Below are 57,671 nucleotides of genomic sequence, written 5' to 3'. Positions count from 1 at the left end.
TATAATGTTCCAACTGCATATACGCGTGGTGGCGGTTCTATCCCAATCGTAGCAGCGTTTGATGAAATTCTTGGCTTGCCAGTAGTATTAATGGGCTTCGGATTATCATCTGAAAATTTCCATGCTCCAAACGAGCATTTCCATTTAGAAAACTTTGACCAAGGTCTACGAGTTATTGGTGATTATTATTACGAACTAGCAGATCTGACAAAAGAGCAACTAAAAAAATAACATGTAATATGCCTGAAATAAAATAGAGCTATCCCCCTCGATGAGGAGATAGCTCTTCTTTTATTCACCAAATATCGTTACTAGTTCATCCATATGTTTACGTTCTTTCGGTTTTGGCATTTCGTCAAAATAGCCGACTTGCAACATACTAATGATGCGTTCCCCTTGTTTTACTCCAAGTGCTTCACGGAATTTAGGATTATCTAAAAAACCAGGTGTTTTCCAGCAAGAACCAATACCACGATCCCAAGCAAGCAATTGGATGTTTTGAATAAGCATACTTGCAGCAGCATAATCTTCTAAACGCTCTTTTTGACGTGCATCTTCTGGGACGATGACAAAAATATAGCCCCCCGGATTTTTAAACTTTTTCATTTGTTTTTCTAATTCTTCATCTGTCAGCTCTTTCCACTTTGGAATGGCGAATTCTTTTAACACTTCATATAAATCTAAAAGTTCTTTGCCGCAAGCAACTACAAAACGCCATGGTTGTCTATTTTGATGATTCGGTGCCCAAATGGAATCATCCATAATAGCAAGTAATACTTCCCTTTCAACGGGTTGTCCATTAAATGCCTTGATGGACCTTCTTTGAATAATTGCATCACGAATTGTTAATGATTGTTGCATCATTGTATGAAAAACTCCCTTTTCTTTAGCATCAATTATTACTAACATCATACCAAGTTAAGCGTCATATTAAAAGACTTGCTATTTTACATCCAAACAATTTGAGGTGATCATATGCTTTTTTATTGGATAGTCAGTTATTTTATCGGTACTTTTCTTACTGCTTGGTGGATTGGAAAATGGAAAAAAACAGACTTAACTAAAATGCGTAGTGGAAACTTAGGAGCGCGAAATGCCGGTGCCGTCCTTGGAAAAACTGCATTTTTATTAACTTTTTTGGGAGATGCTCTTAAAGGGGTACTCATCCTCTACATCGGCTTTCATTATCATTTTACTATTGAGATCATTGCCATTGGAGGGGTATTAGGAATTGTCGGTCATATGTTTCCTTTATGGCTCCAATTTAAAGGTGGGAAAGGAATCGCCACTTTTATAGGAGTCGCTCTCGTTATAAATCCATTATTATTCGCAATCATGGCAGTATGTTTTGTTATGATAATCGCATTATTAAGAAGCGCAACATTAAGTATGTTAATCGCCTTTAGTGCATATGCTATTTTATGCTGGATAATTCCTGCATTTTCCCATCTGTGGCCTCTTTCTCTTGCAATCCTACTCATTCTTTATCGTCATCGATTGGATGTAATAGAATCTTGGGGAAAACGATGGTGGAAATCAACAAAATAATTACTATTCATGTGATAACAATTTTCTATGTTAATATGTATGAACATAGAATAGATATGCTATAATAACTAACAAATAAATAATGTATGAGATAGGATGTCAAATATGACTTTGAAAAAGATTGCTTGGGTTGTAGATAGTACTGCTTATATAAACCCCCATTTAAAAAACCATTCAGATGTTTATGAAATTCCACTGAATATTCATTTTGGCCAACAGCAATTTGTAGATGGTGTAGACTTAACTTCTGAACAGCTGTATGAACGTATTCGAAACGGGAAAGATCCAGTAAAAACTTCTCAACCAGCCGCTGGAGAATTCGCAGAAATTTATACGAAACTAAGCAAAGAATATGAGTCCGTCATTGCAATCCATGTTTCCAACAGTTTAAGCGGAACCATTTCTTCTTCCATGAGCGGTGCTGAAATAGCAGAGGTACAAATGGAATGCGTCGATTCCCTTTCTTTATCTGCTGGTATAACAGGACTCGTCGAAAAAGGTCTCGAATTGCAAGCACAAGGACTACCTTTTGACGAAATTGCATCCTTGTTACGAAAAGAAGTTACTAAATTTAGAAACTATATTTTAATCGGCAATTTAACTCAATTATATAAAGGCGGAAGATTGAGTAGTGCCCAATTTTATTTAGGTAGTTTATTGAAAATAAAACCAGTTATTCAGATTAACAACAAAGGTGAATTGCAGGAGCTCGATAAAGTTCGCTCCGAGAAAAAGGCAGTTCAATATTTAATCAATAAAGTAGTAGAATCGGCTGAACAAGAAGGTGCGAAATTAGTGTATATTATGCATGCTAATGCACTAGACAAAGCTGAAAGTTTAAGAGATGCGATTTTACTTCAATCCCCAAATATTAAAATAGAGATTGGAGAAATAAGCACTGTTTTAGCAGTTCACGCAGGCGAAGACACATTAGCTGTGCTTTGGTACGTCCCATAAGAACAAGGGTAACTAACGGATGCGCGTTAGTTACCCTTGTTTTTTATCATTGCTTTGGAAATTATTAAATCTATGGCAAGTGGAAAATTTCTACAAGTGATTCTCCGTCTAGACTCCAGCGCAAACAAAATCGTTGGTGGCTGAGGAGCTGCCTCCTAGGCCCGCACGATGCAGGTCATGCAGTCGTTGCGACGTGATGTCGCGATAATCTTAGACTTTATTCCTCTAGCATAGGCGCTTGCACTTTTGGTTTTAAAATTGGTCTTTCACATGGAAAAATACATATTTTGTGTTTGGCGTATGGGCATATGAATCTGAATAGTTCCAATGCCTGTTTCGACTATTATTCGTATGGGCATTTACATAGGGAATACCATCTTTAACGCTTGTTACAATCGTCGAATGGTCGTATCTCCCATCCCCTTCAAAGTCATAAAAAATAAGATCACCTAGGATTAGTTTATTCGGGGAATCTACTTGAGTTGCCTGTAATCCGCTTGTTGAACCTGCCAAATACCAGCGTAAAGAATGAGGCGTACTCCAACTAAAACTCCATGTGTTATTCCCTAACCACCATCCTCTTGCTCGATTAAACTGTCCTCTCATAGGGGCACCACCGGCAAATAAGCATTGCGAAATATAATTGGTACAATCCACATCAAAAACAGGAAACTTGGGGTTGTTGCTATTCCACCACTTTTGGGCATAAGCTACCGCAGCATCACGGTTATAAGTTGCCAATTTTCAACCTCCTTCTATTTGTTTATATGATTTCAAGGGAATTATATGCTAGTATTGAGTCAATGAATTTCTTTTATTTTTAGTTGGTAACTTACTTTTCAGAAAGGAAGATGGCTAGTGATACAGCATGCAGAAAAAGAAATTACCGAGTCTACACTGTTATGCGATGAAAAAGGTAATTTGAATCCAAAAGCAATTGGATATGCCAAAAAACCAATTATTGAGAGCAATTTAAAAGGTCATTATATGCGAAAGAAAAAGTGGAATTATTGGTGTGTCTTTGGAGATGATATACTCTTTTCTGCAACTATTAGCCATTTAGATTATGCTGCAATTTGCTCTGTATATTTTTTAAATTATGAAACACAGCGATATGTAGAAAAAACGGTTACCATCCCTTTCGGAAATAAAGTAAAAATGCCTTCGAACGTTTTAGAAAGTCTTCACCTCCATTCGAAGGAAATGTCTATCCAGCTATTATATATACAAAACGAAACGCATATGACGATTACGATACCTGATTTTGATGGGGACTTTTTGCATGCTGATTTACATATTTCACATCCTATAGAAGATGAGTCATTAAATGTTGTCATCCCTTGGAATCGAACACACTTTCAATTTACAGCAAAACACCACATATTACCTACTCATGGATTTGTAAAAATGGGAGATGCCCGTTATGCTTTTCAAGCAGAGGATAACTTTGCTGTACTCGATTACAGTAGAGGGATTCTACCTCGAGCAGCAACGTGGAATTGGGGATTCGCTTCTCAACGGATTGGTCTAAAACGGATTGGTTTGAACTTCGGCGGTAAATGGACAGATGGTACAGGTATGACCGAAAATGCGATTTTCATAGATGGAAAACTAATAAAAATTCATGAGGATTTATTGTTTACTTATGATACAAATAATTTCATGTTACCTTGGAAAGTAAAAACTAAATTTTCAAAAGAAGTAGATTTAACATTTACCCCTTTTTTCCATCGAACTGCAAAAACAGATATTAAACTTGCTTATGCTGAAAACCATCAAATGATGGGTTACTATAATGGTAAAATTCAATTAGAAAGCGGTCTCACATTACATATCCGTGAAATGTTAGGTTGTATCGAAGAACGCAAAGCGAAATGGTAACAAAAATCTACCCTTTATAGGAATAGGAATAGTGCGTCTTAAATAGCTCTATTAAGTGGCCGCTACGATTTCCGCTGCAGGCGGAAATCCAAGCGGTAACTTCCTTACGACGCACTGATCCTAAAACGCAATATCTCTTATTTATTCACCCATTCACGGTTGCTCCCTTGTAGTTTACATTACATGGTAGCAACCTTTTTTCTCATTTCCTTCAAACTAACTGCTTCATCAGCTTTTTATTTTTTTCTTTAAAAACCTCGTTATGGGAAGAGACCATTGCCATTTTATTGGCCTCTGGTTGCAAGTATTGTTTTGCTTTATTTACCGCGTTTGCAGCATCCTGGAAAGTTCCTGCTATTAGATGTAATTTCCCGGGATGCGCTAATATATCACCTGCTGCATAAATACCTGCCACAGATGATTCACTCATGCTCGAACCATCCACATAGAAGTCCTCCAACATCGCAATATTCACTTCACTATTTTTCAGAAGCTCTGCTTCCCTTTCGTATCCATGGTTAATAATCACTTCATCAATTTCCAAAAAGGTTACTTCTCCAGTATCATGATTCGTTAAAGCTACTTTCTCTACTGTATCATGACTTTTATTGGCTATTAGTTTGGAAATAGAACTATTAAAAAAAACTGTCGCAGAACTCGATAATAGTTGGCTAACTTGTGCCTCATGTCCATTCAACGTATCTTTTCGATAGGTCACATAAACCTTCTTAGCAATGGGCTCTAGTTCATTGGCCCAATCGACAGCTGAATTTCCCCCTCCTGAAATAACAACCGTTTTACCTTTGAATCGTTGAATAGATTTTACGGTGTAGTTTAAATTACTTACTTCAAAACGCTCTGCACCTTCAATTTCTAGTTTCAAAGGATGTAGGATTCCCCCACCTATTGCTAAAATAATTGTTTTGGAATAATGCATTTGGCCAGAGGCTGTTTTCAAACAAAAGATACGTTGTTCATCCTGTGTAATGGACTCCACTTTCTCATTCACCACAACTTCCGGATCAAAGGTTAGTCCTTGTTGTACTAATTGTTCGATTAATAGTTCCCCTGAAATTGGCGTTTGACCCCCTACATCCCAAATCATTTTCTCTGGATATACATGTATTTTCCCACCTAAGTAGGGCTGATACTCAATAATTTTTGTTTTTAATTCCCTTAATCCACTATAAAAAGAAGCATATAGTCCAGCCGGTCCCCCACCAATAATCGTTACATCCATTATTTCATTCATTTTTTAGTCTCCTAAAATTTATTGTTGACATTATTATATTAATTCAATATAGTTGCTAATATGATAATGATAATCGTTATCAATAGTAAAAGCAATATTAAATATGGGGGTTTCAAGAATGGTCCGCCTTTACACTGAGGATTTATCTATTGGCTACGGCGAGCGTTTAATCGTAAAAGAATTGTCCGTACAAATTCCAGATCAACAAATTACGACGATTATTGGACCAAACGGGTGTGGAAAGTCTACCCTTTTAAAAGCTATTACACGCATCATCTCTCATCAGTCTGGCTCGGTCGTATTAGATGGAAAAAGTGTTACAAAAGAAAATACGAAACAACTCGCAAAAAAAATGGCGATTTTACCACAAACACCAGAAAGTGCCGTGGGTCTCACAGTCGGAGAACTTGTTTCCTATGGAAGATTTCCTTATCAAACAGGATTTGGGCGACTCACGACAAAAGACTACGAAGTGATTGACTGGGCACTTCAAGTTACTGGAACGCATGAATTCAAATACTTTCCAGTAGATGCACTCTCTGGAGGACAGCGCCAGCGTGTTTGGATTGCAATGGCGCTAGCCCAAGAAACGGAAATTATTTTTTTAGATGAACCTACTACCTATTTAGATATGGCCCATCAACTAGAAGTGCTAGAACTACTGCAAAAACTCAACAAAGAAGAAAAACGTACGATTGTCATGGTATTACATGATCTCAATCAAGCTGCACGCTTTGCAGACAATATTATCGCCTTAAAAGACGGTCAAATTGTGAAAGCTGGTAGTTGCGAGAAAGTCATTACTAAAAAAGTGTTGCAAGATGTGTTCCAAATAGATGCAGAAATTGGAATGGATCCAAGAACAAATAAACCAATGTGCATTACATACAATTTACTAAAGGGAGAATAACTATGAAAAAACTACTAGTATTTACTTTACTGTTATTTGTACTAATTTTAGGGGCATGTAATAACGAGTCTAGCGCCAAAAAAACAAATGACGAAATAGAAGAATCAACCACTGTTACCTATCAATCAGAAGAAGGTCCAATTGAAGTACCCGCTGACCCACAACGTGTAGTTGTAGTATCCGGTTTTGCAGGTAACGTTGCTGCACTTGGTGTTAATTTAGTTGGAGTAGATTCGTGGTCAAAGCAAAACCCACTATATGATAGTTTTTTAAAAGATGTGGAAGAAGTATCTGAAGAAAACTTAGAGAAAATTATCGAGTTAAACCCTGATTTAATTATTGGTTTTTCTACAGTACAAAATTTAGACAAGTTAAAAGAAATTGCACCGACAGTAACATTTACTTACGGTAAGGTAGATTATTTAACACAACATTTGGAAATTGGTAAATTACTAAATAAAGAACAAGAAGCACAAGATTGGATTAATGACTTTAAAGAACGTACGGAGGCTGCCGGAGAAGAAATTAAAGCTGCTATAGGCGAAGACGCTACTGTATCAGTAATTGAAAACTTTAATAAACAACTATACGTATATGGAAATAACTGGGGTCGAGGGACAGAAGTTCTTTATCAAGCAATGGGATTAAAAATGCCTAAAAAAGTAGAAGAAATGGCTTTAGAGCCTGGCTATTATGCATTGTCTTTAGAAGTACTTCCTGAATTTGCAGGAGACTATGTAATCTTTAGTAAATCAGCTGATACAGATAACTCATTCCAAGAGACAGAGACTTATAAAAATATTCCTGCTGTAAAAAATAATCGCGTTTTTGAAGCAAAAATGGAAGAATTTTATAATAATGATCCAATTGCATTAGATAATCAACTAGAATTCTTCAAAGAACACTTTTTAAACGAGAAATAATGGTCGAGGAGGAATTCGGAGTGTTGGATTCCTCCCTTCTTTATTATAGAAAGGATACGAATGATGAAATCTTCTATTCGTTTTAGTATAAAATTCATGATTGGATTATCTATACTCTTTGCTATGTTTATCGTTGCGATGGGTTTTGGCGCAGCAGAGACCTCTATTCAAGATGTATGGAATGCATTATTTTCTAATTTGAAGAGTGATAAGATAAATATACTTCGTGAAATTCGTTTTCCTAGAGAAGTAGGAGCAGTCGTTGTAGGTGCTGCACTTGCTGTTTCAGGGGCTATTATGCAAGGTATTACAAGAAATCCTCTTGCGGATCCTGGACTACTAGGACTTACTTCTGGCGCGAATGCTGCATTAGCGGTAACACTAGCAATTCTTCCTGCTACAAACTATTTAGGGATTACAATAGCTTGCTTTATTGGGGCGGCAATAGGGGCCATTATGGTATTTAGTATTGGTACTCTAAAAAAAGGTGGGTTTTCTCCTTTACGGATTGTACTTGCGGGGGCTGCAGTTTCTGCGTTTTTGTATGCAATCGCAGAAGGTGTCGGGATTTATTTCAAAATTTCAAAAGATGTTTCCATGTGGACTGCTGGAGGTCTCATTGGGACAAATTGGCTGCAATTGAACATTATTATTCCTTTTGTTTGTGTTGGTATTTTAGTAGCACTATTACTTTCCCGACATCTAACTATTTTAAGTTTAAATGAAGAAGTGGCTGTAGGATTAGGTCAGAAAACCGGTCAAGTAAAAACAATTCTATTTATTGTTATTATCTTACTCGCTGGTGCTTCAGTGGCACTTGTAGGAAATATGGCGTTTATTGGGTTAATGGTTCCCCATATTGTTCGAGCTATTGTTGGAACTGATTATCGCGCTATCATTCCTATGTCGGTCATAGCCGGAGCTATTCTTATGCTAGTTGCTGACACGCTTGGAAGAACGATTAACATTCCTTATGAGACACCAGTTGCAGCAATTATTGCGATTATGGGACTGCCTTTCTTTCTACTCGTTGTTCGTAAAGGAGGAGTCGCATTCCAATGATTCCAAAAGAGGTCATCAAAAAACAAAGAGTATTTGTTGTCATTTTATCTATTCTAATACTGACTAGCGCTATTATTAGTGCTGGTATCGGTTACTCCTCTTTATCATTTGACCGTTTGTTACCTACCCTATTTGGACATGGTACATTCAAAGAAGAATTTGTTTTATTTTCAATTCGTTTACCCCGAATTGTTATTACATTACTTGCTGGTATGGCACTAGCATTATCAGGTGCTATTTTACAAGGTATTACACGTAATGATTTGGCGGACCCAGGTATTATCGGTATAAATTCTGGAGCAGGAGTAGCAATTTCTTTGTTCTTCTTATATTCTCCTATTGAACCTGATTCTTTTGTATACATGCTTCCTTTCATGGCATTTATCGGAGCTTTACTTACAGCATTTTTTATTTACATACTGTCCTACAATCGAAAAGTAGGTTTACAGCCTGTTCGATTAGTGCTTGTAGGTATAGGATTTTCAATGGCTTTATCTGGACTAATGATTGTCATTATTTCATCAGCTGAACGTGAAAAAGTTGATTTCATTGCCAAGTGGTTAGCCGGTAATATTTGGGGTTCTGATTGGCCATTTATTTTTGCATTACTACCGTGGTTAATGGTTCTTATCCCATTTACTTTATATAAAGCGAATAAGCTAAATATACTTGGCTTAAGTCAACCAGTGGCGATTGGAGTTGGTGTGTCCCTTGAGAAAGAGCGTATTGTTCTCTTACTAGCTGCAGTTGCACTTGCAGCTTCTGCAGTTTCCGTTACAGGAGGTATTGCCTTTATCGGATTGATGGCACCTCATATCGCGAAAGCACTAGTCGGTCCTAGACACCAATTATTTGTCCCTGTTACGATTTTAATCGGCGGTTGGCTTTTACTATTTGCAGATACAATTGGTCGAAATGTAGTAGAGCCAAACGGTATTCCCGCAGGAATAATGGTCGCTTTAATCGGAGCTCCGTATTTTATGTATTTATTGTTGAAGAAATAAATGAAAAAGGGATTGCATTATGGTTTAATATAAGCAATCCCTTTTACTTTACTTATTCAAATAGTTATACATTTCTTGTGGATAATCTGTAAAAATGGCATGTACTCCTACAGCATGAAGCATATCAGCATAAGTCTCTTCATTTACCGTAAAAACACGTAGCTGTTTTCCACTCGCAATAACCTCTTTTCCCATTTTCCGCAATGCAGTTGGAAAAAAGGCATGCAGTGCATCAGCTCCTACTATTTGAGCATATTCATGGGGTGCAACCATCACTTCCATAAATAAAATAGCCGTTTCAATATGTGGAGCTTGTTTTTTTACATTTTGAATCATTTCATGATTGAAAGAAGAAATAACGACTCTGTCTTCTAATCGATACTGTTTTAACATCTCTAATACTTTCTGTTCCATCCCTACATATGGAAAAACATCTGATTTCAATTCGATATTTATATGGTGATGTGTATCTTTAAATACATATAACACTTCTCTTAGCGTAGGCACTTTTTCACCTTTGAAGTTATTTGAAAACCATATGCCAAAATCGTAGTTCTGTATTTCTTTAAGTGTCATATCCTTTATGAAGCCACTACCATTCGAAGTGCGATTAATAGATTCATCATGAATGACAACAAGTTCCCCATCTTTTGTCATATGTACGTCGAACTCTACACCGTGTATTGGTAATCTTGCCGCCGCTTTAAATGCAGCTATAGTATTTTCCGGAAATGTCCCTGAGCAACCTCTATGCGCATAAATTTTCATGAAAATAGCCCCCTTTTTTCAAATGATATGAAAGTACAAACTTTTTTACTCAGTGTCAATCTAGCTCCAGCGCCTTGCTCCTGCGCACAGCTCGTCGCAGAAGAACGTTGTCCCTCGGGGTCAAATGTGAAAAAGCTGCTCCTGCGCAAGCTCGTCGCAAACAAAATCGCTTGTGGTGGCTGAGGAGCTGCCTCCTGGGCCCGCACGATGCGGGTCATGTCTGCTTTGCCACAGGATGTGGCGCACTTTGCAGACCTACCCCATCCCCATTTGCCTGTCGGAGGCCTGCACGAAGCAGGTCATACAGTCGTTGCGAAATGTTTTTTTATTTTGCGACGAGCTTTGCGCAGGAGCACCACGATGTCGCGAATTTAGACTGTATTCCTCTAAAATAGGCACTTCCGCTTTTCTAGTTCATTATACTTTTTTCCAAACCGAAAACGCCATCTCCCACTAAAGAGATGACGTATGTCTATTTACTTCCTAGGCGGAAGTGGAATGTATTTATGTCGCGGGGGTCTAGCTTTTTTCATAATGAACCATTGTAAGCTTGTATGTACTTTCTTTCTAATAGAACTAAATTGTAAAGTATTCAACCGGTTATTCGAAACTTTCATAGTCACATTGCGTTTATTCAAACCCAATAAGTATCTCTCCTTTTCGATTGAACGATCTCTTCACCATTCATCCTATAGAAAGTTTATGTAGCCCATGTTGAAATTATGTTAGGAGATTGTAAAAAGGTTGTCTCAAATCCTCTTATTTTCTGCTTTTCCATAACAATTGCTTTTTGGAGATTTGTTACGTTGGCATACTAGTCACTATGGTGTTTGTCTGTATATTTTAAAAAAGGCGACCCAAATCAGATCACCTTTTTTTATAGAAATGCGTATGATGAATCGTCTCAAAACCAGCTTTTTTATAAACGGATAATGCCTTTTCATTATCTGTTTCTACATCTAAATAAATACTTTCTTTGCCTAATCGTTTCGCTTCGTTTTTCGCCCATATTAAAATGGAAGTAGCGACACCTTTGCCACGTGCTAGCTCATGTACTCCAAGTCCAGTAACCCACAACTTGTCAGGATCCTCGACGATGGCAAAAGTACCTACCACTTTGTTTTCTAATGTCGCAATCAAAAGCTGGCGATGTGGCGTTTGTGTATTAAATGCAATAAGACTACTTGCTTCTTCTAGCGTATCACCAAAGGCACTTATTAAAACTTCTATTACCTCAGACTCTTGAGTGGTGTATGGAATGATGTTGATTTCACCATGCACACCTGTTTCTACTGCCTTTGCCACCATAGTTCTCTCTGAGAAGTCATATACATAGCCAATTTTCTTCAACCATTCTAGTCCCTCTTGCGAATCCTCTGGTACTAAAGCTAGATCGAATGTTGCTCCTCGAAGTGTTAGGTTTCTATCTAACTCCGCTACAAGCCCCGTTCCAATTCCTTTTCTGCGTATCGAAGGTGAAACAACCGCGCTCCACTCGAAGTCCCCCGTTTCCAGTCGGTCTATTGATGATAACACGCCCATTAATTTATCCGATTCATCATCATATGCTAATACACAAAAACCTTTTATAGGATCAGTTAACTCATCAACGCTTAAAAGCGACCTATAATTGACTGTATCTTCTTGAAGTAAATCCTTTATTTCTTGCATCGTATCACCATCTAACGGAATAGATACCGTCATCATAAAAATATCCATAAAACCCTCCTTAAATTCTCGTATCCGTTAGCATATTATAATACCGCCCTCTTCTTTGTAGCAACTCTTCTTGCTGTCCCGATTCTACTAACTTTCCGTTCTCCATTACAAAAATAAGATCTGCCTTACGCACCGTATTCAAACGGTGGGCAATAACGAAACTCGTTCTACCTGCCATTAGACGTTCCAGTGCTTCTTGTATTTTCAGTTCAGTAACCGTATCAATACTTGATGTAGCTTCGTCTAATAGTAGGATTGCAGGGTCTGCAACAAGGGCTCTTGCAATGGATAATAATTGCTTTTGTCCTTGGCTAATCTCCCCGCCATCTGCCGTTAAAATAGTATCATATCCATTTGTTAACTTAGTAATAAATTCATGCGCATTTGCCTCTTTAGCTGCTTTTATAACTTCCTCATCTGTTGCATTTAATTTGCCGTACCGAATATTTTCCAGAACGGTCATTTCAAAAAGAAATGGATCTTGAAGTACAAATGCCGTTTGACTCCGCAATGTATGCCTTGGCAAGTTATCCATCTTAATTCCGTCTATTAATATCCTTCCGTCATCTACTTCATAAAATCGAGCAAGAAGCTGCATGATGGTCGTTTTCCCTGCACCAGTAGCCCCTACTAAAGCAGCTGTCTTTCCAGCCTCTACATGAAATGAAACATGTTCAATCGTTGGGTTTTCATCATTTTTATCGTACCAAAATGTAACATCCTCAAATGTTACATTTCCTTTCAATTGATAATCTTGATGGTCGCTTGCTGCATCTACTTCCTCCGGTTCATCTATAATTGCAAACACACGCTCCGCCCCCGCAATTGCCGATAATACGGTATTAAACTGGTTCGCCAGATCATTTAATGGACGCGTAAACTGACGGGCATATTCGGTGAAAATAACGATTTCTCCAATGGTTATATGCCCATAAAATGCAAGGATTCCTCCAGCTGCTGCTACAAATGTAAAACTTATGTTATTTAGAAAATTCATCACTTTAGGGATAAATCCTGAATAAGTCAGTGCCCAAAATCCAGTTCTTTTTAACCGCTCACTTTTCACTGCAAATTCCTCTAGCATGCGGTTTTCTTGGGAAAATGCTTTAACAATTCGTTGACCAGAAACGGTCTCTTCAATCATACCATTTAGTTCTCCAAGTGCTTTTTGCTGCTCTTTAAATAATTTGGATGTACGTCTCGTTATCCAGCGCATTGCAATAAACATAAAAGGCACAATTATCAGCGTGATGACAGTCATAAGTGGACTAAGTAGAAGCATGACAACCGTTGTTCCGACTAAAGTTAACACACTTGAAAATACTTGTATAAAAGATGAATTCAACGTTTGACTGACGTTTTCTATATCATTCGTCACCCGACTCATCAATTCCCCGTGTTGACGTTTATCAAAAAATGACACAGGTAGTTTTTGTAAATGATCAAATAATCCCATTCTTAGTCTATAAATCGTTTGCTGGGCAATCCCAACCATCCAATAACTTTGTAAATACATCGTTATAGATAGGAACACATAGACAATGATTAATAGTCCAATCATATTCGCAAGTCCTGCAAAAACACTTTTAGCAATATATTTATCAATTATAATACCTATCAAATACGGTCCGAATAAGGCTAATGCAGAACTAGCTATTACCAATAAAAGCACAACAATTAATAAAAAACGTTGCTCATCTACAAGCTTCCAAATTCGATGGAGAACCCCTTTCCAATCAGACGGCTTCTCTACCTTTTTCTTATTATCTTTCTTCAAATCTTCCTTGGTCACTATCGGTTCATATCCAAAAGGTTTACGAATGAAGTTCATCATGTCCGCCGCCCTCCTGCTGTGATTCTGCAATTTCTCTATATAAAGAGGAACTTTCCATCAGCTGTTCATGCGTTCCATATGCCGAAACTTTTCCTTCTTCTAATAAAAGAATTTTATCCGCACCTTTTGCTGTTCTAATTTTTTGCGTAATGACGAGCATCGTTGCATTTTCTTTTTCTAAAGCTTCCCATAGTGCGTTTTCAGTCGAGACATCTAAGGCACTTGTACTATCATCCAATAGAAGAATTTCTGGTTTTCGTACTAATGCACGTGCAATGGACAATCTTTGTTTTTGGCCGCCGGATAAATTAACTCCTTTTTGACCCACTCTTGTATCATATTGTTCTGGAAATTGCTCTATCGAATGATGGATTTGCGCTTGAATCGCTGCTTCTTTAAGTGATTCCTCTGTAGCAGTCGAATCTCCCCATCCTAAGTTTTCTTCAATACTTCCTGTGAAAAGAATGGACTGTTGCGGAACAAGTCCAATTGTCTGTCTTAGCTCTTTTAGTGGCCACTCTTTTACTTCTACCCCATCGATCCATATTTCCCCTTCTGTCGCATCAAAAAAGCGTGGGATTAAGTTTAACAGCGTCGATTTTCCCGAACCTGTAGCTCCCATAATCGCAAGCTTTGCACCCGATTTTACAGAAAATGAAACATCCTTTAGCACAGGTATATCAGTCGATGGATAATGAAAGGAAACGTGCTGAAACTCAATTTCTCCTACTATAGAAACGGAGTCTAAAGGATCCTTGCTTATTTCTTCTATTCCTTCCTCTACAACCAAAACCTCTTCCATCCGTTCGGCCGATGCTTTTGCTCTTGAGAAAAATATGATAATAAAAGAAAACATAGAAAATGCACCCGTCATACGCATTGCATAGTTAACAATCGCAACAAGATCCCCCATCTTTGTGTCCCCTGTTTGTATTTCCTTTGCTCCAAACCAAAGTACCGCCATTAAACTCACGTTCATAACAAATAAAAGGACAGGTAAAATGAGCTCCATTATACGAAAAGCACTCACATTATCTATTTTTAATGTATTTGCAACGGATGCAAAGCGGGTCGATTCAAAGCTACCACGTAAATATGCCTTTATAAGACGAACGGCTTGCAGATTTTCTTGCACTTTACGAGTCACTTGGTCTACACTTCTTTGTACTTTCCCAAATAGTTTAAGCCCTTTTCTGCTCATAAGAAACAGAAATATGACTAAAATTGGTGCTCCCATTACTAGAAACATAGCTAGATAAGCATGAACAAAAAAGGACATAATAATGCTTCCAACTACTAATAGTGGTGCTCGAAGCATTATACGAAGTCCCATGAATATTAAGTTTTGGGTTATCGTCACATCGTTTGTTAACCGTGTTATTAGACTTGCAGAGGGAAACTTTAAAAAAGTTGCCACCGTAAATGATTGTACTTTGCTAAATAATGCCTGACGAATCTCATATCCATAGCTTTGCACAATATGAGATGCGATAAATGTATTTATAATTCCCGCTAAAAAAGCAATAGCTGCAATCCCAAGCATAATAATTCCCCAAAAAATAATAGTCTGCTGGTCACCTGCTAGTATTCCATCATCAATAATAGTTGCTATTATCAAAGGTTGCACAAGCTCTACAGAAAGTTCGACTAACATAAGTAGTAACGCAAAAATGACAAGCCACCTATATGGCGATAAATAAGAAAAAATCGTCTTCACAAATCAACACCCCTTGATTCTTCGTTACCCGAATTATTTCTATATACAGTCTATTATGCCATAACACGGTCCCTACATATAGAAGAAGATGGCCTCCATTAGCCATCTTTTCGTTTCCATTTAATTTCACCAGCGATTGAAAGCCATGTGACAAATAAGATCATGACAACTATACCGACATATTGCCAAGCTCCAAAAACTTGTCCTAACCAAATAACCGAAATGACCATAGCGGTTAATGGTTCCATGCTGGACAGAATACTAGTTTCTACTGGGGATATGTACTTCATACTAGTTAAAAAGAGTATAAATGCAATCGTTCCAACAAGAATAATGATCATCGTCATTAAGTTAATTGGGTAATTAGTGAGCTCTCCCCACTCATCCGAACGCCAAATCTGTGAGATGACGGCTAGGACAAAGCCTCCTATTAACATCCCCCAGCCAACGACGATAAGCACTCCCCATTCTTTCATAAGCCTTGCAGGGTACACCGTATAAATGGCAAAAGCAACACCGATTGCTAATCCCCAAACGAGAGCTTCATTACTGATTAATAACTGATCAAATTTGGCGTTTGTTAGTAATAAAAACAATCCAACAAGCGTTCCAATAATACCAATGATCTGATATTTTGGAGGAAACAACCTGCTCTTCCACGAAATATATATCACAATATAAATAGGTCCCAAAAATTGAAGTAAGGTTGCAATAGACGCATTACTTGCCTCGATTGCCGCAACAAATGTGTACTGAACACCGAGCATCCCGAAAACACCAAAAATGACCAATTGCTTTAACCAACTTTGCTCTTTCCAAATAGAAAAAATGGGCTTTCCTCTTATTCTTAAAAATACTAGTAGACAAACTCCCGCTACAATTAAGCGGACTGTAAGAAAAAAAGGAACAGATAAGTTACTTTCTTTTAATATCCACTCCATCATTGGTCCCGATGCTCCCCACAATATCGAACCAATAATAATTAAAATAATGCCCTTCCATCGTTCCATTCTCACATTCCCTCTTTTCCACCCTCACATATACCCATTACTTTATACCCTAATATTATTAATCAATGAATAAATTGCTCTATTTTAATGACTATTTTATGTATATTTTATATAATGAATATAAATTATTTAAAGGGGCCGTTTATATGTATCTTAAAGATGAATTATTAGATTTAAGTAACACTGTTTTTAGTCATTTGCCGTTCCCAACTTTTATGACAAATAGGGACGGTCAAATTATTTGGTGGAGCAGGGAAGCCGAAAAGCAATTCGGATATCATTTAGAAGATTTACAAGGACCAAGAGCACCCTTGTTTAATGAGCACACCTATGGGCATTTAACTGCAAATTGGGAATCAATCCTACATCAAGATGATCCAGTTCGCTTCAGTCCCGTCATCCTTTACTCAAAAGATAGACACCCCATGAAAACATCTATTGTCGCAAAATCGATCCTTCTGAACGATGACTACTATGTTTTCTTCCAAATTGAATCTAATACAATACAAGATACAGAATCATCTTCTTTTGCAGAGCTGCAATTATTAAAAAAAGGATTATCAAAATCATTTATGGTTGCTTATTTAGACCAAGAAGGTTTAATCCTACACGCAAATGAAATGTTTTTAAAAAGAAGCAATTGGACACCAAAACGAATTATCGGAAAGACTTTTTGGCAGTTATTCCCTAATTCCTCTCATCATATTGCCATTGCGGACAAAATTATAGACACTTTGCAAAAAGGACAAATTTTCCAAGATACCGTCGAAAAAATTACCAAAGACGGGGTAAGCTATTGGGTTAATTTAATCGCACTTCCAATTACTAATACGGAGAATAATACACTATACCATTTGTTATTGGAAGAAGAGATTACAGAAAAGAAATTAATACAAACGCGCCTTGAACAAATTGCTTATGTAGATACGGAAACAGGTCTAATGAGTAGGCATCGTTTAGAAGAATTGGTGAATGAATTCATTCAAAACGACAAATACTTTTCCTTTGTTTTCCTAAGTATCGATCAGTTTTATACTTTAAAAGAAATATTCAACGATCAAACAGAATCTCAATTATTAAATGAGTTTACTAAAAGGTTGAAAATCTATTTTGAAGAATCCATTGTTGCTAGAGCTGGAAGAGATGAATTTGCTATTATTACAACATTAGGTGAATGGTACATACAAGGATTTATCCAGTATTTAAAACAAAACCCGATCTATCTAGACAATAAAGTTGTTCCTATTACAGTCAGTGGAGCCATTACTAGATACCCGGAGGATCAACAAACCTATTTGCACTTACTGAAAGCTACTGATACGAAAATCCAAAAAGTGAAATTAGAAGGCGGTGGCATGATTGCCAACCTTTCCCCATCTGACCATCACAAACTTACTCGTCGTGCACAAATAGAAAAACGTTTATTAGAAGCTTTAAATCAACAAGACCTTCATGTTCTATATTTACCACAAAAAGATTTATTAACCAATAAAATTACAGCAGTAGAAGCGCTCGTCCGATGGGATGATGATGTACTTGGAATTGTTTCTCCCGAGGAGTTAATACCTATCGCGGAAGAAACAGGGTTAATTAATAAAATTGGTTCTTTTATGCTGGAAAAGGTTTGTGAACAAGCCGCTATTTGGCAACAAAAAGGGATACCAATTAAAGTAAGCTTTAACTCATCCATTCGGGAATTCCGTGATAAAAACATGGTGAAAACAATTCGCACCATTTTAGATAAGTACAATTGCTCACCGAAGCTATTACAAATTGAATTTACAGAAAAGTTCGCACTCGAGGCGGAAGCTGAAAAGTCGATTATTGGACAAATGCAGACGCTACAGCAAGACGGGGTTGTTTTTGTTTTGGATGATTTCGGAACCGGATATGCGTCGCTTAGGTATTTGCAACTTCTTCCGATTAGCAAATTAAAAATTGATAAATCATTTGTGAGTTCTATTATGCAGCAAGAGAGATTACAAAAGCTTGTCCAAGGTTTAATCCAATTTGGACAATCTTTAGATGTGGATGTTGTGGCGGAAGGTGTAGAAACAGAAGAACAATATGCCTTGTTAAAACAAATGGGCTGCGATTCCGTTCAAGGATACTATATAAGCCGACCAATTCCAGCCGAAGACGTCGAAGCACTTTTAAAATAGAAACAAAAAAACCGTGGAGATAATACTAATCTTCACGGTTTTACTTTGAGTCTTCCTATTACTTTCACCGATAATTGCGTAATAATCTCTGCAAAAACTAAACCCATCGCAATGGAACCCGAGACGATAAGAGCAACGGATCCATAATCCACTGCAACACTATAATCCTTCTCTATCACATTTCGCATTGCATTATAGGCAGATCCCCCTGGAACTAATGGAATAATACCCGCAACGCTGAAAATTATCATTGGCATTTTAAATTTTTTGGCCATCAAATGTGCAACGAAAGCAACCGTGAATGCACCAGCGAATGAGGATTTTGCTGGATCATTACTTAAATCATCCACATAAGAATATACAAGCCAGCCTGTCATACCAACAATTCCACAATAGAAAAGTGACTTTTTCGGCGCATTAAATATAATGCCAAATCCAGCTGCTGCAGCAAAGCTTAATATCCCTTGCATCCAATACGACATAACTACCCCTCCTAAAATGACAACCCTAATGCAACCCCTGCGCCAATGGCAAAAGCAGTAAGAAACGCTTCTGCTCCTTTTGATACACCGGAAACAAAATGACCTGCCATTAAATCACGTACAGCATTCGTAATAAGTAATCCCGGAACAAGTGGCATAACAGAACCGATAATTATTCTATCGATATCATTACCTAATCCCCACGTAACAGAAAAAATGGCGATCAAACAAACACATAGTGCCGCTAAAAATTCCGCAAAAAACTTTACTCTTGTTTTCATTTCTAACAGGATTGAAATAGAAAATCCAACACCTCCAGCTACCAAAGCAGTGGGAACGTCTTTGAATGTACCGCCGTATAACAAAAGAAATGCAGCAGATGCAACCGATGCTGCTCCTATTTGTAACCATAATGGTAGCGTTTTATGTTCTTTTTCAATGCTAACTAACTCTGAATACGCTTCTTGCAGTGTAATTTCTTTGTTAACCAGCTTTCTTGAGACGCTATTTACTAGCGCTATTCTTTCTAAATCCGTTGAACGATTGCTAATCCTGACTAGTTTAGTTGGTAGGCTATTACTTCCCGCAAAAATGATGCCTGTTGGTGTGACAAAACTTTGTGATTTCGTTAGTTGCTGCGAAATTGCCATCCGATCCATTGTATCTTCCGCTCGGTACGTCTCCGCTCCACTTTCCATCATTAATCGACCTGCAAGTAAACAACATTCAACAGCTAATTCGGAGTCTTGCGCCACTCGGAACACCTTCCTTTGTTAAGTGAAATTCAGCTACGATAATCTTATCGGACGTTGGAAATAAATACAATGAAAACTAAAACTTTATTCCCTATTTATCCGTCTAATTTAATATAATAGATAAGTACTAGAAAAGGAGAATCATCACCATGTCCACGCATCCAAGATCAAAAAAAAGGGGACGTTGGATTGATATTACATTTATCATTATTATTCTTGCATTAAGTAGTTTAATGTTTTTTCTTCTGATGCTTTCCAATCCTGCAAAAAAAGAAAAAGAAGTAGTATCGGCTAACCTTCCAACTAATTCGAAAGAACAAATCAATCAAAGCGATTCAGTATATCCAGGAATTCGTATTATTACGGAAACGTCAAACGACGAAAAAACCCCATATGCAATTCAATATCCACAAAGTAATGTTCCAGAATTCAATGACATTGTAAAAGCTTATACAAATAATATGAAAACATTATATTTAAACGAAACAGATTATTTAAATGAGTCGAATATACATCGCAGTGGCGAGTTGAATATTTCTTTTGAAGTTTTTCAACATACAACTGGCTACTATTCATTTGTAATTCATTCATACATGAATAAAAGTGGAACAAACGGTTTAACTGAAACGAGAACATACCGCTTACATAATCAATCTGGCCATATGCTCACTATAAATGACTTGCTTGCAAACAATGAAAAGTCGCTTGTAAAACTTGCTACAAAAGTAAGGGAATACATACTATCTGATAATGAATTGATGCCCTACTTACTTCAAGAACAATTGGAAGAAAAAACAGTGCCCACCTGGGATAACTTTTCTAACTTTTCTCTAAAGAAGGACACGATTGAATTTTATTATGATAACTATGAGATTGCAGCTGTTGCTGCGGGATCTAAGGTTGTTTCTATACCACTAGAGGATATGAACGAGATTATAGCCGACAGTTTTAAGCTTCCAAAGGTGGCTATCCAACCACCCCCAACGACATCGGGGAAGGAAAATGAAATACCTATAGGCGGCATACAAACTAAAGATTCAGTAGTAAATTCATTACCAAAAGTAGTTGCACTTACATTTGATGATGGACCGACTCCTGAATCAACTACATTAATACTCGATACACTAAAGAAGTATAATGCAAAAGCTACGTTTTTTATGCTTGGAAGTCGTGTTTCTTTCTATCCTGAGATTGTAAAAGAAATGCATGAGGCAGGACATGAGTTAGGCAACCATACTTGGAATCACTTAGATTTAACTAAGGCTTCTTCTGAAAAAATTGCTTTAGAGATTAATAATACGAGTGATGCAATCGAACAAGCCACTGGAACTAAACCAACCGTATTTCGCCCGCCGTACGGGGCTGTAAATAATTCAGTCCGTGCTCAAACTTCCCTTCCGGTCGTTTTGTGGGATGTGGATACGCTCGATTGGAAATATCGTAATGCAAATCATTTACTTACGCATGTTAAAAAGCATGTGAAGGGAGGTTCTACTATTTTAATGCATGATATACATATGTCTACGGCAGAGGGACTTGATGCAGTGCTTGCCTACTTGCAAGGAGAAGGATATTCGTTTGTGACTGTATCAGAGTTGAACAGTGACGCCAATTAAATTACTTTTTTCACTAACAAAAGCGCAATAAAAAAAGATAGTTCAACATTTAGGAATAGTGCGTCTTGACATATTATCCGCTAGGATTTCCGCTTCAGGGCGGTCGCTTTCCACGGGGGGAGCGATGAGCCATCGCCGACGCTACCGCGTTCGCCTGCGATGACTCATCTTCTCACCGGAGGAACGAAGGCTAAGTGCGCCACATCGTGTGGCAACGCCTTCGTGACCAACATCCTGTTGGCCTCCGTAGGAGTCGCATCCCTTTCGCTGCAATCCATGAAAATTGCTAACTAATCAGAGTCACTGTATTAAACTCAGTCATATGCAATATTTGCTGAATTAAATTTCCAATAAATGGTCAAACGAGACATTACATGCCATGAACGCGACAAACCACACTTCGAACACGACAAGAACCATCTCGAAAGCGACATGTCGACTGCTGAACGCGACAAACCAATCTAGCGGATGCTTTTTGCCATTGCACGAAGGCTTGCGGTCACTATTCAAGTAATTTGCGCACTATCCCTATATTACGCTCCATTAAAAAGTGGCATGCTTTATTTTACAGTAAAACTAATCTACAATTTATATTCCTAAACCATAAATAAAACTCCAAAAGCATTGTTGGCCTTTGGAGTCTTTTTATATTAATATGTCATTTTACTCAATTGTTCAAACGAGTTTAAATTGTAGCTTTTTATTTCTTTCATGGCAATTGTGTATAAAGAGTCTTCCACATAAATCATTCGCTGGATGCTGCTTTCCCAATCTTCGTATGCTTGTGCAGGATTTTCTGGGTTTAATAAATCTCCTTTTAATACAATTCCATTTTCAGGTGTAATTTCATACACTAATGCACCATCTTGCTTAAACATTGCATATTCTTTCCCTTTTCCATAAATGGAAATAGGAAATCCATATAAACCTTTTTCTTTGTGCTGGAATAATGCATGGTGATCATATTGAATAGGAGAGTAAGTCCCTTGGCCTCCAATTACTTCCGTATCCACTTCTTTCGGATTCGCATAATCACTTACATCGAACAGGGAAACTTTCATCCCTCCCGTCATAATAACTGGTTCTTTACCACCCGATTGAGTATCTACTATTGTTTCATAGCCGAATCCAATTAAATGATTTTCATCTAACGGATGTAGATAATTACTAAACCCTGGAATCTTTAGTTCCCCTAATACTTTTGGTGCGGTTGGTTTTGCTACGTCGATAACAAATAATGGATCCGTTTCTTTGAACGTCACCATATATGCTTTTTCTCCCATAAATCTTGCAGAATAAATTCGTTCATCTTTAGCTAGACCTGTTAACGAGCCTACTGTTTTCATCTTGTCATCAAGTATAAATAAATTATTTTCGGATACTTTGTTTTCATCCCAACTATTTCCTTTTGTTGTTACAGCGCGGAAATAACCGTTATGCTCATCCATCGAAAACTGATTTAATATCGTTCCTGTTAAACGGCTCGATGCAATGAATTTTACAGATGTTTCGTTTAATGCAAACTTAAATACTTCTGTGTCCATTTCCCCAGGATTCCATATCATTTTTTTCGCATTGGAATTATTCTGCTCATAAATAGTAGAAGTTAAGTATAGGCTATCTTTTGACATGTATAATTGCTCACTACCACCAAGATATCCCTTCGTTTTTACTTCATTTTCTGATGGATTGGATACATTGATAGCCGAAATAATACTGTAGTTTCCTTCCATTGAGCTTGGAAGGATCGCGATACTATCATAGCTCATCGGTTTTGCTTCCTCATCGGATTTGGAATCGTAAGTAAATGGGCGTAACTCAGCATCTGCATTCTCTTCCATTGCCCAGAATTTCGGATAGACATTAGTTACATAATACAATGTATTATTTGTTATTCTTGCACCATTCATATATCCTTCTGTGGCAATTTCCCGATTTAGTATTGGTGATGCAGGATTCGATATATCATAGAAATATACAGTTGTCATTGAATCCATTGGCATCATAAGGCTATCCATCGTTTTTGTACTTTCTAGCTCCAGCGTACGAAACACATTCTTCTGACCTATAACTATCAAAGTTTGATCTGAAAGTAATAACTTTGTTGGGTAAAAATCATTTGTAAAAGGGATTGCCGTTTCTTCTTTCATCTGCTTTGGATTTTTTACGTTTACGATGACCACATTATTTTCACTTAGTGAAAATACATGCGTGCCATTTGTTTTTACTGTATCCGCCTCATCAACACCTTCTACTTGGTTATTCGTAGTAGAGTAATCTCCCCCTTGGCCACCGGAGGAATCTTTGGCTTCCATTGTACTTGCAGTTTCTTCTGTTATAGCTGCTCCATTATTTTGTTTCTTTTGGAGTTCTCTTACCTTTTCAAAATAGGCTTTCAATTGCTCTTTTGATTGGACAGTTTGGATTTCATCGCTTTCTTTAAATGGTTGATTAGTTGACATGTTTCGTTGTGCACTTATCTCTGTTTTAGAAAAATAAAATGCACCTGCCATCCCGACTATTAAAACAAAAGCAATAATAGAAATAAGCCATTTTTTCATGTTAATCTTCCTTTCTTATTTCATTGTTAATCCATTAGACTGAAATTTCTACAATTGGTTTCACAATATTTCAATAAAAAATGAAGTACCTTTATGTATTTTTTGTTTTCCACGGCTTCCATCTAATAATAGCTCGCGCAATATAGATATATTGCGTCATAGGGAAGTTACCGTTGGGATTTCCGCTGCAGGGCGGACGCTTTCCGCCGGGTGATCGATAAGCCATCGCCGACGCTTACGCGTTCGCCTGCGATGTCTTATCTGTCTCACTCATCCGGCAGGAGTCGCCGCCCTTCCGCTCCAATCCAAAAGAAATTGCTAACTAATTAGCTCCACTGTTTTTAATTCCAACTTATGTAGTATTTCTTGGAAATAAAATGCGATAAATGAATAAGGGCAATAAGACAGTAGTTGAAAGTAATCAATTCTATTCGGAAAGCAACTAAATTAACACGAGAGCAGACAAATAACTGGTGAAAGCAACCATTTTTATATCTAACAAGTTTATTTGAAGTGAGAAGGCGATGAATACGGGGGTTTATTACAATAAATAGCTGAATGAAACGAACTTTATGCTAATAAATGCTCCCCCTGCCGGAATAGCAGATGTTTTCTGCACCGAAAGCGAAGCGGCAGGTGCATGAGCTGAAAGCCCCGCAGGAACGCACAGTGGAACGAAGACTAAGTGCGCCACATCGTGTGGCAACGCCTTCGTGACCAACATCCTGTTGGTCTAAGGAGATTGAAGCCGTGCCCGTGGAAAGCGTCCGCCCTGCAGCGGAAATCCTAGCGGACACTTCTTACGACGCAGTATCTATAAATAATGATTTCCCTTAATATTGTTAAGAAAAAGTTATCCACATACCCAAATTTTTATCCTTTCTAAAGCAATTAAAAAAGCACGAAGAAAAAGAAATAATTTTCTTCGTGCCTTTATTTTAGAAACATATTAAATAGCTCTAATCAGTTACTATTCCTCAAACGGCCATTTCGGAAGCATTTGTGAAAGTACTTTATCTTCTCTGTATCCAAGTACGTATTCCGCTTGCATAATTGTGTGGATTTCCCTTGTTCCTTCGTAAATAACAGGAGCTTTCGAATTACGCAAATATCTCGCTACCGGATATTCATCTGAATAGCCATATGCACCGTGAATTTGCACTGCATCGTCCGCCGCTTTATTGGCAAAATCACATGCTTGCCATTTTGCAAGAGACGTTTCCCTGGTGTTTCGTACCCCTTTATTTTTCAATTCTCCAACTCGGTACACAAGTAAACGACTCATTTGAAGGCCTGCTTCCATTTTTGCGATCATTTGCTGGACAAGCTGATGCTGACCTATTTCTTTTCCAAAGGTTTCACGCTCATGGCAATACTTCACACTTGCCTCTAAGCACGCAAGGGATAGTCCGACTGCTCCTGCTGCAACGGTAAACCTACCATTATCAAGACTTGACATCGCAATTTTAAAGCCCTCTCCCTCTTCGCCTAGTAGATTTTCTTTTGGTACACGCATTTGGTCAAAAAATAATTCTCCTGTATTACCAGATTTGATGCCGTATTTTCCTTTAATAGCTTTCGAAGAGAAACCAGTCATCGTTCGTTCTACGATAAATGCACTTATTCCATGATGCTTTTTCGATTTGTCCGTATAGGCGAATACAATAAAATGGTCTGCTATATCACAAAGGGAGATCCATGTTTTTTGTCCATTTAACACATAGTCATCACCGTCACGCACTGCGACCGTTGACATTGCCGCGACGTCAGAACCTGCTCCTGGCTCTGTTAATCCAAAAGCTCCTATTTTCTCTCCTTTTGCTTGAGGAGTTAAATACCGTTGTTTTTGTTGTTCTGTTCCCCACTGCATTAGTGTCATCGAATTTAATCCGGTATGCACGGAAACAGCAGTACGAAACGCAGTGTCCCCACGCTCTAACTCCTCACATACAATCGCAAGCGAATTATAATCCATGCCGCTCCCACCGTACTTTTCAGGAACACAAACTCCCATCAATCCAAGATCCGCTAAACGTTTCCAGACATTTTTATCAAATGCACCTTGTTCTTCCCATTTTGCTATATTAGGAATTATTTCTTGATCTACAAATTGTCTGACTGTTTTACGAAGTAATTGATGTTCCTCTTGGAATTCAAAGTTCATACGCGTTCACCTCTTAAAACTGTTTCTACAATATTCACATCACGAGCGGCCATTTCTCTAATATATAATTCCCCGGGTACGATTAGTTCTGGAGGATAGACACCTCGTTTTGTAATGACATTATTACCAATCATTTGTGCAACTACTGAAATCGTGTTAGCTGTCGCCCTTGCCATTGCGGTTGTCCCAGATATTCGATCTTTTTTCGTTGCCAATTCATACGTATACGTAACATTTTCCCCATTTTCTACGCCCGTCACGATGACTCTTAGTAAAACAACATCCTCTTTATCACCTAGTAGTAATTGTGGCGTTAACACTTCTTTTAAAACATCGCGAACCTTCACCAAATTACCTTTTACATTGACGACCGTGTTTTTATTCGTCAATCCTAAGTCCACTAGCAGTTTAAATTTCTCTGCATGCCCTTTATGCCGAATCGTCTTATACTCCAATGTATCTACATTTGGAAAAGATTTGCTTAATGTAGATGTTCCACCAGCGGTATGAAATGCTTCCAACTCTCCGTAGTTTTTAAAGAAAATTGGTTCAATTTCTGAAAGAGATTCTACTTCTTGAAGTTTTCCATTACGCACCACATGAGAACGATCCGTATAATGGTCGAATACCCCTTCCAGTGAAAAGACAATATTATATCCAAAAATTCCTTCTGGTTCTACCGGAATGCCACCAACATATAGATGAATTCCCTCCACCTGATCCAGTTTACTTGCTCCGTATCCAGTTAGAATATTAATCATGCCAGGTGCTACTCCTAGATCTGGAATAAGGGTAATTCCTTTTTCTTGCGCTGCTCTATGAAGTGAAAGTACTGCATCCGTTGCACCACCTATATGACCACCTAAATCGATGCAATGTACGCCAACCTCTACCGCGAGCCTTGCTACTTTTTCATTGAATGTATAAAAAAGTGCATTGATGATAACATCCGACCTTTTCATAATTTGTCGTATATTTTCATCATCACTTGCATCTAATCTGCAAACTTCAATCTTAGAGTTTTGGAGTTTTTCTCTAAACATATTTGCTTGTCCGACATCTAAATCACATACTAATACTTTCTCCACATTAGGACTTTTTACTAAATCACGTGCTGCTTCTTTCCCCATTAAACCTGCACCTAATATAGCAACCTTCATGTTAGTACCCCCTATTAATCTGTGTCTATTTGTGCGCGTTGCAATTTCCCACTAAAATCTACGTAAATACTTTTCCATTCTGTATACACATCAAGTGCTGCTACTCCAGAATCTCGATGCCCATTTCCTGTCCCTTTCGTTCCTCCAAATGGTAAGTGAATTTCAGCACCTGTCGTTCCTGCATTGACATAAACAATTCCAGTGTCTAGATCACGTTGTGCACGGAAAACATTGTTTACATCTCGAGAAAAAATCGAACTCGATAATCCAAATTTCACTCCATTATTTACTTCAATCGCCTCTTCTAGCGAGCTGACCTCAATAAGGGAAACTACTGGACCGAAAATCTCTTCTTGTGCAATTCGCATATTCGAAGTGACATCCGTGAATAATGTAGGAGCATAATAATTACCTTTTGCTAAATCTCCATCTGCTAGTACATGTCCTCCAACCAGCAATTTAGCTCCTTCTTCTTTTCCTATTTTTATATAGGAATGTATTTTCTCAAGTGCTTGTTTATTAATAACAGGGCCAATTTTAACGGTTTCATCTAAACCATCCCCGATTGTTAAACTTTCCATTTGTGCAAGCAGCATGTTTTCTAACTCACTCTTTACATCTTTATGCACAATCACTCGACTACATGCCGTACAACGTTGACCCGCTGTTCCAAATGCACTCCATAAAATACCCTCCACTGCTAGATGAAGATCTGCATCATCCATAACGATAACTGCATTTTTCCCGCCCATTTCAAGCGATACTTTCTTTAAATGTCTACCTCCAAGCTCCGCAACCTTACTTCCTGTTTCTGTAGAGCCTGTAAACGAAATAACCTTCACATCAGGATGTTCGATCATCGCTGTACCAACTTCTGAACCAGAACCAAAAACGACATTTGCAACTCCCGGTGGTAATCCGACTTCTTCAAATATTTTCGCCATCTCATAGGCCATCATTGGCGTTTCCGTAGCCGGCTTCCAAATGAAAGCGTTTCCAGCTACAATTGCAGGGAATGACTTCCACGTCGCGATTGCTACCGGAAAGTTCCAAGGTGTAATGAGACCGACTACCCCTATTGGTGCACGAACGGACATTGCAAATTTATCTGCAAGCTCTGAAGGAGTCGTTTCTCCAAATAGGCGACGTCCTTCTCCCGCCATATAAAAGGCCATATCTATTCCTTCTTGTACTTCTCCTCGTCCTTCTTCTATCACTTTTCCCATTTCTTTTGTTAAAACTTGTGCGAGATGTTCCTTCTTTTCTTTCATCAATCTACCAATTTCATATAAATAATCTGCGCGTTTTGGAGCTGGTACGAGAACCCATTTCTTTTGCGCTCTCACTGCAGCTGCAACTGCCAGATCCACCTCTTTTTTTGTAGACATTCTAACTTCTGCTAATCGTTCCCCGTTTGCTGGATTCAAAACCGCTGTATACTTTTCTTCTCCAGCCTCTTGCCATTTTCCATCAATAAAATTAGTTAACTTCATCTGTTTACCTCTTTTCTTATTCATTGAAAATGCTTACATTATAAATACATTCGATAATCTCTATTGAATCCCTTTAAAATTGCGAAACTTTTTACTTTGTTTTTCGTATACATTATTAATTCAAATACTAGGAGGAAATAAAACATGAACAATCACGAAATTGACTACAAATTATATGGAGATGACATGCAATTTGTAGAAATCGAATTAGATCCAAAAGAAACCGTAGTTGCTGAAGCAGGTAGCTTAATGATGATGGAAGATGGTATCTCGATGGAAACTATTTTTGGCGATGGTTCAAGTTCTTCTGGTAGTAGCGGACTTATGGGAAAATTAATGGGCGCAGGTAAACGTATGCTTACGGGTGAAAGTTTATTCATGACTACATTTACAAACACTGGCAGTGGAAAAAGACATGTTTATTTCGCTTCACCGTATCCAGGTAAAATCATTCCGATGGATTTAAGCAAATACCGCGGCAAAATTATTTGTCAAAAAGATGCATTTCTAGCTGCAGCTAAAGGTGTCTCCGTTGGCATCGAATTTCAACGCAAACTAGGGGCTGGATTCTTTGGTGGAGAAGGATTCATTATGCAAAAACTAGAAGGTGACGGTTTAGCCTTCGTTCATGCAGGTGGTACAATTCACCGAAAAAGCTTACAAGTAGGAGAAGTTTTACGAGTGGATACAGGGTGTTTAGTAGCGATGACGTCTGACGTGGATTACAATATCGAGATGGTAAAAGGAGTAAAAACTGCATTGTTTGGTGGAGAAGGTTTGTTCTTCGCAACACTACGTGGACCAGGTACAGTTTGGATTCAATCGCTACCATTTAGCCGTTTAGCGAGCCGCGTATTTGCAGCTGCTCCACAAACTCCTGGCGGTGGCTCAAAAGGTGAAGGAAGTATCACAGGCGGACTTTTCGATCTTTTAGGCGGAAAATAATATTAGAAGCGAGGTACAAGTGTGACTGCTTGTACTTTTTTGGTATTTGAAAATGAGTTTGTCGCTTTGGATTAGTCGTTTGTCGCGGTCGAAGGTTAGTTTGTCGCGTTGGGCGGTGGCTTTGTCTCGCTTAGGTATATTCTGTAAATTTTAAATGCATTCAATACCCCTTTGCACCTGCAAAGGGCTTCCTTTTATTCAGATATTGCTTTTCAACTTGGTGAAAAGCTTCTGCTTTTGGTTTTGTCGCTTTGGACTAGTCGTTTGTCGCGGTCGGAGGTTAGTTTGTCGCGTTCACTTGATTGTTTGTCGCGTTGGGCAGTGGTTTTGTCTCGCTTAGGTATATTTTGTAAACTCAATATGCATTCAATACCCCTTTGCACCTGCAAAGCGCTTCTTTTATCCAGATATTTACTTTTCAACTTGATGAAATATTTTAGAAGACCCTCTTTTTAGTGTTTGAGAAACTAAAATGCTATTATTCTATGATTTTCGTCCAAATTGTTTATTATTTATTGAACATCCCTTCATATACTATAAAAAGAACATTCATGTCGATTTTTAGCACTTATTGTTCTTTCGAATAGTATGAGGAGGTGATTGTGATGAAAGCTTCTTTAGGTAGTTGGATTGGCTGGATAGGGATATTCCTGGCAATCGCTGGGTTCTTCTATTATCCATTATGGTTTGGCGGCGCTGCAGTGGTTCTAGGCTTATTCGGCTTAACATTCCCACAAAAATTCCTAGCTTGGTCTGCCATTGTACTTGGAGCAATTGCATTTTTTCTTCCCATGTTGCAATAACTAAAATGATGGATATAAAAAAGCTCGAGAAGAGTTACTTCATCGAGCTTTTTTACAATATTATTTAGTTGATTTATAAGCATCCAAGAATTCCTGTACTTTCGCTGCATCGGAAACTAATTCGTTTCCTGTGTCAACAAGTGGACTAACAGTAGATACTGCTTTCTTCTTGTTGCCTTGGTAGTAATTTAAAACTTCATCTTGGTTAATGGAATATAATACGGCTTTTCTTAGGTCTTCACTATTTGATACTTCTCGATTTTTCGTATTGAATAGCAAATATGTTACAGCATTACTATCGCTTTTTTGTAGGAATAACTTGCTTTCATTTTCTACTAGATCATATTTTGTTTCAGGAACACCGTTGAATAGATGAATTTCACCATTACGAAGTGCTGCAAGTGAACTGTCAGCATCTTGAATGAATCGAACAGTAACATTCGAAATTTTAGCTTCATTTTCCGTTCCCGGCATGTAAGCAGGGTTTTTCAGGAAAACAGCTTCGTAGTCATTTTTATGGGACAAGATGTACGGACCGCTTGCATATAATGTATTGTTATATTTGTCGCCTTCTGTCACTGTGTTTTGGTCACCATAAGGAATGTCTTTATTTACATCAAATGATGCTACGTCATACGTATTAATGCTTTCTACTTGTTTCTTTGAAACAATACCAGCAGATTGATGCGCTAAATAATTCAACACTTGTGGAAATGGATTTACAGTTGTAATTTTCACCACTTGGTATTTACCTGTTGCATTATCAGCTGCTGTTTTATCTTCTACTAGTTCTGTAATTTTTGATTCTAAACCATTTTCAAGTGCTTCTTTCACCGTTACATCGCTTCCAGATTGCTTCACTTCTAGTTCCGAAAGGTCAGTTACTACTTCTATCTCTTGCATACTTTCATGCAAGCTATATGTTCTGTGATCAGGTACAGAATCTTTATCTTTTGCGCGGTTTAGTGAGAACACGACATCGTCAGCACCAACACGTTCTCCTGAATCTACCGCTTTTCCATCCGTAATTGCAGCAAAGTTAATATCGTCACGAAGAAGGAAATAATAATCTTGGTTTCCTTCTGCAATTGCATGGTTAATTGATAAAGATCCATCTGATACAACTACATCATCATCCGTTAAGTTAACAAGTCTTACGTACATATTTGTATTTAATGTGTTAATAGAACCATCATTTCCTTTAATCGGGTCTAATGATGTTAATGTTCCTATTGCTTGTTGCACTATTAATGGGTCTGTGGCTCTTTTAGCTGTATCTACAAAATCAATTGATTCCCATGCAATTGCACGTGATTTTGCAAGTCTTACGGTATCCACATTTAGTACTTCTTTATTTACCCCTTGTGCTTTAAATGAGTTATAAAGTGGTGCGATATACGCTTTGTCGAAAACAAGTCGTTGTTCTAATTGGTTGTATGTGTCTGTATATTGGTCTGCTGTTTCTGTACTTGCTTGATCGATTAATTTATCAATTTCCTCATCTGACATAATACTATTGTCACCATCTGACTTGAATAGTGAACGTACTGCGTAGTCAGGATTACCTGTAACTGTTGTCCAGCTAGATAATGCAAGATCATAATTTCCAGCATCTTTTTGTGCAGTAAAACTACCGTAATCTGGTTGAATATTAAGCTTTACTTGAAAACCATTTTTAATCAGTTGATCACGAACAATATTCATATCTGCTTCACCAGTGCTCATACCTAATAACTCCATAACTACATCACTTTGATCTGTTTTTGAATCTGTTTTATCATTTGCTTTGTCAGAAACATCCGACTTCGTATTTACGCATCCTGCTAACACTAAAACAACCGCAACCAGGATAGCTAGTAAACTTTTTTTCATCCTTAAGTACCCCCAAATAATTATTTTATATTTAATCCATTCTTGGATCTAATGCATCCCGGAGTCCATCTCCTAAAAAGTTGAATGATAATACTAGGCCGATAATAGCAAGCCCAGGTATTATCGCAAGATACGAGTGCGACTCTAGATACGTACTACCTATTTTCAAAATGTTTCCCCATTCCGGGATATGTGGTTCTACTCCGAGACCTAAAAAACTTAAACTACTTGTTGCAATCACTGCTCCACCAATGGTCAATGTAGCTTTCACAATCATTGGAGCAAGTGAATTCGGAACAATTTGTTTGAAAATAATCGAAAAATCGGATGAACCTAGTGCACGCGCCGATTCTACAAATTCATAATTGGATACCATTAAAACATTGGCTCGCATTGTTCGTGCGTAGGTTGGAATGGCACCTACACTTAACGCAAGTATTAAATTCAGTGTATTTGCACCGAATGCAGCAATAATGGCAATTGCAAGTAAAATACCTGGTACTGCGTACAAAATATCGAGTAATCGCATAATAATATTATCTGCACGCTTGCTGTAGTATCCTGCTAATGCACCGAGAAATCCTCCGATTACAACTGGGATTAATGTAGATGCAAATCCTACAAGAAGTGAAATTCTTGCTCCGAAAATAATTCTAGAAAATAGGTCTCTTCCAAAGTCATCCGTTCCAAAAGGATATTCTAAGCTCGGTTTTTGCAGTAATGCACCATAATTATTTTCAACTGCCATATCATAGTCAAATGTATATACACTACAAACTGATAGAGAAAATAGGAGAATGATAAAAAACATCCCTAGAATAGCGGTGGAATTTCGAGTAATTTTATCCCACATCGTATTCCACTTTATTATTCTTGATTGATCATGACTACGAATTTTCACGATTAAACTTACGCCTAATAACAAGTTAAATAGATTACCTGTAAGTGATGTAATTATTAATAGTATCGCTGGTATTAACATCCAGGAAGGAGCTGCTCCAGCTTGCACATATTTTGCTACGAGCACCAACATAATTATTTGGAAAACCATTATTAGCATTAATGCCCCCATCGCTGGTATAAAGCTATCTGTTACATATGGTTTAAATAAATTGAAAGACGATATTGCAAGTATAAATAATTGGGTTAATACCATATACACAGCAAACACGTACTCTGGTGTTTTCTTCTTTTTTATTAGATTAAAGGCAAAAGCTGCTGTGAAAATATTAGCAGTTGCTATACTAAAAAGCTGTATGTAGCCTAGCTTTCTTGTTGTCGTTTGTATTTCACCATATTTCAATAAATCACGCTTCATTTTCCAAGTAAGAAACAGTTGAAAGCTAGTAAACACAGCATAAATAAGGAAGACATAAAAGACACTCGTTTTTATATTACCTTCTTTAAAACTGAAACTATTCCATAATAGAATCATTGTCACGATTGTTGAAAGAATCCACGCAAAGTTTGCTTGGGTGTACTCTCTCGACACCTTTAATGCATGTTTTTTTTGAGAAATCATTTTCACACCTACTTCTTCCTTACAATTGCTTCATCTTGGATCGAATACGTGGATCGAAAAACGCATACAAAATGTCGATGAGCACATTCACTAAAGATATCGTTATAGCAATATATATAACCCCACCCATAATAGCCGGAATATCAGGGATAAATTGCTTATCAACAATATAACTCCCTATCCCACTAATATTGAACACTTTCTCAGTTACCGCTGCTCCTCCAAGCATTCCCCCGAATAGCAATCCAATAACTGTAATAATCGGAATCATTGCATTCCCTACTGCATGCTTCCAAAGTACTTGTCGCTCATTAAGCCCTTTTGCTTTTGCAGTAATGATATAGTCTTCATTAATGATTTCTAACATAGAGGATCTCGTCATTCTAGCGACGGATGCAGTAAGACCAGTACCAAGCACTATAACTGGCATAATAATAGATAACCAGTTTTGTGGACTATATGTAGCAGGTAGCCATTGCAGCTTAATCGAGAAGTTTAATATAAAAATAAGTCCTTGCCAAAAGTTAGGGATCGATAATCCGATTAATGCGATAAACATAAAAGAATAGTCCAAAAATGAATTTTGTCTTGTTGCAGAAATAATTCCAACTGGGATCGCAATCACTACAGCCATTAACAAAGAGAAAACTGCAATGATTAATGTTATTGGAAATTTATTTGCAATACTCGTTGCTACATCCTCATTGCCCGTAAAGGAAGCTCCCAAATTGAACGTAGCAATGCCTTTTAGTGCATTCCATAGCTGGGACAAATACGGTAGGTCCAATCCATGCATTTGATTGAATGCAGCTATTTGCTCTTTTGTTGCCGCTTCACCCAGCAAATTCGCAGCCGAATCGAATGGGGATAAATATAAAATTGTAAATACTAAGATAGATACTCCCGCTATAACAAAGACACTCATAATTAAGCGCTCAAAAATAAATTGCACATACGGATTACTATAAATTATTAATAATAAATACATTAGAATTCCAGGGATGAAAGTTAATAATAAAAAGAATGGTTTTTCAAGCAAACTTTGAAAATATGTATCATATGTTAGTTGCCTAACTCCTTTTTGTTTACTTATTTCATTTGCTTTTTCAAATACTCGTTTGGAAAGTTTTTCCTCCATTAACCTTTTTATCTCTTCATTCATTTCCTGCTCTTTCACTTGCCTATTAAAGAATGCTTGCTTACGAATATATTGTTCCTTATATTCATTACTCCATTCATTTTCCACTCCTGACGCGATGAAAGATGCTTTTACTTCTTCTAATATAGAAGAATAAGTATCATTTTTCTGTTTTGAACGATAGAAAAGAAGAGTAATGAGATGTATTGGAAAACCTAGTATGTACAATAAATATTTAAAAGCATTCCGCTTTATCATTTTTCTATATGTATAGATAAGTACTTCAGAAAACCCTATTTTATACGATGACTCACTTTTTGTTTCCACAGGAATATCTCCCCTCTTATTGTATAAATCCGAGTGGTATTGTATAGTATAGATTCAAACTTTTATTAAGTCAATGGTATTTCTTATAAATTAGAATTTGGGTAGGTGTTTTGGGTGAAGACGGTTTTAAAAGTAAATAATTTAAGTGTATCATTTCTAACAAGCGACAAGGAATTTGAAGCAGTACAAGATATTAGTTTTGAAGTTAAAAAAGGGGAAACACTTGGTATTGTCGGAGAATCTGGCAGCGGGAAAAGTGTCACAGCAAGATCCATCATGCGTCTTTTACCTTCTCCTCCTTCTTATATGAAAAATGGAGAAATTGAATTTCTAGGGGAAAGTCTTGTACACAAAACGGAAAAAGAAATGGAGAGTATCCGCGGGCGCGATATAAGTATGATTTTCCAAGATCCAATGACATCTCTTAATCCTACGATTCAAATTGGGAAACAAATAGCAGAAAGTTTAATAAAACATCAAAAATTTTCCAAAAAAGAAGCAAAAAAACAAGCAATCGAACTATTGAAGCTCGTTGGTATAAAAAACAGTGAAGAACGTTTCCATCAATATCCACATGAATTTTCTGGTGGAATGCGTCAGCGTGTAATGATTGCAATCGCTTTAGCTTGTCGCCCCGCCCTACTAATTGCAGATGAGCCGACGACAGCTCTTGATGTAACGATTCAAGCGCAAATATTAAATCTCATGAAAGATATGCAGAAACGTTTTGGCACATCCATCATTCTTATTACGCATGATTTGGGTGTTGTTGCAGGTATGTGCGACCGTGTGGCTGTCATGAAAGACGGAAAAATTGTAGAAACAGGAACTACAGAAGAAATTTTTGAAAATCCCCAACATACATACACGAAAAGATTGCTAAACGCGCTTCCTCGCTTAGATGAGAAGAAAAAACCAAAACGCCCTTCTTTACGTTCACTTGAAATTGAACAAGGGAAACCTTTACTAGATGTAAAATCACTGAAACAGCATTTTCAAGTTGGAAAAGGTAATGTACTTAAAGCTGTAGATAATATTAGTTTTTTTATTAAACCTGGAGAAACATTAGGTTTAGTAGGTGAATCGGGTTCTGGTAAGTCAACTACAGGACGTGCTATATTACGCCTTCATGAACCGACAGATGGAGACATATTGTATCAAGGAATGGCTATTAACCGACTTAACAAAGATGAAATGAAAACGATGCGCCGTCATATGCAAATGATATTCCAGGATCCATATTCATCTCTTAATCCACGATTTAAAGTGTTAGATATTATTGGGCAGGCATTAGATATACATCGTTTAAGCAAAAATAAGGAAGAACGAAAAAAGAGAGTGGAAGAGTTACTTGTGATGGTAGGGTTAGAACCTAGTCACGCGATGCGTTATCCACATGAGTTCTCTGGTGGTCAGCGTCAAAGGATCGGAATTGCACGTGCACTTGCGGTAGAACCTGATTTTATCGTTTGTGATGAACCCCTTTCCGCACTAGATGTCTCCATCCAATCACAAATAGTTGAGTTATTGGAGGATCTTCAACATCGTTTAGGACTTACCTATCTATTTATCGCGCATGACTTATCGATGGTTAAGCATATAAGTGATAGGGTTGCTGTAATGTATGCCGGGAAAATCGTAGAACTCGCGGAAAGTGAAGAATTATACGCTAACCCACTGCATCCGTATACAAAGTCATTATTGTCAGCTATTCCAATACCCGACCCTAAAGTCGAAGCAAAGAAAAAACGGAGCCTTATGGAAGAGGATACCGAGAAAGACAAATATCAATTGCAAAACTCAGAACTCGTAGAAGTGTCAACAGGTCATTGGGTTGCAATTCCGAAAAAATAAGAACTAAAATAATTCATTCGCGTCACTAAGTGACCACCAGGATTTCCGCTCCAGGCGGACGCTTTCCGCGGGCATGGCTTCAATCTCCTCGTCGCTATGCTCCTGCGGGGCTTTCAGCTCATGCTATTCCCGCTGGAGTCGCCGCCTTCCGCTTCAATCAATGAGAATTTCTCGCTAATTTGGCGGCTGCAGCATGAGAGATCTATGTGTATGAGATCCACTAGGCAATAATTATTAAATCTAATTAGAAAATGCTGTCTCCAAATAAGTGGAACATTTACTAGAATAAAACTTGCTTCAATCAACTAGCTATTGGAATAACACCTCCTATTTATCGTTGTCTCAATACAAGTAAACTTGCTAATTTAAGAATTGGGTACTTTCACCAGCAATTTGGATGCTTTCCATAACTGATTGTTTGCTCTTAGCCATTTACTAGATACCTATACATCGAAATACTACATAAGTTTTTTTAAAAACTGTAACGCTGATTAGCTAGCAATTTTCGTGGATTGGAGCGGAAGGGCGGCGACTCCTGCGGAGGCCAACAGGATGTTGGTCACGAAGGCGTTGCCACACGATGTGGCGCCCTTAGCCTTTGTTCCTCGGTGAGACAGATGAGACATCACAACGGACGCGAAGCTACGGTGATGGCTCATCGCTCACCCCGCGGAAAGCGTCCGCCCTGCAGCGGAAATCCTAGCGGAAACTAATTGTTACCCCTTATTCCTACAAAGAGAACTGAAACATAAAACTACAAGTAATGTTCTTTTCTTGATGAAAGAAAACCGTACAAAATGGTGAATAAACAACATATAAAATTCACCTTGTATTTATATACTTACCGTGATAAACTTATTGAAATTAAACATTTAGAAAATTTCATATTTTATTTCTTATCCAGAGAGACGGAGGGATTGGCCCGAAGATGTCTCAGCAACCAGCCACATTTAGGTATGGTGCTAACTCCAATAGACAGTAAATGTCTAGAAGATAAGAAGACTAACTTCAAATTTTTGAGGATTCTCTTCTTATAGGGAATCCTCTTTTTATTTTACTTTATTAGTAGAGGATGATTATTAATGACAAAAAAGAGTTTAGAAACCGAGTTAGTGCAATTAGGAAATCATAGTGACCCGCGGACAGGTGCCGTCAATCCCCCTATTCATTTATCAACAGCTTATAAACATGCGGGGGTTGGTCAATCCACCGGTTACGACTACACGCGTACAAAAAATCCAACTCGAACGATTTTAGAAGAAGGAATTGCGAAGTTAGAAGGTGGTGATGCAGGTTTTGCCTGTAGTTCCGGTATGGCCGCAATCCAGTTAATATTGTCACTTTTCCGATCTGGGGATGAAATCATTGCACCTGAAGATCTTTATGGTGGGACATATCGTTTGTTCAATCAATACGCAGACTCCTACAACATTCGTACGTCCTATGCTAAATTTGACTCCATCGAAGAAGTAGAAGCATTAATAACAGAAAACACAAAAGCAATTTTCATCGAAACACCTACAAATCCACTCATGCAAGAATTTGATATTGCACAATACAGCGCTTTAGCAAAAAAATATCAATTACTACTGATTGTGGATAACACGTTCTTAACTCCTTATTTACAGCGGCCAATTGAGCTAGGGGCAGATATTGTGATGCATAGTGCCACGAAATATATTGGTGGGCATAATGATGTCCTTGCTGGTCTTGTTGTAACTAAAGGAAAAACACTTAGCGAAAAATTAATAATAAATCATAATGCTGCAGGAGCTGTCCTCTCCCCTTTCGATTCTTGGTTATTAATTCGGGGATTAAAAACGCTACACTTGCGCATGAAACAACATGATGCGAATGCGAAGAAAATCGTGGAGTTTTTACAAAAGGAAAGTGTTGTAAAAGATGTGCTATATCCTGGAATCGGAGGCATGCTTTCTTTCCGCTTACAGAAAAGTGATTGGGTTGGACCTTTCTTAGAAAACCTTCAATTAATCGTTTTTGCAGAAAGTTTAGGTGGTGTCGAAAGTTTTATCACATACCCTACTACCCAAACTCATGCGGATATTCCAGAAGAAGAGCGAGTTGCACGAGGTGTGGATAATAGTTTATTACGTTTCTCTGTCGGAGTGGAAGAGGCGGAAGATTTAATCGCGGATTTGAAACAAGTTTTTGCAAAATTAGAACGGGATGTGATTCATTCATGAGTAACGTAAAAGAAAGTTTAGAAACTAGCTTAATCACTGCCTCCACTCGTGGCAATTACGAGCAAAAAACAGGGGCAGTCAATGTACCAATCTATTTGTCTTCTACTTTCCATCAAGAAAGCTTTGATAGCTTTGGACCATATGACTATAGCAGATCTGGCAATCCGACAAGAGATGCACTTGAAAAAACGATTGCTGAATTAGAAGGTGGCACAAGAGGTTTTGCTTTTGCCTCTGGTATCGCGGCAATTTCCTCTGCTTTAATGTTACTTTCTTCCGGGGATCATCTTGTTGTAACCGAAGAAGTATACGGTGGAACATATCGTTTTATAACGGAAGTATTACCGAGATTCGGCATTGACCATACATTTGCCGATTTTACAAATGTAGAAGAAGTCGAAAAAGCAGTTCGTCCAAATACTAAAGTCCTTTTTATCGAAACACCTGCAAACCCACGATTAGGTATTACGGATATCGAGGCAGTTGTCGCCCTTGCAAAAGCAAATAACTGTTTAACTTTTCTAGACAATACGTTTATGACACCCCTCTATCAACGTCCGCTTGATTTGGGTGTTGATATCGTGTTACATAGTGCTACGAAGTTTTTATCTGGACACAGCGATATCATTGCCGGGCTTGCCGTTACAAAGGATGAGGAACTGGGAAGTCGACTAGGATTTATCCAAAACTCTTTTGGTGCCATTCTAGGTGCACAGGATTCTTTTTCATTAATTCAAGGTATTAAAACGATGGGTGCGCGCTTATCGCAGTCGACCGAATCAGCACAAAAGCTTGCAAATTATTTAAATAACCATCCTTTGGTGGAGGAAGTGTTGTACCCGGGCTTATCCACACATCCGGGATACGATATTCATGCAAGACAGGCGAAAAGTCCAGGCGCCGTTTTATCATTCTGTCTTCCTGACAGAGAAACGGCGAAAGCTTTTGTAGAAAGTATTCAAATTCCGGTTTTTGCAGTAAGCCTAGGAGGAGTCGAATCAATTCTTTCTTACCCCACTACAATGTCCCATGCTGCGATACCGAAAGAAGAACGAGAAAAACGGGGAATTAAAGATGGGCTGCTAAGATTCTCTGTTGGTCTAGAGCATATTGATGATTTAATCGCGGACTGTGACCAAGCACTCTTAATCGCATCTAAAATCAAACAGAAAGTTGGAATATAACATGACAAAACAATTAGTTCAAAAAGCACCATTTCGTGCAGATCAAGTAGGAAGTTTTTTACGACCAGCACGTTTAAAAGAGGCACGTGCACAATTTGAAAATAAAGAAATCAATGCACAACAACTAAAACAAATCGAAGACGAAGAGATTACGAAACTCGTTGCCAAACAAAAAGAAGCTGGACTACAAGCAGTAACGGATGGGGAGTTCCGTCGTAAATGGTGGCATTTTGACTTTTTAGGTGGCTTAGATGGAGTCGAATTTTACGATACAGACAAAGGTCTTTCGTTTAAGGGTGTCCAAACTCGCGCACATGGCATTAAAGTAACTGGAAAAGTCGGATTCAGCACGCATTACATGATTGAACACTTCAAATTTTTGCAAAGTCTCGCAGGTGACGCTGTTGCTAAATTTACAATACCAAGTCCGAATATGCTTTACTACAGAGCAACGATTGAAGATGGAGTTTACAGTAGTGATGAGGAATTACTCAATGATCTAATCACTGCTTACCAAGGGTTTATTCAAGCACTGTATGATGAAGGCTGTCGCTATCTTCAAATTGATGACACTTCATGGGCAACTTCTTTCTCCGAGGAAGGTATTGCTGGACTTAAAGAAAGAGGCTTTAGTGTAGAGGAAGCTCTAAAGTTTTCAGCGCGTGCTATTAATGAATCTATTGCGAAAAGACCCGACGATATGCTTGTCACGATGCATATTTGTCGCGGAAATTTCCGCTCTACTTATATTACAAGCGGAAGTTATGAACTTGTTTCGGAAACTATTTTTGGCGGTCTAGATGTAGATGGTTTATTTTTAGAGTTTGATGATGAACGCTCTGGAGACTTTGAACCGCTTCGTCATATTAGCCGTCCTAATCTATATATCGTATTAGGATTAATCACTTCTAAACACGGAGCACTAGAAGACGCAAATGAAGTGAAAGCAAGAATTGAAGAAGCTACTAAATACGCTCCGCTTGAGCAGCTTTGCTTAAGTCCACAATGTGGTTTCTCTTCTACGGAAGAAGGAAATATTTTAACCGAAGAAGAACAATGGGAAAAAGTTCGCCATGTTGTGAAAATAGCTGAGAACGTTTGGAATTAACTTCCTAAAAATGGCTAAGGGCAACTAGATAGAATAGGAAGGCAACCAATTCCATTTTAATAGAAATTAAAAACACAAGCAGAAAAATAGTCTATTTTTCTGCTTGTGTTTTATTACTGATTAATATTAAATTTGCTTTGCTTGAACGACTAACCTAAACTGATTAGATCGTTCAGGATAATATGTAAGCAAGGATAAAAGCATAATGCCTTTCTGCCGTTTTAATATATCCACATTTTCTGGCTTGACGACCACTATATCGAATATCTCATATTGAAGAGTCTCCGTTATTGTTTCCACTTCAAATTGATCGCCAATTTGAAGCTCGTTCAACCGATTGAAAAACTGTCCAAATATATAAGATTAGTGGCCTGCAACTGCAGTTGATCCATTGAGAATTCCAGGTTCGACTAAACCATCAATAGTTCCCAATGCCTTATCTACGTTATCAGGATTCGCTCCTTCATAACAAACAGAATATCATTTTTGCTATGTTTGTAAGATTAATAGATGGGTAAATAATTACTGTACGTTATTATTGTGAAGGAGGAATACTATATGCAAAATATGTATGAACACCAAACAGATGACATTGTACAAGAAACCGGAGATTATACATGCGAAGAAGGTATTACTAAAAAATTATATAAAGAGGATAAATTCCCTTCCTGTCCACAATCAGAAATAGCAACAAATTGGAAACACGCAGAGGGGCATACCCACAAAACAGGTGAAGTAGTACCCGAATCTGGAAAGTATATTGACTCGAATGGCCATGAAATGCCTTTAGTAAAAGGTGATGTATTTCTAACTTCCCCCAAAACTGGTGAAGAGATAGAATGGAGACATGCAGAAAAATAGCAACTAGTATTATTGAATTGACAAATAACCTCAGTAGTCCGATTATAAATCTATTCGGTCCACTGAGGTTATTTGTTGATATATTTATCAACTTTCATTAATAGCTACTCTCTCTTTCCAACTCTTTTTAATAATTCGATGAATACTTCTTTTTCTTGATCTGTAATACAGGAGAATATTTCTTCCAATATTAATTGATGCTTTGGGAATATTTCATCCATTAATTTTTTTCCTTCTTCCGTAATCTGAATATATACAACACGACGATCCTCTTTACAGTCGATTCTTTCTAGTAAACCTTTCGCCACTAATTTGTCCATTACGTAAGTGATCGATCCTGAGTTAATAAGTACAGCATCTGAAATTTGTCGAACCGTTTGTTTTCCTTTGCTGTATAATGCTTCTAACACCATAAATTCAGACGTGTGCATGTTATAATTACTAATATCCTTTTTCGTACGTTCTTGCACTACTTTGGAAGCTTTCATTAATACAACAAATGATTTTAAAGATAGATTTTCCTTCACTGGGACCCCTCCCCTTTTCTTTTGAATATATTTATCTTGAATTAAGGATATTATAACTTTTATTTCAAATGGTGTCAAATTAGAGATAAAAAAATACCAAGATGAATAATGAATTCATCTTGGTATTTTACCTATTAATTAGCGAATTGTTTTTAAAGCGCCGCTCCATGCAAGAACTTCATCAAGCATAGCATTAGCATTAGCTGCATGGTAATCAGCAGGTTTGAACACACTCATGTTTTCGAAGTCGCTCATAAGTGAGAATGTAACAGCTGTACGTACGTCTGCAACTGAAAGTTCTCCTAGGATTAGACGCATATTTTCATGTGCACGTGTACCACCTAAGCTACCATAACCAACAAAAGCAGCAGCTTTGTTTGCTACTTCTGGTTTTAAGTAATCAGTAGCATTTTTTAGTGCGCCTCCAATTGCGTGGTTATATTCTGGTGTTACAAAAATATAGCCATCAAATGAAGCCATTTTATCTGACCAAGCTTTAATTGCTGTATTCGCTTCTTCTTGTCTTTCTGCAGGAAGTTCTTCCCCTAAGAAAGGCAATTTGTAGTTTGCAAGATCTACTAATTCATATTCTGCATCGTTACGTTTTGAAGCAAAATCATACATCCAGTTAGCTACTGCTTCTGCATTACGACCTTGGCGTACGCTCCCGATTACAATACCGATTTTTAATTTTTCTACTGTCATCTCTGTTTCCTCCTGTTTGGCTTTGCCGAATATTTTGTCTAAAAAACCCATGTTCCATCAACATCCTTAACTTGAATTAATATATCTTTTATCAATATATTATGAATTCAAAATAACTATAAATCATAGAACTATCAAGTGTCAAAATATTAGCTCATACTTTTCGTTAATGATTACTCCAGAATGTTTTTTTATAAAACGTTTTAACAAGTCAGCTTTCATTAAAATCTTTTTTGTAGTTTGTTACAACTTTCAAATTTATATAAATACTAATACTTAGTTAATGTTATGATAAATACATTGCGATATATTTGTTAGATATTTACCGGGGTGATTTTTCTTGGAGTTACTGTTGATTATTTTACCTGTTTTTATTATATTTTTCATTGGTTTTATAGGGCAAAGATTAATAGGGTTTGATATTAAGTCTATTTCGACGGCAGCTCTTTATCTAATGTCTCCTTTTTTAGCTTTTCGCACTTTTTATACACATGCATTAACCATTGATTATTTTTATATGGTGTTAGCTTGTATCTTACTTATATTTGGTCTTTTCCTAATCATTTGGATTATTGCACGTATGATGAAATCTTCACGTCCGCAATTTGCTGCATTGATGCTTGGTAGTGCTTTTCCGAATAGCGGCAATTATGGTGCGCCGGTTGTTCTTTTTGCGTTAGGTGCCGTTGGTTTTGATTATGCTGTTATCATTATGGTCTTACACGGCTTGTTCATCAATACATTTGGAATCTTTTTTGCATCTTTAGGTGGAGAGGAAAAAGCATCATGGCGTCAATCTATGCAAAGAGTCATACGGATGCCGCTCATCTATGCAGCGGCTTTAGGAATTCTTTTGCAGTTAGTTGGAGCTTCGGTTCCTAAATCGATAATGGACGGGGTCGGACTTGTTGCGGATGCGTCTATCCCAACAGTTATGCTCGTTCTCGGTATGCAGCTAGCCGTTATTTCCAGAAAAAAAGTTGCTTATCGATATGTGTCAGTGGCAACTGTTATTCGGATGATTATATCGCCTATCATTGCTGCATTAGTCGTGTATTTCATGCCACTGAACGATATGATTAAAACTGTATTTATCATACAAGCAGCTATGCCAACTGCGGCGAATACGACGCTCCTTGCACTTCAATTTGGCACGGAACCAGATCTCGTATCCTTCACGACTTTTGTGACAACCATTATTAGTATTGTCACCATACCATTTGTTTTGTTTTTCCTTGGAATATAATTTAATACGTCTACCGATTAACCAATTTCCACTATTATTAGATTCCAAGAAATGAATAGCATTTCATTGGATACTTTTCATAAATCGACACGTTTCATAATTTTTTTACAAGCCTTCTTTCATTTTGCTAGATGAAGAAGGCTTTTATTATTCTCAAATAAACTCCTCAAACGAGTTGTCCCCCAGTATTATGCTAATTACTACTTTCATAGGATAATCTGAAGGAGTGATTTCATTTGGATCGTTCAATATTTCGTGGTAGTTTTAGACCATATGTATCGCCACGTGACCCTTGTCCTCCCATTTTAGTGAAGACTTTTGTATTACCACCGCAAATTTTCACGAATTTTCAGCAACCTGGTCTTCCACAAAATTCTCCAGAAGCAGCTCTAAAACAAGGCTCTCTATGGCCACAATTTGTGGATGGATTTTCGCGGGAGGAGGGAATTTCATGAATGCAAATGAAGAGGAATGGAATTTGTTAAAGAAAGTCCAACAAGCGGATTTTGTCGTAGTAGAGCTAACTCTATATACCGATACTCATCCTAATGATGCAGAGGCTATCCACCAATGGCGAGAAGCCATAAAGGAAGCTTCACAAGTTAGGAGGCAATATGAAGCGAGATATGGTCCTCTTTCTCTATTATCTGTTCCTTCCAAACAAGCAATCGAGGTAGGTTGGCACTGGAATTCTACGCCTTGGCCATGGCAACGATGAGAAAGGGGAAAAGCAATGTGGGTTTATGAAAAAAAACTTTTATACCCGGTAGAAGTAACCACTTGTAATCCGAAGCTCGCACGGTATCTCATGGAACAATACGGAGGGGCCGACGGAGAACTTGCTGCCGCTCTGAGGTATATGAACCAGCGATACACTGTTCCAGACAAGGTTATTGGTGTTTTAACTGATATTTCCACCGAAGAATTTTCTCATCTAGAAATGCTTGCAACGATGATTTATAAGTTGACAAAAGATGCAACACCTGAACAGTTAGAACAAGCTGGACTCGGGGCGCATTTTGTGAATCATGGTCATTCGCTTTTCTATGAAAACGCTGGTGGTGTACCATTTACGTCTACCTATATACAGTCAAAAGGAGATCCAATTGCTGATTTGTACGAAGATATCGCAGCCGAAGAAAAAGCACGTGCAACGTATCAATGGCTTATTGATATTTCAGACGATCCAGGTGTGAATGATGCACTCAGGTTTTTAAGAGAAAGAGAAAATATCCATTCACTCCGTTTTAGGGAATCCGTGGAAATATTAAAAGAAGAAAGAGATCGAAAAAAGATATTTTAAAACATTTTATTTGGCTCCTAGCTTTTACAATATAACCCCCATATATACAAAAAAATGCTTGATAGCGAAGTTAACTCTAGCTATCAGGCATTTTTTTGTATATATGATAAGGAGAATTTGTTTAAAGTGAATTACCGTATATTCCAGCCGTAAGAGTGAATAATAATTACATCGATTATCAACTTCCCACACTATAGCTTAACTAGGAGGAATTATTAATGAAGTCATTAGTATGGAAGATTGGACTTTTTATTATTATAATTTTTTGTATCGCTTATGCTTCCTCCGCAATGGATAAAGGTAGACCATATTATGAAGAAAAAGGTTATGTGCTTTGGGATATTCAGACTGAGGAAAAAGTTATTGCCCTGACATTTGACGATGGGCCTCATTCCACATATACTACACAAATTTTGGATTTACTCGCAAAATACGATGCAAAAGCTACATTTTTTGTTATTGGAGAACGTGCAGAAAATATGCCTGATATGATTCTGAAGATGGGACAAGAAGGACATGAAATAGCCAATCATACGTATACCCATCCTTATAAAATCACCCCAGAGAAACTAGAGGATGAATTAAAAAAGACAAATGAAATCATACATGATATTACCGGTATTTATCCGTTATATTATCGTCCTGTGGGAGGAAGTTACGATGACCGGATCATCAATACAGCTGTGGAAAATGGCTACAGAGTAGTTATGTGGTCATGGCATCAAGATACGGAAGATTGGAAATCACCAGGTGTAGATAAAATAGTATCAACAGTTCTATCTGGTGCCAAACCAGGTAATATCGTATTATTTCACGATGCGGGTGGAGATCGCTCCCAAACGGTAAAAGCACTGGAAGAAATTCTTCCCAAATTAGAGCAACAGGGTTATGAATTTGTAACCATCTCCGAGCTATTAGAAATAACAAGTATGAGTCTGAAAAAGTAATCAAGAAAATGGCTTAATTTCTTTATAGTAAAAGTTACAAGTATGTTACTGGTGTCAGGCAACAATAACTACTTGTAACGATATTTTTGGCAAATAAAAGTTTATTACTAAGTATTTTTATTTTTTTTATCCTTCTCGAACAGTACGATTAATGCAGGTAATAAAATACCACGAATTAAGAAAGTATCTAAAATAATCCCTACTGCGACGATGAACCCAAATACAAACAGCAATTGAATTGGTTGTGTCATTAATACTGCGAATGTTGCTGCAAGTAAAATACCAGCAGATGATATTACCCCACCTGTATGTGAAACTGCTATTTGTACCGCTTCTTTTACAGAATGTTTTTGACGTTCTTCCATAAATCTTGAAATTAAAATGATATTGTAATCAATTCCGAGCGCTACTAGGAATACAAATGAATACAGTGGAACTCGATTACTAATTGTGTCTATATCGAAGAAAAGATTCGATAAGAACATTCCAAGGCCAAGTGCCGCTAAGAATGATAATAATATCGTACCCATCATATAAATTGGCATTTTGATCGATTTTGTTAAGAAAATTAGCAAGATGAAGATTAACAGAGTTTCTAGTAACACGATGACGATTAAGTCTCGATCATTTACCGATCGATCATCTACATTACTAGCTGTTTCACCAGCGAAGAACAATTCCCCTTCAGCATTGCTAGCTTTTACTATGTTTTCAGCATCCTCTACCATTTTTTCTAACGCATCCATCGCTTCTGATGAATAAGGACTTTCTTCGAATGTTAATTGATATTGAATCGCAAGACCATCTTCAGAAATGCCAGTTGGACGAACGGAACTAACTAAATCTTGTTTAGATAGTTGATCCATTAAACTCACTTGATCATCATCCGAAATTTCCTTTGTAGATTCAAATAAAACTGTCGTTGGTGCTAGATCTCCTTTTTCAAATTTCTTTTCGATAATTTCAAACCCTTCGCGAGAAGGCATGTCACTAGGAAAAGACTTGATAGTATCAAACTCATACTTCATGTTAAACATATTTAACGCTGAAACTACTAGTATTATTAAGATTGAAAGAGCCGCAATAATTGGTTTATTAGTAACAAATGAACCAATTTTACTCCACAATGAGCTTGCTTTTACATCTTTTTCTCCGTATTTCGGAACACGGGGCCAAAACGCCTTACGCCCGAACAATGTAAATAGTGCCGGGATTAGTGTTATCGAAGCAAACATAATGACCAACATTGTAGTACCGAAAATTGGTGCGAAGTTTTTATAATCCCCAAATTTAGCAAAGAAGAGCACAAGCATTGCGGCCAATACAGTACCTCCTGCAAAGAATACAGGAATTCCTGTTTCACGCATCGCCATTTTCATCGCATCAAATTTATTTTCATAGTTCTTTAATTCTTCTCTGTAACGAGAGAACACAAATAACGAGTAATCGATTGTTGCAGCAAATAGAAGAATCGACATAATCGATACCGATTGACTAGCTAATTCTAATCCATTTGCCCCTAAAATTCCTAACAACTGGTTTACTACTTGGTATACAATTGCAGCTGCCAAAAGCGGAATTAGTGCTAATAGTGGTGATCGATAAATTACAATTAACAGAATTAATATAATTCCTACAGTAGATAATAGCAAAACAATATCTGCCCTAGAAAATAAATTTGTCGTATCGACAGCAATTCCAGCAGGACCAGTCATATATACAATAGAACCCGTCTCGTTTGATACAATTTCTTTTGTTGCTTCCAAACTAGCTTCTAGCTCATCTGTTTCTAAAGATGTATCAAAACTTAACGGGATAACAGCTGTTTTTTTATCATCTGAGAAGAAACCTGCTAGAGCCTGAGGCGGCAAACTATTAAATGAAATCATTTCTTTTAGTCCATTTATATTAGCAGCATTTACTTTCTCTAAAGCTACTACTAGGTTATCAATATTTATTTCTGCTTCTGCAGATTGTAGAACAAGAATTCCAGGAAGACTTTCAGCATCTTTAAAATGCTCATCGATATTCTTTTGAGCAATAATTGATTTAGCATCCTTTGGTAATGAATCCACACTTGATACTTTATATTCGCTTGCACCTGGTGCAAAAACAGTTAAGAGAACTGTTATAGCTAACCAAATTCCTAGTGTAATCCACATGCCATTTTTTTTAGCTACGAAATCCGTAACAAGACGTAACACTTTTTTCATATTTTTCACTCTCCTTATTTTTAGTGACACTAGTGTCACTTTGAACAAAAAAAACATAACTATCTGTACCATTATGTTATAAAGGTGACAGTTATGTCAAATCAAAAACGCCTCGGCGTATTTGCCCCTGCGCGAGCTCGTCGCAGAGAAAACATTGCTTCCGCTTCACTTTGTTCAGCTCCGCAGAAAAACCATTGCTTGGGGCCAACAAGATGTTGGTCACTCGGACGTTGAGGCCCACAAGATGTAGGTCATGCAATCGTTGCCTCAGGACGCGGCAATCTAAGCCAGAGTTCCTCGATATTCAGTAGTGGTTTGTGGTCCCCACTGAATTGTGTGCATGCATTGCTCCCACACTTATAGAAATGGGAGACTTCTGCTGAATATAGTTATTCTTTCTTTAACATTCCATGAATTAATACTTCTTTTATAGAAGCAATCCATTCTTCTTGAGATATATTAAAGTGGTTCGGAATTGCGATCGTTTGAAAGGTCATTCCTAGCAAAAGTGCTGTGGGTAAATGATTTTTAATAATATTTTCTTTTCTTCCTAAATCGATAAGTCCTTGAAGTTGTTGATACATATCAATATGGTATTCATTCAAACGGTTTTTGTTATTCTCCACTCTTTTCGTTGTATTTGCTGGAATTTGTTGAATAATCTCTAACACTTGATGCATATTACTCTGCTCGAATATAAAATCGATCAATAGTTCAAATTGAGTCTGGAAATCTCCAGATTTATCAAGTTTATGAAACTCATGCAGAAAACGATTCATCTCGTACATAAGGAATTCGGAAATTAACTCATCTTTATTTTCATAGTATTTATAGATACTTCCTCTTGAAACATTTAAGATGGACGCTAATTTACTAAAAGTAAATGCTTCATAACCATCCTGTATAATCATTTGTTTTGTTGCTTGAAACAACTGGTCATCTGTAAATTTTCGTTCTCGTGCCACTTTTGTCACCTCATTCTACTGTCCAGTATATTATATACCAACTAATAGATAAACAAATGATCTATCGCTAAAATGATAAAGAGCGTTACGGGTGCCTAGCACCTGTAACGCTCCCATAACAAAACTTTCTCTATTGATGATTTGTAATTGTGATTGCGATTTGGTCAATAACTGGGATCGTGCTTGATTTCGTATCTTCCGTGAGTATTGTAAATATAAGTGTTTCTCCACTTTTAGTTTTTGCATAGCCAGCAAGTGATTTAATATTTTCTAAACTTCCTGTTTTAGCCATGATATTTCCTTTTGCCGGCACTACTTTCAGTCGATTTCGAAGCGTCCCTCCAACAAAGCGATCAGCATCTCCTCCTATTGGGAGACTATTTTTATACGTGTTATACCAAGGTTCTGAACGCACTTTGTAGAGCAAGTCTGATAGTTGACTCGATGTCACTTTATTGGAGTAGGACATACCTGATGCATCTTCAAACTTCCATTTAGATACATCCAGCCCAATGGATGCTGCGTATTCATTCATTACTAATAACCCTGCATCCCAACTACCTTCATCGTATTTAAATTTCCCCATCTCTTTCGCTAACATTTCTGCATGTGTGTTGTTACTAAGCTTCATAAATGGGATGATTAATTCTTTCAATGGCATGGATTTTCGTGATACTAACGCTTTTGCTTTTTTAGGTGTTTTTCCTTGAACCGTCTTAGAAGACGCCTCAAATGTAATACCCTTTGCTGCTAATGATTTTTTGAAAACGTCCAATACATAAAGGGTTGGGTTCGTTACGGATATCCATTCTTTTTTCCCCGAAGTACCAATTGGTGCATTTCCAGAAATAATGACTTTATTTGTCCCAACTTGACGCGTTATTTTTAATGTGTTTTTATTTCCTTTAGGAACCGTTTTGGAATTATTGACAACTTGTAAAACACTTGTAACAGGAGTTAGAGATACTTTTGTTGCTTTTCCATTTGTTCCTGGTTTTGCTTCCACCATTACAGATCCTGCATCAAAATCTCCATTAGGTGAAAGTGTTAATGCAGAAATTGGTGCAGCATAATAGTAAGGCTCATCTTCTGCCAAAATTCCAGCAGACAAACGAACATTATCATACCACGTATCATCTCCAACTAAGTTTCCGGAAACTTTCTTTACTCCTTGTTTCACTAACCCATCTGCAAAACTGTCGAAATGGTTTTTCAATAGAGTAGGATCTCCTTGACCTCGTACATATAAATTCCCATTCAGCGTCCCATTTTTCACCTTACCGTCCGTTAGCACAGTAGTAGCAAAACGATAATTTTCTCCAAGCGTATCCAGTGCTGCAGCTCCAGTTAAAAGCTTTAGTGAAGAAGCCGGTGTAATGCCTTTATCTGCATAATGCTGATACACCACTTCTCCTGTCGATGCTTTTCGAATTGTTACACTCGACGTGGCATTTTTCATTCTATAATCCGCCATAATATTATTTATCTTGTTTTGTAAACTTGTATAAGAAGTAGCCGCTTCCACACTAGAATCTTCTGATAGTGGAATAAATACAGAACTACTGATCATCAAAAGAGCAACAAAACTAACAAAAATCTTTCTCCAAATATTCACTATGTACCTCCCAAGTTGAATTATGTAGTTATTTGTAGTTTAACACGTAATTGTCAGAAAATAAGGTAATTTATTAACTTTTCAAAAATACGTTCCATTTTCCTAGTTGACATTAAAATTTTTAAAATTTATACTCAAACTAACTACTTTGCAAAACAAGGTAGCTCTTTTTTAGATAGCTATCTTGTTTTGCAATATAGTTGCAAGGAGGATTATATATGACAATTAGAAGTCAATTACTGAAAGGAATTCTAGATGGATGTGTACTTGCAGTGATTGAAAAAGAACCTGTTTATGGTTATGAATTATCCCGTAAATTACAGGATATCGGTTTAGCAGACGTTAGCGAAGGAACGATTTATCCCGTTTTATTAAGATTACAAAAAAATAAACTTATTATTGGTGAAATGAAGCCTTCTGGATCTGGACCAAACCGAAAGTATTACTCATTAACAGCAGCTGGCAAGGAGGCACTAACTGTCATTTCCGAAGAGTGGAATCAATTATCCATACCAATTAATGCATTACTTTTGAAAGGAGCAATTTCAAATGACAGCAAGTGAATTAATCGCTCAAAATAATCTAAAAAGAGATTTGCTTACAGAAGAAAACGAAAAGTATTATTCAAATTTATTAATTTATATTCGCACGAAATTAAGTCTATCTGAACAACAGTCGGAAGAAGTTTTAATGGAAATGTTAGACCACTTATTAGAAGGTCAGCAGGAAGGCAAGACGGCTAGAGATATTTTTGGAAATGATCCAAAAGGTTATGCAGATGAAATTATTAGCCACTTACCCGAGGAGGAGAAAAGGAACTCATTTAAATTCGTTAGCCAAGTAGCAGTAAATCTTTTAGGATGGTTTTTGGTTATTCGAAGTATTGCCATTCTCGTTATTGGGCAAATGCAAGAAGTCGATTCGAGCGTATTTATCATTCCATCGATTATTATATTAGTATTGATTGCTTTACTGGTTAGAATAGGAGTAAAAGTAATTTTTAGTTTAATCCATAAATCATTATTCGATGAAAAATCCAATGATAAAAAAATGATGGTGAGAGCTGGATTGTTCGGTTCAGGAGGATTTCTAATTGTAATAGTTGCAAGCTATTTCATGAGAGATTTTGGTCCATCATTTGAATTTCCTTGGATTGCCTCTTTAGGAGTAGGTGCAGTATTGCTTCTTATTTCTTGGATAATGAAAAACTATGAACTTAAGGAGAAAAAATGACCAACTTCGAAGAAATATTAAAAAGTATTGTAATAGGAGATCTAGAACTTGTTTCGTCTGACTTATTAGATGAAATGATTGAAAATATCGGTTCTACAGACCCTATTTTAAGAGATAAATTAATCTACTCTGCTTTTTGGACATTAATATTTAAGGAGCATCTAACTAAACATCAACTGGAATATATCTTAAATAAGCTACTAGAAAATAAATTACTAGTAATGAATATCGAACTACCAACGTCTGATTTTGTGTTTACACGATCATTCACTTCTCTTGTCTACGCGGCAATATTAGAATATGATGCAAGAAAACAAATAGTTAATGCGGATATAGTAAGAAAAGTAATGGATACTACTCATGAATACATGACAAAAGAGAATGATTTAAGAGGTTATGTAGCACATAAAGGATGGGCCCATGCGGCAGCACATGGGGCAGATTTGTTAGATTCGCTTATCAAACATCCGATAGCAACTGAAGATGATGCACTAAAAGTTCTACAACATATAGCTCGATTTATCACAATTGCGAATGGTTACCAAGATGACGAAGAAGAACGCTTGTCTTATGCATTTGTAACGTTAACAAAGTATCATCTTCAGGAATCAGAAATCACTAATTGGTTATTAGAACTTCAACAATTAATTGTTGATAAACAAGCAAAGGACAATGGAGCATTACAACCGTATTATGCTCAACTCGCATTTAAAAACTTCTTGAAATCGACTTACTTCTTACTTGAAAAAGCGGTTATTCAACCAGATTTGAAAGAAACCATTAAACAACTTGTAGTAAAATTGCTCTATTAGTAATGTAGGGCCGCTCCAGTTTTCTGCGAGCGCCTTTACTTATCTCAATCCTTACAATTGTATCGGAGATAGAGCTTTTGTCCGATCCATATAAATAAATGCGTCATAACGACTTCCGATTTTGGAAGGAACATAATTTCCATAGGCCTCAAATTCTGGATTGTACACTACCCCTATTGCTCGATGACCAATCCAATTATCGAATAGGGGTCTGTTCTCCTCATTAAATATTAACAGCTTATCAAATGCACCAGCATTATGTAATGTATCTTCCCAAGATTCTTTCCTCGCAGGAGGCACGTCTATTTCCTTATATGGAAGTCCCCATTCGTTCGAGGCGATAACAGTACCTCTATGAGTACCAAAGCCAATAGCAAATACATTTTCTTTTCTATTTTGTAAACGCAAAATTTGTCCGACATTCAGCATTCCAGCTGCTTCCATATCCGTTGCAGATGCATCCCCGATATGCGTATTATGTTCCCAAATAATAATTTTCGCATCTTTTCCATGATAATCCATGATTTCATTAATCGCCTCGACCATATGCTCGTCACGAACATTCCATGATAACTCATCGCTTCGAACCATCGCACGGTAGTATTCTTCTGCATTTCTAGCGACCATCGCATTTATTTTTAAGTTTAAATCCGTTTCTTCAGCATCTTTATATTTGTCTTCGTGAGCCCGGATGGAAGTCAACAGCTTAGATACTTCATCTACACATGCTTCTGAAATGTTGACGGAAGAAAACGCATAAGTTTCGGGATGACGATTAAATGGTTCAAAACAAGAAAAAGCTTTTTTGGCAAACTCCAAATCTGTCCCTTGAGGATTTGTCTTACTCAAATAAGTGATAACTTCTTCCAACGATTCCCAAAGACTATATACATCTATTCCGTAGAATCCCACTTTCTCTTCCTTTTGTTCATTATGCCTTTTTAACCATTTAACTAACTCGGCAATTTCATCATTTGCCCACATCCAAGTTGGCCAACGTTTGAAGGCTTTAAGTGCATGTTGAACATCTGCAGGTCCTTCTTTATAGCCTTTTATATACCTATTTACATGCTGAGTTGCTGGCCAGTCTCCTTCAACGGCAATAAGGGTAAATCCTTTTTCTTCGATCAACCTTTTGGATAAGTCTGCACGTACCGAATAAAACTCTGAAGTACCATGACTTGCTTCTCCTAAAAGAACGATTTTCGCATCCCCAATCGCATCTAGAACTGGCGTTAAATCTTTCTTGTTTTCATAGGGTAGAGAATATTTTTTTATCGCTTCTTCTAGTGGAATCAATGAAAACACTCCTTTTCCATTCAGTTTGGGTTAGGTGTTGGTCTTTCATTCATTTCACTTTATACGATTCCCTCTTTCATTATGCTTTCAAACAAGAAAATGCTAAGACAACAGGTATTCTTAGTCTCCTTTGATATTCCTCATCACTACTAAAATGTTCTATTTGTGGAGTCCCTTCTCGTAAATCCATCACCGAGAAACCTGCTTTTTTTAGCGCGGTAAAATATTGTTCGATTGTCCGGTGGTATTTGACAACAACTTCATCTATCCACGGTTCTTTTCGCTCTCCGTTCAAAAAGTAGTCATCTACAACCCAATTCTCACGTCTATCTCCTGATTGTTTACTTGCAAAAGAAGATGTTGTAATTGGATGTTGAACGCTAAATACAAATGTTCCATTTTCTTTTAATGCATCATATACATGGGTAAAAAGCTTTTGAATATCTTCTACATAATGAATAGCAAACCTCGATGCTACAATATCAAATTCGTTGGATGGAAAATGAAAAGATTCCATTGTACTCAGATGGATTATGCCATTCAAATTAGCAAGATTTTCATACGCAGTAGCTGTCATTTGTTCCGAACCTTCGACACCAATATATTGTTTTGCGCCACTTTCTAGCAATTCTTTTCCAAAAGAAGCATCACCACAACCTAAATCCAAAATCTTCTTTTCCTTGTATTCACCCATCAGTTCATGCATAATTGGTCCTTCTATTGCATTGTTTGGGCTATCTTTTCTTCCCCTTCTTTTCATATAATTAGTGAAAAAATCAGAATGATCGTATGCACTTGCCCCTCTATATTCCATTAAATATCCTCTTTTCCTATAGTAGTAATAGAATGATCGAAGTCTAATTTATCAAAGCTATTAATATCTTCTGGTATACGAAGAAATAAACTATTCGCATACTTAAAGAGTATCAATACGCAAAAGTTTTTACAAAATCTAAAGCATGGTACGATGAATGATAAAGTGAAACTTCAATCAGTGGGGGGTTCTTCATTCCACTACTGAATAAAAAATTGAACTCAGGCAAATAACGCCGCGTCCTACGGCAACGATTGCATGACCCACGTTCTATGGGCCTCAATGCCTGAGTGACCAACATCCTGTTGGCCCGAGGCTCACAGGATGTGAGTCACATAGATGGAGCCACACGATGTGGCGTTTTTCGTCTATGTTCTACATCGGGCTTTTACGGGCAGTTAACCCCCACCTACGCTTTCTTTTTTTCTATGCTTTGATGTGGGGGTCTCACTGCCCGTTAATGCGGGATAATATTTGGGAAACTGGCTTAAACGAAGAGAGAATGGGTGACGATGAAAAAGATAATAAATAAACTATCTAGAAAACAATGGTTACTATGGGGCGGCTTACTATCTCTTTTACTATTTATTGTGATCAATCAAGATTTAATTAAGTTACTACTCGCTGGAGATGTAGAAAACATTCGTAGTTTTTTACATAAAAATATGAACTACGCATTAATTTTTATGGCATTGGTCATGCTTATTCAAAACTCTTTCACTGTATTTCCACTAATTCTTGTCATTACAATTAATGTCACATTATTTGGATTTTTGAATGGTTTCTTATGGAGTTGGTTTACAAGTATCCTATCTGCCATCATTGTATTTTACGGTACCCGTTATATTTTACAAGACATGATTATTGAAAAATTTAATCCCAAATTACTTGAAAAAGTAGATGCCAGTGGCTTCGCTTATGTCTTTCAAGCACGTATTTTTCCATTCGTCCCAACAAGTTTGGTCAATATTTTAGGCGGTTTAAGCACGATTCGAGTACTGCCATACTTAATAGCGACAACGATCGGAAATTTCCTTTATTTCTTTGTACTGGCCCTTATACCAGCTGGAATATTAAAAGCGAATTTTAATGAATACATTATTTGGGTCGGTATTTTAGCAGTATGTTTGCTTTATTATTTCATTAAAATGGTAAGAAGAAAAAGAAAAAATGACCCAAGTAAGGCCAATACACTA

General features: G+C 37.3%; 51 protein-coding genes and 1 riboswitch (2 of these 52 running past the window's edge). Of the genes, 26 read left to right on the top strand and 25 right to left on the bottom strand.

The genetic code is table 11. From position 1 onward, the window contains the following. A protein-coding gene (locus tag BMZ04_RS08020) for a dipeptidase (protein ID WP_093267646.1) crosses the window boundary here: on the top strand, window positions 1-231 show its 3' end. It extends 1,167 nt beyond the left edge of the window; 231 of the gene's 1,398 nt are visible here — the last part of the coding sequence; its start codon lies beyond the left edge, outside the window; it ends in the stop codon at window positions 229-231. A 60-nt stretch (window positions 232-291) separates the two neighbouring features. Here the strand turns inward: BMZ04_RS08020 and BMZ04_RS08015 are convergent, their stop codons facing one another. After that, window positions 292-864 (bottom strand): nitroreductase family protein, encoded by a 573-nt coding sequence (locus BMZ04_RS08015; protein ID WP_093267644.1) that lies wholly within the window; start codon window positions 862-864, stop codon window positions 292-294. 111 nt (window positions 865-975) lie between these two features. On the opposite strand from BMZ04_RS08015, the gene BMZ04_RS08010 reads away from it, so the two are divergent. After that, window positions 976-1,548: a glycerol-3-phosphate acyltransferase gene (locus BMZ04_RS08010; RefSeq protein ID WP_093267642.1), complete on the top strand. Its 573-nt coding sequence runs from the start codon at window positions 976-978 to the stop codon at window positions 1,546-1,548. 96 nt (window positions 1,549-1,644) lie between these two features. Continuing rightward, on the top strand, window positions 1,645-2,505 hold the full coding sequence (locus tag BMZ04_RS08005) for a DegV family protein (protein WP_369802638.1): 861 nt from the start codon (window positions 1,645-1,647) through the stop codon (window positions 2,503-2,505). 252 nt (window positions 2,506-2,757) lie between these two features. Here BMZ04_RS08005 and BMZ04_RS08000 read toward each other — a convergent pair whose 3' ends face one another. Further along, on the bottom strand, window positions 2,758-3,246 hold the full coding sequence (locus BMZ04_RS08000; RefSeq protein WP_093267638.1) for an amidase domain-containing protein: 489 nt from the start codon (window positions 3,244-3,246) through the stop codon (window positions 2,758-2,760). Between the two features lie 117 nt (window positions 3,247-3,363). On the opposite strand from BMZ04_RS08000, the gene BMZ04_RS07995 reads away from it, so the two are divergent. Beyond that, window positions 3,364-4,386 (top strand): DUF2804 domain-containing protein, encoded by a 1,023-nt coding sequence (locus tag BMZ04_RS07995; protein ID WP_093267637.1) that lies wholly within the window; start codon window positions 3,364-3,366, stop codon window positions 4,384-4,386. Between the two features lie 211 nt (window positions 4,387-4,597). Here BMZ04_RS07995 and BMZ04_RS07990 read toward each other — a convergent pair whose 3' ends face one another. Continuing rightward, window positions 4,598-5,638, bottom strand: a complete 1,041-nt coding sequence (locus BMZ04_RS07990; protein WP_093267635.1) for an NAD(P)/FAD-dependent oxidoreductase — start codon at window positions 5,636-5,638, stop codon at window positions 4,598-4,600. A 118-nt stretch (window positions 5,639-5,756) separates the two neighbouring features. Here BMZ04_RS07990 and BMZ04_RS07985 point away from each other — a divergent pair, with 118 nt between their 5' ends. From BMZ04_RS07985 to BMZ04_RS07970, 4 genes are all read left to right on the top strand, one after another. Next, the gene (locus tag BMZ04_RS07985) at window positions 5,757-6,548 is read left to right on the top strand and encodes an ABC transporter ATP-binding protein (protein WP_093267633.1); all 792 of its coding nucleotides are present in this window, start codon (window positions 5,757-5,759) and stop codon (window positions 6,546-6,548) included. Between the two features lie 2 nt (window positions 6,549-6,550). Then, on the top strand, window positions 6,551-7,471 hold the full coding sequence (locus BMZ04_RS07980) for an iron-hydroxamate ABC transporter substrate-binding protein (protein ID WP_093267628.1): 921 nt from the start codon (window positions 6,551-6,553) through the stop codon (window positions 7,469-7,471). Window positions 7,472-7,534: 63 nt separating this feature from the next. Continuing rightward, window positions 7,535-8,533 carry a FecCD family ABC transporter permease gene (locus tag BMZ04_RS07975; protein WP_255367852.1) on the top strand — a complete coding sequence of 333 codons (999 nt, stop codon included), beginning with the start codon at window positions 7,535-7,537 and terminating at the stop codon, window positions 8,531-8,533. Continuing rightward, on the top strand, window positions 8,530-9,537 hold the full coding sequence (locus BMZ04_RS07970; protein ID WP_093267625.1) for a FecCD family ABC transporter permease: 1,008 nt from the start codon (window positions 8,530-8,532) through the stop codon (window positions 9,535-9,537). Before BMZ04_RS07975 ends, BMZ04_RS07970 begins: the two co-directional genes overlap by 4 nt. A gap of 48 nt (window positions 9,538-9,585) precedes the next feature. Here BMZ04_RS07970 and BMZ04_RS07965 read toward each other — a convergent pair whose 3' ends face one another. From BMZ04_RS07965 to BMZ04_RS07945, 5 genes are all read right to left on the bottom strand, one after another. Beyond that, window positions 9,586-10,305, bottom strand: a complete 720-nt coding sequence (locus BMZ04_RS07965) for a glycerophosphodiester phosphodiesterase (protein WP_093267623.1) — start codon at window positions 10,303-10,305, stop codon at window positions 9,586-9,588. Between the two features lie 867 nt (window positions 10,306-11,172). Then, window positions 11,173-12,024, bottom strand: a complete 852-nt coding sequence (locus tag BMZ04_RS07960; RefSeq protein ID WP_093267621.1) for a GNAT family N-acetyltransferase — start codon at window positions 12,022-12,024, stop codon at window positions 11,173-11,175. A gap of 10 nt (window positions 12,025-12,034) precedes the next feature. Further along, the gene (locus BMZ04_RS07955; protein WP_143128289.1) at window positions 12,035-13,855 is read right to left on the bottom strand and encodes an ABC transporter ATP-binding protein; all 1,821 of its coding nucleotides are present in this window, start codon (window positions 13,853-13,855) and stop codon (window positions 12,035-12,037) included. Beyond that, entirely contained in the window at window positions 13,839-15,575 is a 1,737-nt protein-coding gene (locus BMZ04_RS07950) for an ABC transporter ATP-binding protein (RefSeq protein ID WP_093267617.1), read from the bottom strand. Before BMZ04_RS07950 ends, BMZ04_RS07955 begins: the two co-directional genes overlap by 17 nt. 98 nt (window positions 15,576-15,673) lie before the next feature. After that, a complete protein-coding gene (locus BMZ04_RS07945; protein WP_093267615.1) occupies window positions 15,674-16,585 on the bottom strand; it encodes a DMT family transporter in 912 nt (303 codons plus the stop codon). Window positions 16,586-16,731: 146 nt separating this feature from the next. On the opposite strand from BMZ04_RS07945, the gene BMZ04_RS07940 reads away from it, so the two are divergent. Further along, entirely contained in the window at window positions 16,732-18,747 is a 2,016-nt protein-coding gene (locus tag BMZ04_RS07940; protein ID WP_093267613.1) for an EAL domain-containing protein, read from the top strand. A 32-nt stretch (window positions 18,748-18,779) separates the two neighbouring features. Here BMZ04_RS07940 and BMZ04_RS07935 read toward each other — a convergent pair whose 3' ends face one another. Together BMZ04_RS07935 and BMZ04_RS07930 are read right to left on the bottom strand one after the other, a co-directional pair. Beyond that, window positions 18,780-19,229: a threonine/serine exporter family protein gene (locus BMZ04_RS07935; RefSeq protein WP_093267611.1), complete on the bottom strand. Its 450-nt coding sequence runs from the start codon at window positions 19,227-19,229 to the stop codon at window positions 18,780-18,782. A gap of 11 nt (window positions 19,230-19,240) precedes the next feature. Further along, entirely contained in the window at window positions 19,241-19,984 is a 744-nt protein-coding gene (locus tag BMZ04_RS07930) for a threonine/serine exporter family protein (RefSeq protein WP_255367851.1), read from the bottom strand. A gap of 149 nt (window positions 19,985-20,133) precedes the next feature. On the opposite strand from BMZ04_RS07930, the gene BMZ04_RS07925 reads away from it, so the two are divergent. Beyond that, entirely contained in the window at window positions 20,134-21,600 is a 1,467-nt protein-coding gene (locus BMZ04_RS07925; protein WP_093267609.1) for a polysaccharide deacetylase family protein, read from the top strand. A 650-nt stretch (window positions 21,601-22,250) separates the two neighbouring features. On the opposite strand, the gene BMZ04_RS07920 is transcribed toward BMZ04_RS07925, so the two are convergent. From BMZ04_RS07920 to BMZ04_RS07905, 4 genes are all read right to left on the bottom strand, one after another. Continuing rightward, the gene (locus BMZ04_RS07920) at window positions 22,251-24,161 is read right to left on the bottom strand and encodes a beta-propeller domain-containing protein (RefSeq protein ID WP_093267607.1); all 1,911 of its coding nucleotides are present in this window, start codon (window positions 24,159-24,161) and stop codon (window positions 22,251-22,253) included. A 970-nt stretch (window positions 24,162-25,131) separates the two neighbouring features. Then, window positions 25,132-26,325, bottom strand: coding sequence for an acyl-CoA dehydrogenase family protein (locus BMZ04_RS07915; RefSeq protein ID WP_093267604.1), 1,194 nt, complete (start codon window positions 26,323-26,325; stop codon window positions 25,132-25,134). Continuing rightward, window positions 26,322-27,485 (bottom strand): saccharopine dehydrogenase family protein, encoded by a 1,164-nt coding sequence (locus BMZ04_RS07910; RefSeq protein WP_093267602.1) that lies wholly within the window; start codon window positions 27,483-27,485, stop codon window positions 26,322-26,324. Before BMZ04_RS07910 ends, BMZ04_RS07915 begins: the two co-directional genes overlap by 4 nt. A gap of 14 nt (window positions 27,486-27,499) precedes the next feature. After that, window positions 27,500-28,978 (bottom strand): aldehyde dehydrogenase family protein, encoded by a 1,479-nt coding sequence (locus BMZ04_RS07905; protein ID WP_093267600.1) that lies wholly within the window; start codon window positions 28,976-28,978, stop codon window positions 27,500-27,502. A gap of 144 nt (window positions 28,979-29,122) precedes the next feature. Here BMZ04_RS07905 and BMZ04_RS07900 point away from each other — a divergent pair, with 144 nt between their 5' ends. Continuing rightward, window positions 29,123-29,923, top strand: a complete 801-nt coding sequence (locus BMZ04_RS07900) for a TIGR00266 family protein (protein WP_093267598.1) — start codon at window positions 29,123-29,125, stop codon at window positions 29,921-29,923. A gap of 605 nt (window positions 29,924-30,528) precedes the next feature. Further along, on the top strand, window positions 30,529-30,726 hold the full coding sequence (locus BMZ04_RS07895) for a C4-dicarboxylate ABC transporter (RefSeq protein ID WP_093267595.1): 198 nt from the start codon (window positions 30,529-30,531) through the stop codon (window positions 30,724-30,726). A gap of 60 nt (window positions 30,727-30,786) precedes the next feature. Here BMZ04_RS07895 and BMZ04_RS07890 read toward each other — a convergent pair whose 3' ends face one another. The 3 genes from BMZ04_RS07890 to BMZ04_RS07880 are packed head-to-tail and all read right to left on the bottom strand — an operon-like array spanning window position 30,787 to window position 35,516. After that, window positions 30,787-32,598, bottom strand: a complete 1,812-nt coding sequence (locus BMZ04_RS07890; protein ID WP_093267593.1) for an ABC transporter substrate-binding protein — start codon at window positions 32,596-32,598, stop codon at window positions 30,787-30,789. Between the two features lie 31 nt (window positions 32,599-32,629). Further along, entirely contained in the window at window positions 32,630-34,120 is a 1,491-nt protein-coding gene (locus BMZ04_RS07885) for an ABC transporter permease (protein ID WP_093268108.1), read from the bottom strand. A gap of 19 nt (window positions 34,121-34,139) precedes the next feature. Beyond that, window positions 34,140-35,516: an ABC transporter permease gene (locus BMZ04_RS07880; RefSeq protein ID WP_093268104.1), complete on the bottom strand. Its 1,377-nt coding sequence runs from the start codon at window positions 35,514-35,516 to the stop codon at window positions 34,140-34,142. Between the two features lie 183 nt (window positions 35,517-35,699). Here BMZ04_RS07880 and BMZ04_RS23055 point away from each other — a divergent pair, with 183 nt between their 5' ends. The 4 genes from BMZ04_RS23055 (at window position 35,700) to BMZ04_RS07860 (ending at window position 41,935) form a co-directional block, all read left to right on the top strand. Then, window positions 35,700-37,439: an ABC transporter ATP-binding protein gene (locus tag BMZ04_RS23055; RefSeq protein WP_093267591.1), complete on the top strand. Its 1,740-nt coding sequence runs from the start codon at window positions 35,700-35,702 to the stop codon at window positions 37,437-37,439. Between the two features lie 893 nt (window positions 37,440-38,332). Then, window positions 38,333-38,439: riboswitch (SAM riboswitch) on the top strand. Window positions 38,440-38,521: 82 nt separating this feature from the next. Further along, on the top strand, window positions 38,522-39,643 hold the full coding sequence (locus BMZ04_RS07870; protein WP_093267589.1) for a methionine biosynthesis PLP-dependent protein: 1,122 nt from the start codon (window positions 38,522-38,524) through the stop codon (window positions 39,641-39,643). Beyond that, window positions 39,640-40,827 carry a cystathionine beta-lyase gene (gene metC / locus BMZ04_RS07865; protein WP_093267587.1) on the top strand — a complete coding sequence of 396 codons (1,188 nt, stop codon included), beginning with the start codon at window positions 39,640-39,642 and terminating at the stop codon, window positions 40,825-40,827. The genes BMZ04_RS07870 and metC overlap by 4 nt, the downstream gene beginning before the upstream one ends. Window position 40,828: 1 nt before the next feature. Beyond that, window positions 40,829-41,935: a 5-methyltetrahydropteroyltriglutamate--homocysteine S-methyltransferase gene (locus BMZ04_RS07860; RefSeq protein WP_093267585.1), complete on the top strand. Its 1,107-nt coding sequence runs from the start codon at window positions 40,829-40,831 to the stop codon at window positions 41,933-41,935. 126 nt (window positions 41,936-42,061) lie between these two features. Here the strand turns inward: BMZ04_RS07860 and BMZ04_RS07855 are convergent, their stop codons facing one another. Continuing rightward, the gene (locus BMZ04_RS07855; protein WP_093267583.1) at window positions 42,062-42,292 is read right to left on the bottom strand and encodes a sortase; all 231 of its coding nucleotides are present in this window, start codon (window positions 42,290-42,292) and stop codon (window positions 42,062-42,064) included. A 201-nt stretch (window positions 42,293-42,493) separates the two neighbouring features. Here BMZ04_RS07855 and BMZ04_RS07850 point away from each other — a divergent pair, with 201 nt between their 5' ends. Further along, window positions 42,494-42,796: a hypothetical protein gene (locus BMZ04_RS07850; RefSeq protein ID WP_093267581.1), complete on the top strand. Its 303-nt coding sequence runs from the start codon at window positions 42,494-42,496 to the stop codon at window positions 42,794-42,796. A 104-nt stretch (window positions 42,797-42,900) separates the two neighbouring features. On the opposite strand, the gene BMZ04_RS07845 is transcribed toward BMZ04_RS07850, so the two are convergent. Further along, window positions 42,901-43,323 (bottom strand): MarR family winged helix-turn-helix transcriptional regulator, encoded by a 423-nt coding sequence (locus tag BMZ04_RS07845; RefSeq protein ID WP_093267579.1) that lies wholly within the window; start codon window positions 43,321-43,323, stop codon window positions 42,901-42,903. 138 nt (window positions 43,324-43,461) lie between these two features. Then, a complete protein-coding gene (locus tag BMZ04_RS07840) occupies window positions 43,462-44,028 on the bottom strand; it encodes an NADPH-dependent FMN reductase (RefSeq protein WP_255367850.1) in 567 nt (188 codons plus the stop codon). A 340-nt stretch (window positions 44,029-44,368) separates the two neighbouring features. On the opposite strand from BMZ04_RS07840, the gene BMZ04_RS07835 reads away from it, so the two are divergent. The 5 genes from BMZ04_RS07835 (at window position 44,369) to BMZ04_RS07815 (ending at window position 47,524) form a co-directional block, all read left to right on the top strand. Continuing rightward, the gene (locus tag BMZ04_RS07835) at window positions 44,369-45,274 is read left to right on the top strand and encodes an AEC family transporter (protein WP_093267575.1); all 906 of its coding nucleotides are present in this window, start codon (window positions 44,369-44,371) and stop codon (window positions 45,272-45,274) included. A 236-nt stretch (window positions 45,275-45,510) separates the two neighbouring features. Further along, on the top strand, window positions 45,511-45,729 hold the full coding sequence (locus tag BMZ04_RS07830) for a hypothetical protein (RefSeq protein ID WP_255367849.1): 219 nt from the start codon (window positions 45,511-45,513) through the stop codon (window positions 45,727-45,729). Beyond that, window positions 45,726-45,992, top strand: coding sequence for a spore coat protein CotJB (locus BMZ04_RS07825; protein ID WP_177184375.1), 267 nt, complete (start codon window positions 45,726-45,728; stop codon window positions 45,990-45,992). Before BMZ04_RS07830 ends, BMZ04_RS07825 begins: the two co-directional genes overlap by 4 nt. Window positions 45,993-46,007: 15 nt before the next feature. After that, window positions 46,008-46,577, top strand: coding sequence for a manganese catalase family protein (locus BMZ04_RS07820; protein WP_093267570.1), 570 nt, complete (start codon window positions 46,008-46,010; stop codon window positions 46,575-46,577). A gap of 218 nt (window positions 46,578-46,795) precedes the next feature. Beyond that, a complete protein-coding gene (locus BMZ04_RS07815; protein WP_093267567.1) occupies window positions 46,796-47,524 on the top strand; it encodes a polysaccharide deacetylase family protein in 729 nt (242 codons plus the stop codon). Window positions 47,525-47,631: 107 nt separating this feature from the next. On the opposite strand, the gene BMZ04_RS07810 is transcribed toward BMZ04_RS07815, so the two are convergent. From BMZ04_RS07810 to dacB, 3 genes are all read right to left on the bottom strand, one after another. Beyond that, complete coding sequence (locus BMZ04_RS07810; protein ID WP_093267565.1) at window positions 47,632-49,737, bottom strand: MMPL family transporter; 2,106 nt, start codon at window positions 49,735-49,737, stop codon at window positions 47,632-47,634. Between the two features lie 389 nt (window positions 49,738-50,126). After that, window positions 50,127-50,702: a TetR/AcrR family transcriptional regulator gene (locus tag BMZ04_RS07805; protein ID WP_093267563.1), complete on the bottom strand. Its 576-nt coding sequence runs from the start codon at window positions 50,700-50,702 to the stop codon at window positions 50,127-50,129. A gap of 130 nt (window positions 50,703-50,832) precedes the next feature. Continuing rightward, window positions 50,833-52,317 carry a D-alanyl-D-alanine carboxypeptidase/D-alanyl-D-alanine endopeptidase gene (dacB, locus tag BMZ04_RS07800; protein WP_255367848.1) on the bottom strand — a complete coding sequence of 495 codons (1,485 nt, stop codon included), beginning with the start codon at window positions 52,315-52,317 and terminating at the stop codon, window positions 50,833-50,835. Window positions 52,318-52,535: 218 nt separating this feature from the next. Between dacB and BMZ04_RS07795 the strand changes: the two genes are divergently transcribed. From BMZ04_RS07795 to BMZ04_RS07785, 3 genes are read left to right on the top strand one after another with little or no spacing between them, the layout of a single operon-like run. Then, window positions 52,536-52,880 (top strand): PadR family transcriptional regulator, encoded by a 345-nt coding sequence (locus BMZ04_RS07795; RefSeq protein WP_093267562.1) that lies wholly within the window; start codon window positions 52,536-52,538, stop codon window positions 52,878-52,880. Then, window positions 52,867-53,550: a DUF1129 family protein gene (locus tag BMZ04_RS07790; protein ID WP_093267560.1), complete on the top strand. Its 684-nt coding sequence runs from the start codon at window positions 52,867-52,869 to the stop codon at window positions 53,548-53,550. Before BMZ04_RS07795 ends, BMZ04_RS07790 begins: the two co-directional genes overlap by 14 nt. After that, window positions 53,547-54,362 carry a DUF2785 domain-containing protein gene (locus BMZ04_RS07785; protein WP_093267558.1) on the top strand — a complete coding sequence of 272 codons (816 nt, stop codon included), beginning with the start codon at window positions 53,547-53,549 and terminating at the stop codon, window positions 54,360-54,362. The genes BMZ04_RS07790 and BMZ04_RS07785 overlap by 4 nt, the downstream gene beginning before the upstream one ends. Window positions 54,363-54,413: 51 nt before the next feature. Here BMZ04_RS07785 and BMZ04_RS07780 read toward each other — a convergent pair whose 3' ends face one another. Next, window positions 54,414-55,661, bottom strand: coding sequence for an erythromycin esterase family protein (locus BMZ04_RS07780; protein ID WP_177184374.1), 1,248 nt, complete (start codon window positions 55,659-55,661; stop codon window positions 54,414-54,416). 79 nt (window positions 55,662-55,740) lie between these two features. Beyond that, window positions 55,741-56,475, bottom strand: coding sequence for a class I SAM-dependent methyltransferase (locus BMZ04_RS07775; RefSeq protein ID WP_093267555.1), 735 nt, complete (start codon window positions 56,473-56,475; stop codon window positions 55,741-55,743). A 512-nt stretch (window positions 56,476-56,987) separates the two neighbouring features. Between BMZ04_RS07775 and BMZ04_RS07765 the strand changes: the two genes are divergently transcribed. Continuing rightward, window positions 56,988-57,671, top strand: the 5' portion of a protein-coding gene (locus tag BMZ04_RS07765; protein WP_093267552.1) for a TVP38/TMEM64 family protein. 6 nt of this gene lie beyond the right edge of the window; 684 of the gene's 690 nt are visible here — the first part of the coding sequence; it begins with the start codon at window positions 56,988-56,990; the stop codon falls past the right edge of the window.

The sequence above is a fragment of the Psychrobacillus sp. OK032 genome, from assembly GCF_900111345.1.
GTDB lineage: Bacteria > Bacillota > Bacilli > Bacillales_A > Planococcaceae > Psychrobacillus.
Note: the sequence above shows the minus strand (reverse complement) of the source record. Positions and strands in the feature narration are given on the sequence as shown.

Coding starts and splice junctions, on each gene's coding strand:
- BMZ04_RS07980 (WP_093267628.1), top strand. CDS start 6,551: ATGAAAAAACTACTAGTATTTACTTTACTGTTATTTGTACTAATTTTA.
- BMZ04_RS07795 (WP_093267562.1), top strand. CDS start 52,536: ATGACAATTAGAAGTCAATTACTGAAAGGAATTCTAGATGGATGTGTA.
- BMZ04_RS07925 (WP_093267609.1), top strand. CDS start 20,134: ATGTCCACGCATCCAAGATCAAAAAAAAGGGGACGTTGGATTGATATT.
- BMZ04_RS07885 (WP_093268108.1), bottom strand. CDS start 34,120: ATGATTTCTCAAAAAAAACATGCATTAAAGGTGTCGAGAGAGTACACC.
- BMZ04_RS08010 (WP_093267642.1), top strand. CDS start 976: ATGCTTTTTTATTGGATAGTCAGTTATTTTATCGGTACTTTTCTTACT.
- BMZ04_RS07985 (WP_093267633.1), top strand. CDS start 5,757: ATGGTCCGCCTTTACACTGAGGATTTATCTATTGGCTACGGCGAGCGT.
- BMZ04_RS07880 (WP_093268104.1), bottom strand. CDS start 35,516: ATGATAAAGCGGAATGCTTTTAAATATTTATTGTACATACTAGGTTTT.
- BMZ04_RS08005 (WP_369802638.1), top strand. CDS start 1,645: ATGTCAAATATGACTTTGAAAAAGATTGCTTGGGTTGTAGATAGTACT.
- BMZ04_RS07960 (WP_093267621.1), bottom strand. CDS start 12,024: ATGGATATTTTTATGATGACGGTATCTATTCCGTTAGATGGTGATACG.
- BMZ04_RS07895 (WP_093267595.1), top strand. CDS start 30,529: ATGAAAGCTTCTTTAGGTAGTTGGATTGGCTGGATAGGGATATTCCTG.
- BMZ04_RS07825 (WP_177184375.1), top strand. CDS start 45,726: ATGAATGCAAATGAAGAGGAATGGAATTTGTTAAAGAAAGTCCAACAA.
- BMZ04_RS07990 (WP_093267635.1), bottom strand. CDS start 5,638: ATGAATGAAATAATGGATGTAACGATTATTGGTGGGGGACCGGCTGGA.
- BMZ04_RS07815 (WP_093267567.1), top strand. CDS start 46,796: ATGAAGTCATTAGTATGGAAGATTGGACTTTTTATTATTATAATTTTT.
- BMZ04_RS07810 (WP_093267565.1), bottom strand. CDS start 49,737: ATGAAAAAAGTGTTACGTCTTGTTACGGATTTCGTAGCTAAAAAAAAT.
- BMZ04_RS07890 (WP_093267593.1), bottom strand. CDS start 32,598: ATGAAAAAAAGTTTACTAGCTATCCTGGTTGCGGTTGTTTTAGTGTTA.
- BMZ04_RS07945 (WP_093267615.1), bottom strand. CDS start 16,585: ATGGAACGATGGAAGGGCATTATTTTAATTATTATTGGTTCGATATTG.
- BMZ04_RS08015 (WP_093267644.1), bottom strand. CDS start 864: ATGATGCAACAATCATTAACAATTCGTGATGCAATTATTCAAAGAAGG.
- BMZ04_RS07910 (WP_093267602.1), bottom strand. CDS start 27,485: ATGAAGGTTGCTATATTAGGTGCAGGTTTAATGGGGAAAGAAGCAGCA.
- BMZ04_RS07935 (WP_093267611.1), bottom strand. CDS start 19,229: ATGTCGTATTGGATGCAAGGGATATTAAGCTTTGCTGCAGCAGCTGGA.
- BMZ04_RS07955 (WP_143128289.1), bottom strand. CDS start 13,855: ATGAACTTCATTCGTAAACCTTTTGGATATGAACCGATAGTGACCAAG.
- BMZ04_RS07870 (WP_093267589.1), top strand. CDS start 38,522: ATGACAAAAAAGAGTTTAGAAACCGAGTTAGTGCAATTAGGAAATCAT.
- metC (WP_093267587.1), top strand. CDS start 39,640: ATGAGTAACGTAAAAGAAAGTTTAGAAACTAGCTTAATCACTGCCTCC.
- BMZ04_RS07940 (WP_093267613.1), top strand. CDS start 16,732: ATGTATCTTAAAGATGAATTATTAGATTTAAGTAACACTGTTTTTAGT.
- BMZ04_RS07965 (WP_093267623.1), bottom strand. CDS start 10,305: ATGAAAATTTATGCGCATAGAGGTTGCTCAGGGACATTTCCGGAAAAT.
- BMZ04_RS07790 (WP_093267560.1), top strand. CDS start 52,867: ATGACAGCAAGTGAATTAATCGCTCAAAATAATCTAAAAAGAGATTTG.
- BMZ04_RS07970 (WP_093267625.1), top strand. CDS start 8,530: ATGATTCCAAAAGAGGTCATCAAAAAACAAAGAGTATTTGTTGTCATT.
- BMZ04_RS07905 (WP_093267600.1), bottom strand. CDS start 28,978: ATGAAGTTAACTAATTTTATTGATGGAAAATGGCAAGAGGCTGGAGAA.
- BMZ04_RS07775 (WP_093267555.1), bottom strand. CDS start 56,475: ATGGAATATAGAGGGGCAAGTGCATACGATCATTCTGATTTTTTCACT.
- BMZ04_RS07860 (WP_093267585.1), top strand. CDS start 40,829: ATGACAAAACAATTAGTTCAAAAAGCACCATTTCGTGCAGATCAAGTA.
- BMZ04_RS07915 (WP_093267604.1), bottom strand. CDS start 26,325: ATGAACTTTGAATTCCAAGAGGAACATCAATTACTTCGTAAAACAGTC.
- BMZ04_RS07850 (WP_093267581.1), top strand. CDS start 42,494: ATGCAAAATATGTATGAACACCAAACAGATGACATTGTACAAGAAACC.
- BMZ04_RS07920 (WP_093267607.1), bottom strand. CDS start 24,161: ATGAAAAAATGGCTTATTTCTATTATTGCTTTTGTTTTAATAGTCGGG.
- BMZ04_RS07840 (WP_255367850.1), bottom strand. CDS start 44,028: ATGACAGTAGAAAAATTAAAAATCGGTATTGTAATCGGGAGCGTACGC.
- BMZ04_RS07975 (WP_255367852.1), top strand. CDS start 7,535: ATGAAATCTTCTATTCGTTTTAGTATAAAATTCATGATTGGATTATCT.
- BMZ04_RS07900 (WP_093267598.1), top strand. CDS start 29,123: ATGAACAATCACGAAATTGACTACAAATTATATGGAGATGACATGCAA.
- BMZ04_RS07785 (WP_093267558.1), top strand. CDS start 53,547: ATGACCAACTTCGAAGAAATATTAAAAAGTATTGTAATAGGAGATCTA.
- BMZ04_RS07820 (WP_093267570.1), top strand. CDS start 46,008: ATGTGGGTTTATGAAAAAAAACTTTTATACCCGGTAGAAGTAACCACT.